Consider the following 57,671-nt stretch of genomic DNA (forward strand, 5'->3'; position numbering starts at 1 on the left):
TGAAAGCCGGAGTGTGGTTCCGCCGTGCTCGTCTGCTCATCGTCTCTCCTGATTCGCGGGTCAATCTTGCCCGCCGTCAGGCAGAAACTCCACTTATCGCGCTGTTCAGATTTGCGGGACCAGCTCAGTCGGGGACCGTGTGCTGTTCGGCAAATGGTCGGGTACCGAAGTCAAGATCAATAGCGAGGAGCTGTTGATCATGAAGGAGAGCGACATCATGGGCGTTCTCACAGATGTGTTTTCCAACAAGAAAGCCGCCTAACCCAGCGCTCGCACAGCTCACTACCTGAAGAGCGCCCACCTAGGCGCGCTGAAGGGTGATAAAATAAGAACTGAGGGAATTCTTAATGTCAGCCAAAGAAGTCAAATTCGGAGTAGACGCGCGGGACCGTATGCTGCGCGGCGTCGACATCCTCGCCAATGCCGTGCAGGTCACGCTCGGTCCGAAGGGCCGCAACGTCGTGCTCGACAAGTCGTTCGGCGCGCCTCGCATCACCAAGGACGGCGTTGCCGTCGCCAAGGACATCGAACTCGACGACAAGTTCGAGAACATGGGCGCCCAGATGGTGCGCGAAGTCGCTTCGAAGGCGGCGGATGCTGCCGGCGACGGCACCACCACTGCGACCGTCCTGGCCGCCGCGATAGTCCGCGAAGGCGTGAAGTCAGTTGCCGCCGGTATGAACCCGATGGACCTGAAACGCGGTATCGACCTCGCGGTCGAAGCCGTCGTTGCGGACCTCCAGAAGAACTCCAAGAAGGTCACCTCGAACGAGGAGATCGCCCAGGTCGGCACCATTTCGGCCAACGGCGACCAGGAGATCGGCAAGTTCCTCGCCGACGCCGTGAAGAAGGTCGGCAACGAAGGCGTGATCACGGTCGAAGAGGCCAAGTCGCTCGAGACCGAACTCGACGTCGTCGAGGGCATGCAGTTCGACCGCGGCTACATCTCGCCCTACTTCGTGACCAACGCCGATAAGATGCGCGTCGAGATGGATGATGCCTACATTCTCATCAACGAGAAGAAGCTCTCCTCGCTGAACGAGCTGCTGCCGCTGCTCGAGGCCGTGGTGCAGAGTGGTAAGCCGCTGGTCATCGTCGCCGAGGACGTCGAAGGCGAAGCCCTCGCGACCCTCGTCGTTAACCGTCTGCGCGGCGGCCTCAAGGTTGCGGCCGTCAAGGCTCCGGGCTTCGGCGATCGCCGCAAGGCCATGCTGCAGGACATCGCGATCCTGACCGGCGGCCAGGCGATCTCGGAAGACCTCGGCATCAAGCTCGAGAACGTCACGCTCAACATGCTCGGTCGCGCCAAGAAGGTGATGATCGACAAGGAGAACACCACGATCGTCAACGGCGCCGGCAAGAAGGCCGACATCGAGGCGCGCGTGTCCCAGATCAAGGCGCAGATCGAGGAAACCACCTCGGACTACGACCGTGAGAAGCTCCAGGAGCGTCTCGCCAAGCTCGCTGGCGGCGTCGCGGTCATCCGCGTCGGCGGCGCGACCGAGGTCGAGGTGAAGGAGCGCAAGGATCGCGTTGATGACGCGATGCATGCGACCCGCGCGGCCGTGGAAGAAGGCATCGTCCCGGGCGGCGGCGTCGCCCTGCTCCGTGCCTCCGAGCAGCTCAAGGGCCTGCGCACCAAGAACGACGACCAGAAGACCGGCGTCGAGATCGTGCGCAAGGCGCTGTCCTGGCCGGCCCGCCAGATCGCGATCAACGCCGGTGAAGACGGTTCGATCGTGGTCGGCAAAGTCCTGGACAACGAGCAGTACTCTTATGGCTTCGATGCGCAGACAGGCGAGTATAGCAACCTTGTCTCCAAGGGCATCATTGACCCGACCAAGGTCGTGCGCATCGCGGTCCAGAACGCCTCCTCGGTTGCCGCTCTCCTGATCACGACGGAAGCGATGGTTGCCGAGCTGCCAAAGAAGGCTGCGGCTGGTCCAGCAATGCCTCCAGGCGCCGGTATGGGCGGTATGGACTTCTGATCTACTCTGCCAAAGTGTCGATGACCATGCAAAACCCCGGCGGGAATGCCAGGGTTTTGCTTCGGCGGGCTTGCAACATAACCCTAGCAAGCCGCTGTGTGTCAGAAGGTTGCGTAATCGATGCTGTTGCGCATACGGTCGGGCAAATCACGGGGAATGACTTTCTTGAGGATGCAGCGGGACCGAACCTTGGACTACCCAGAACGACTCGGAACGTGCTAGCGGGCTGGCTGCGCCCCGTGGGTTTGCCGTAAAATTGGCGAGTTGTTGCCGATTGCTCTCTTTATTGTTGTAGTGTTTGCGCCCAATATCTCCACGACGCCGCTGCCGCTGCCGCTGCCAAAGGCTCGTACTGCTAGATGCGGATCGGCTTCATGGAGTTCTCTCCAGTGTCGGCACGCATTTTCATTTGTTCCTTTCGCAGAGCAGCAGGCCACGTCGTAACTGTCATCAGCCGCAGGCCGGCCGAGAAGAACATCAGGAAAGCCACAGTTCTGATCGATCGCGACTTCACCATTGGTCACACGAACTCTCGTCTGTTTGGTGCTTTCGTCTTTCGTCGAACATCGGGGCCGATGCATCTACGGTAGCATCTACGAGCCCGGCCATCGGAGCGTAGACGAAAGAGGTTTTCGGAGGGCCGTGCTGGCGCTGGTGAAGGAGCTCGGCCCGCCCGTCGTTCGATATCCTGGCGGCACGGTTACAATTGGGAGGACGGTGTTGGACCACTAGAGACGAGGCCGGCGCGCCTCGATTTGGCTGGTTGAGCACCGACCCGACAGCTTCGGCACCAATGAATTCATGGACTGGCGCCGGGCCGCCGATGTCGCGTCGATGATTGCCCTCAATCTGGGGACCCGCCGCGGCGATGCCGCTCGCAATTTGGTCGAACACTGCAACCATCCTGGAGAAGCTGTGTGGTCGGAGCTTCGCCGCAAGCACGGCTGGCGGGCGCCTCATGGGATCAAGCTGTGGTGCCTCGGCAATGAGATGGATGGGCCGTCGCAGATAGGGGCAAAGGAGCGCCGCTGCCTACGGGGCAGTTGCAAGAGAGGCGGTCTAGATGATGCGGCGGGTTGACGCTACCATCGAACTTGCGGTGTGCGGTTCATCGTTGCGCAACATACCTAGTTTTGGCCAATGGGAAGAAACGAACGTGCGCCTCCGATAGGCCCGACAAGACTTATCTTGATGAGAGTCCACGCAGCGGTCGCAATAAGTCGACGTCCCGCAGAACGTGCTTATACTGGGCTTACATCCACACTATACCAATGTGTAACCGAGATAGCCGCGGGGATGAATTGGCATGAAGCGCGACCGGGTTCATTGTGGGCCTTATGGCCATGTATACTCAGGTTTATGCCCAATTCCGGGAGGCGCAGGAACGCACGGCCGAACGCCGTGCAGCTGCACTATACTCCAATTTGATCGCTGACCTCAGTCAGCTAAATTTCGCCGACGCGGATGACCGCCGAGCATTCCCTCCAACCCTACACAGCATATTGGCAAGGCATGGACTGTTCGGGCTCACCACACCAGGAGAGCACGGCGGATTAGCTCTTCCCCTAGAGGAGGCCATCAACCTCATCTCTGCCACTGCATCCTTCGATGTCTCCGCTGCCTCTACCCTCGTCATCCATAACTTCCTGGCCTTGCCCTGCATCCAAGCGGCACCGCACATCCCGGAACAAAACCATATCATTTGGGGTGCAACACGCGGCGATCTCTGCGCTTTCGCTTTGACGGAGCCCGGAGCTGGCTCGGCCCCGAGGCACATAGAGGCTTCGGCCCTCATGCGCGAAGATAAAGTTCGTATCTCTGGCCGCAAGATCTGGATCGGCCTCGCTGACTGGGCTCGCTGGATCGTTTGCTTTGCGCGCGCGTCTGGACCCGATGCGAAAGGTCGGCTCGTTGGTGTACTCGTTGACAGGCAGGCTCCAGGCCTCAAGGTCACGCACGAGCATCGCACACTGGGTCTGCGTGGCATCATTCAGAATACCCTGGAGTTCCACGATGTTGAGGTGCCGCGTTCTTACGTGCTCTCTCGCGATCAAGACGGCTGGGGCGCTGCCTCATCTAGCATGAACCGCGGCCGTATCGGTGTGGCTGCTATGGGTCTTGGAGCCCTTGAGCGCGCTATCCAGGTCGCAGCCTCTTATGCAAGCCATCGCCGACTCGGTAAACTGCGCATGATCGAGAACAGCTACATCGAGCAGTTATTTGGACAGATGGTGCTGCGGCGGGAAGTCGTGAAGGCGATGCTGGCCGCATCATGCCAACTTGTTTCAGCGCAGGGCGCGCCAAACGTCCACCTTGCGTCGGCAACGAAGGTTTTGTCCTCGGAGTGGTGCGGCCTTGTCGCTGATCAATGCGTCCAGCTGTTAGGTGGCCGTGGTTACGACGAGGGAGCGCCTTTAGCCAAAATCTATCGAGACGCTCGCATCCTTCGCATCTTCGAAGGTCCGACTGAGGCGCTCCTATCGCATCTCGGTCGCTGCCTCCTCTCTAAAGCCACGCGTGACGAAATAGCCGATCTCTTTCGATCAGTTGGAGCGGCATCAGTCCATGGTGCTGCAATTGAGCAGCTCTCTGGGCTCAATGAGACAGACGGTGCCGTGCTGATCTATGCGGGTTGGCTCACCACATTGGGGCTGGCAAAAGCTGTCATGTCTGCTGGCTGCTTCTCTGCCTCAGATTGCGCCGCAGCGGCGGCTGACCTCGTCAGTTCCGAACTTGCAACTCTCCGTACTCGCGCGCCGGCCCGGCAATCTGTCGAAGTCCGCAATTGGGCTAGTCGGACTCTCACCACCTTCCTTGAAGACGCGGCTTGTTCGATTCGCTCACCTGTCCTCACGGACGATTACCTTAGATTAGTGCAGTATGTCTGACATCTGGCCGATGCCGGACGTCTTTCCACCTGGTGGTCCCGCGCGCGACGATGCAACCGCGGAAAGGCGAAGCATCCCTGATGCACTGCCACGTCTAATTCCGGCAGGCTGCTATGAGGGCCTAACCTAATCGCGCTCCGGTGAGACACCTCGATGCGTCGTTCGATATCCAGCGCACCATCAACGGCCGGGACGCCGACGTGACCGGCCGTCCGCCACGGAAAGAGCAAGCCGCTTCTTGAGCACATGCACGTGGTTGCGGGGCGCGAAACCCTCTCGCCCTCCACCGAGGTCCTGAAGCCTACGAAGTAACATGCTCAGGCGCTGGAACGACTTCGCCCGCTTCCTCGACGATGGCGGGATCTGCTTGACCACGGATGGTGTTGAGAAGCCCTATCGTCAGTTCAAGGCCACTTTTTTTGGCTTCTCCTTCCAGGCCGCCACCATCCGCTCGTACGCCTGCTCGACGCGTGCGACATAGCCAGCTTCCCGCTCACGCAGTTCCTTGATCCAGTAGTCCCGACCCGGGCCAGCCTTGCCATAGGCACGAGGCGCTCCAGCCTTGAGTGCCACCTTCCGGAGTTTCATCGCTGTGAACGCCGGTCGTGCGTAAGCATAATCTTTCCCGGTCGTCAGGACGTGCCAGATCATCACTGCGAGCTTACGTGCCGTGGCGACGGCCGCGACTCCAGGCCCATGCTTCTTCTGTATGCGATTGAAGAAGGCCCGCAGCGGCCCGGGCGCCGTCTTGGCCGACCAGGCCGCTTCAACCAGCATCTTGCGGGCGTCACGATTGCCCTGTTTCGAGATACGGCCATGCCTTGCCGGATGCTCTCCCGATTGCCGAACTCGAGGGGTCAAACCGAAGTAGCTGCTGAGCTTATCCGGTGATTGGAAGCGTGCGATGTCGCCGATGGAGGCCAGTACACTCGATGCGACGACCGAACTCACGCCGGGGATCGTCATCAGCTTGAGAGCCCGTGGATCATCCAGAGCCTGTTGGGCCACGACTTTGTCGATTTCCGATAGTTGCTTCGTCACGCGTTCGAGTTCCGTGATAAGACGCTGGAGCATCGCACGCTCCTCCGATGGAAGAGGCAGACTGTCCAGCCAATGCTGTCTGAGGTCCTGGTCCGGATCGCCGACCTTCCCGCGACACGCCTGCACGAACTGCTGCCCTGGGAATAGAAGCTCCTGCGCCAGGCCGATAAGCCCGCCGGTCACCAGGCCGCCTGACCTTCACACAGCTGATCGTAGAGCTCGTTGTGCCCGCGCACATTCGTCAATCAGCCGGCCTTCGTCGTATGCGCACTCAGCTCCTCAGGTGAGACACTATGATGCTCTGCGAACACACCGATGGCGGATCTTCGATCGGCGAGAAGCGCATTTGACTCGGTCGCACACCCTGTTCAGTTGAAGCCGACACCAGCGCCTAGTCGGTCCCCCAGTGCCTGCCGACTGATGACGAGATTATTGAGGTTCAGGTCCGGCCGTCTTGCTGCCAATCGCCTAACTAGTTCCCGGGTGCCGTCCACGACAAAGACGCCGCAGTCATAACCGTTCTGCTGCTGTCTTATCGGGGCCTGTTGCAGGTGAGCGTCGAGCCGTCGTGCGAGCTCCGCTGAGGGCCTGTCATTATATCCCTGCGTGGAGTCATAGTGATAAGCGACCGGCCGGTCCCGATCGCGGCGATCAACCAGCAGCAGCGACCAGTGACTGCCGCGCCGATGTCTATCCGTATTGCTGGCATCGCTTACCGGCAGGAACAGGAAGTCGGCTGTATCATGGAGAAACCACCCTAATGCTCGTTCGGCGACCTCCTTGGAGGGGGATCGCAACATTTGGGCAATCAGGGGATCCACGAACCGCGTCCGGGCGGCGAGATCCGGATTGTTCTGCTGCAACTCATTCGCCAGGAGCTCATAGTCCTGCTGGATATGCTCGTCACCCAGCCACTGCGTGGGGCCTAGCACGGGTCCGCTGCGGTGACCGGAAGAGGCAACGCTAGCCGAGGAGCCGATCTGAGCACCCGGGACAGGAGACGGGCGAGGATGATGGATGAATTGCGCACCGCGGCGTCCTCGCGGCCCCAATGTGATCGAGTACTCACCGTTGATGGAGACCTCGGTTGGGCCGCTGAACTGGGTCGGCAGGACCCCGATGTTATCCAGGACATCGAGTAAGAAATTTGGCGCCGGCTGGGAGCCATGCTGCCAATCCATGTCGACTCGGTCTCCGATGTCCTCAAGCTCTTGAAGTACGCCCGACCGCCCGACGAAGAACGTGGGTTCACCGGCAGGGCTGAGCACCGGCGCTGACTGAGCATCGTCACGCATCTGCTGCGGTATGTATGGCAGATCAACGAAAGAGTTGAGACCGCGGTAGATGTCTGACGATTGAGCTGGCACGTCTGATATTTCAGTGAAGACCGGCGATTTGGCGGCAGCTTCACTCACCGGCGCCGACTGAGCATCGTCTCGCATCTGCTGCGGCGTGTACGGCAGATCAACGAAGGACTGAAGACCGCGGAAGGTGTCTGCCGACCGCAGCTGGCGCGTCCGATGGTCCGGTGAAGAGCGGCGATTTGGCGGCAGCCCCACTCACCGGCGCCGACTGGGCACCGTCTCGCATCTGCTGCGGCGTGTACGGCAGATCAACGAAGGACTGAAGACCGCGAAAGGTGTCTGCCGACTGAGCTGGCGCGTCCGATGGTCCGGTGAAGAGCGGCCGTCTGGCGGCAGCCCTACTCACCGGCGCTGACTGAGCATCGTCTCGCATCTGCTGTGGCGTGTACGGCAGATCAACGAAAGACTGAAGACCGCGGAAAATGTCTGGCGACCGAGCTGGCGCGTCCAACGGTCCGGTGAAGTGGGGCGGTCTGGCGGCAGCCCTACTCACCGGCGCTGACTGAGCATCGTCTCTTACCTCCTGCGAGGTGTACGGCAGATCAACGAAAGAGTCGAGACCTCGGTAGATCGCCGACGACCCATCTGGCACAGCTTCCGGCGTCGGCCACTCAAAATCGTGCGGCAAGTGCGGCGACCACGTAGAGTTCGACTCGCCACGCCGCGGCTCGCCACCCGCCTGCTCGGAGGAGACGCCCAGCGCAGCGTTCGCCTCGACGAGCCATAGGTAGCTCCGAAGACGATCGAAGCCCATGTCAGCATTTCGACTAGCTTTTTAAAGTCCGTGTGATCGTCGTTCAACGACTTTTGCTGCTCACTGGTGCCGGTCAGTCGGCTCACTATGCTCCCTCGCCCATTGCTTTGGAGCCAAGCACCGAATCTTCGTTGGTTGCCGGCCAGATCTTGAACATCTTTTCTCCGGCGAGTCTCCTCGGGTTTGAGCATGCTCAACTCTGCTTTTTCCAGGCCGTCAATGATGCGGGCGTCATCGGGATGAAGATGCAATGTGCGCGACGGGACAGCATGACCGCTGCGCTTTCGAGACGGACCCGCTTCGGCAACGTGCTCGGCATCGCCAACCTTGTTTAACGCGAACAATAGATGCTCGTCCTTCGGGAACAACTTCTGAGCGAATTCAATACGCGCAGCGTGGTCTAGTCCGGATATCGAGTGGCCCGCAAGATTAAGCGCGTTAGAAAATCTGCGAAGACTACGATCATGACGAGCAGCGCTACCCGACGTCATGCCACTGGCATTAAGCCGCTCTGAGAGGGGCGCGTCGTCCGCTGAGGGGATTGTGCGCGGCCGCCCGCCAGAAGCTACATAGCTCGGGTCATGATACGCACGAAGAACACTCAACCCTTTCTTTATGCCTTCGTCGTTAGGGAAGTAAGTCTTGACGTGACGGACCAGGGACTCGTGGTCCCCCAGATCAATCTTTTGGCGATGAGCGCCAAGATGATTTCCAAGTCGGCGAAGCACCTGAGTATAGCGCTTAACCGTCGTCGGTTTTGGGTTTTTCTGAGCTGCATATTGGGCAATCGCCTTATCGATAATGTCCCGATGTTCTGCAGAGAGATGGGGATGATAGTTGCGGCCGCCACCGGAGACAGGACCCGGATCGGGTGGGCGCGCCTCCGCCAAGTTCTGCTCAAAGCCCTCTTGCCCGGCATGCCCCCCTGCGGCTCTTCCAAGACCGCGTGCTGCACCCGGGACCAAGCTGTTACATTGGATGGATCGAAATTGTACGGGTCCACGATAGCCTCACGTCCAAGAAATCAATTGAGCTGATCCTATTATGGATAGGCTTTCCAGAAGCTGACGAGGCCGTCGCTCGCAAAGCAATGCATCGCCACATCGGCAAAACGACCGACCCGCGGCTCTCAATCGTCGCGGGGCTTCATGGGTTTCAGGGCCCGCCTTGCTCTCGGCCGATGAAGCCTTCCGGCGGCATGGGAACCGACGACTCGTCATTGCTTTGCTTGAAACGGCATACCGGCGGCCCCGCACTTGTCCGCGGTCGATCTTCTCTCCCGGCTGGAAGCGTCTGCGCGCGGTCGGTTGAGCGGCCATCAGCGACGTACCCTGCAGTGATTGCTGAAGTATTGGCGATCAAAGGCCGCTCGACGGCTCATAAGCACCGCAGAGATCAAACTAGCGGTCCGAGCTTCATGTTTTAGGATCTAATCTCGACAGGTTATTTCGTCGAACACCGCAAGCCGTTCGCTCGCTACGGCGCTCTGGAGGGCGCGCTTCGCGAGCGGCTTGCTCGACTCGCGGCAGCTGATTCAGGAGAGACTACCGTGGGCTTCCGGCCACAATATCGACAAACAAGGAGTTCGTGAAGTAAGCGTAGATCGGATCCCGTTTTGACTGGCGCTTCACCGTTATATTAGCCCGCGCGCCGCGCTGACGCGCCTTCCACTTTCCGGACAATGCGAAGAGATCGGCATCACTGTCCGCCAATGAAGTGGCGATCAAATCTATGGGCCGCACGGGCGCACATGGTCCTGTTCGGGAGAAGACGGCTCACCCTGTGACATCGAGGTATTCGACATCGCCCGACCCAACCGCCGACATCTTCCGGAGGACGCGACCGAGGGCATCGGGTAACAGTGAAAGGCCGTTCGTTGGCCTGGTGTCCGATCACTTTCGAGCTTGATCGGATGCGCCCGGCTGTCATCGAAGTCTCGGAGGTAAAGGATCATCTTTCGTGAATGATGTCGCAGAGCCGGGCCTTGCAAATATCGATAGGCTTCTGCTGACATCATCTCGCGGCACATATTATATGTGAGTTTCACGACCTCTTTGAAGAGATCGGCTTATGTCTATGCTTGACCATACTCTTAGGTCGGACGCCCGCTGGACAGATGGGTGGCTTCCAGTCAGGAGGGCCACCGGCCGCTTTCGTTTTTGTGAATCGCGTCGGGTTCGTCAGCTTTCGGAAAGCTAGTCATTCTACAGTGACGTCGAAGTTAGCGGCTCGTGGTAGGGACAGCGCTTGCCCTGTGTATGCGTGGGGCTTTTGGGCGCCGAGTCACGTTTCTGCTAACTTCAACCAGTGCGGGCGTGGCAGCGACAGCGTCTGATTCACCGTCCTGACCAGCGCCGAGTCGCGCCCGCGCTGCTTCCGGTGTGGCACTGGGGTCATATGTAAGCCCTCGGATCTTCCAGAACTAATAGCCAGCTCCGGAGAGGGGATCCAGGCCGTAAATTCGAAAATTGTTGAAGGACCTTGTAGTCGGCTCGCCCAAAAGCTTGCCCGTTAGGCTTGAAACGAACACAGTGCATAGTGTTATCAGTTTCGGTTCCGGTGCTGAGATCTTCAACCAGAGCCGGACCTCAGCGAAAGCGCAATGACGAGGACAAGCACGGATTGTTGCCGAGCTCGTGGCGAGCGTCGACCCGGTCGTGCGATGGTGCGACGGCACGCATTGTCGTTGACAGCAGCTGTTTGGCTGGCGAGGTCAGTGGAGAAGCGGCCGGTGACGATTCTAAAGCAGACGAAAATACAACTGGTGCCGATTGTTTTGGATGCGTGATGCCCGCCCTTAGCCCTTAGCCCCGCGCGCAAGAGCTAAAGGCGTCGAAACCCACACGAGGAGCTTAGCCAACTTTCAGGAAAGTCTAACGGGCCGCCGGTCCTGCATGAGTTGCAAGCGCAGCCCATTCAGACTTTGACGCGCCAGCGCACGAGCTCATCAATCTGAGTGACCGACCAGCCTCTCTCTGAGCATTTTCCCCTTGCTGCATTACTTCCAGAGAGCTTCGGCCGAGCATGGCCTCCAACGTCCGAAGGGGGCGCTGTGAGCTCTGCTTCACGTCGGGCGCGCGTCAGGGCGCCACAATCCATGTTTCCTGCTGTAGTTGCACTGCCGGACGCGAGGCGGATGTCCGGCATCGACCGCGAAAGGATCCACTCGCGGGCCTCGGCCAAGTATGTTGCAACCTCCCAAACACTCACGTCATCCTTAGTGTGACGACAGTCGATATATCATGTCGGTTCGGGTTCCAGTAGCGGTAGGCGAGACTTTTGAACAACTCACCCATCTGATCTGAGCGAACAGTAAATTCCCCATAGTTGGGATCAAAGAGGGTCGTCATTCCATTCGATGTCGACGTTGCGATTGTGTGGGCGCCACCTGCGGCGAAACGCAAGCTGACCAAGTAGATCGACCGATCGTCGGCGACCTCATTCACGATCTGGTCAATGCGCGAAGATGTACCAAATCTATATCGCGTCTCTTGGGCGAACGGCTCTAGACCGGCTTCGCGTAACATCGTCCTTTTTGCCTGAAGGTTGTGGGACCCTTCCGCCCTATTCCTTCGCAACAGACTCTTGAGGTCTTCATACCGCTGCTGCCGGATTGCCGCTGAGCTGTGATTTTGAGTTCCCGGGCGCAGCGCCGTCATCCGGGATGATGGGCTGCTCGGGAGATTGAGGAGCCACTCCGCTGCCAATCCAACGCAGATTCCGTCCACATTGGCCTCGGACAATTCAGCAGTCCTGTATTCGAAGAGAGGACGAATGGGCCTCGCGGGAGAGGATGGATTTGAGCTGGAGGACAGAGAAGATGTGCTGGGCTCCAAGGTGCTTGGACTATAAATGACTGCATCTGAGGTCTGTGGCTTGCTGCAGCAGAGCCCCATTTTGTCGGACAATTCCCTAGATGGCGGGCTCTCCCGTTGAGCGAGATCCGTCAATGCTTGAGCAAATTCGTAGCTGTCCGCCGATCCACTCGGTTCGTCAGCTTGATTAGGGCGTGTGGATCGGTCACTAACTCGATTATACATGCCGCCTCGCCTGCTTCTTCAGCCTACGTTTCCTCAGAACGAGCGCGGGCTGCTTGCACTCTGCTTGTGAATGATCTCGCGGCAAGCTGACGACGAGCTGACAACCAGATAACTTAGCGAAGCTACCGCCCCGCGCCTAATTGGTGTCTCGACGGTCTCTGCTCACGGGCCCCGCTGCAGATGCGAGATTGTGGCCGACGAGCTGATGACTGTCGCACAGCGACGGCAGGCCCGACCTTCTGCAATTCCGGATGCGGTCAGGGTGATGGGGCAAGAGCGCCTTCGTCAAACTGAATTCGACCGTCGCCTTGAACTCGATCTCACAACCATCGCATTACGCCGCCGGTCGGCACACACTTCTCGTTGCAAAGAGTGCGCAATTCGCATCGTCGGATCGCCCAGTGATGTCTTGTGAGGATCGTCGGCCCGGCGAGATGCTGTTGTTGCCGCCGAACTGCGTTCAGCATGGCTCCGCGATCTTTACCGGGACCAGTGCACTATTAGCTTCTCCTACTCGATAGTAGCAAATTCGGCTCAGCCCCGCGCACGGCTACGACCAATTGGATCCTGGACATACACACGCTTTTGGCGCCTCAGTTCGGCGGCGCCGAATCGGTGCTTCTGCAGCCGCTCGGCGTCACCTTCCGCTTGGGTTCCTAACTCAGCTCATCATGGTGCAGCGCTCATCCGCGCGAACAACATTGCTGCGTCTGAGGGCTCTAGTCCAACGATGCCTACAAAGCTCGGCGGCGGCATCGGGATGTCCCGATGCGTGGGTCTCCACAGGTGAAGGCAATATCGGCTGTTATTCACATACTGCGAATATGGCGGATGCAGTTGCATGACGCACTCCTCTTCATCCCAGAACAGGTCTTTTACAAAGCACATCTCTTCCCAATTCGGACAGCGCCGCGGCGTCGAGACTGCAACATGCTCCCAGCCAGGACGAACAAATCCACTTATCTTTAGCTCACACCCGCAAGGCCCCTGCACAAGGAAAACGCCGCAAGGGCCTGATCCCGGAACCGTAGCGAACCGGCCGTGTTGCACGCGGCCGGCCTCCAGCTTCTCTATCAACTGCGCTCGCACGCCCGCCCCTTTGCCTTTCGGAGGTCATTGAAACCGACGCAGAGCACGTTGTCTCGCAAAGCGCTACTATACCGCTCTTCAGAGCACCATCTGAGAAAGCCGCAGATGTCCATCATCACTCGTTCTCCTGCTATACTCTTCTAACGATCGCATCGTGCGCCGAACGCTCTCAGGGGCCACTGATGACGTGAGTACGAGCGGTAGCACATCTGAGCGAACCCGAATCAGTCCGCCGACGCACCTTCCCGCTCATAATACAACTCTGTCATCGAGCCCCTCTCATGCCCAGCATCTTACTCATCGATGCCATCCAGTGTTGGTCGCACATCGCCGAATAGAGCGCGCATCAGCAACACTTATGTCTGCCATCGCTCTCCCCGCGCTTCAAGCAAGCGTTAGTGCGCATTCATGTCATGGCCGCTTGAGCACAAGAAACTGGCGGCACCTCCTCTTCAATGAATTGGTCGGCATCATGGCATTCTCTCTATAGCGGGCTTTGACATGTACATTCCATGATGACTCGCAAAGCCAGTGATGGCTCCAGCTGAACCGACGATATTACTGCTTGTGAGATCGTACCTGTCATTCACGGCTTTCTCGCCGGGTCTGAACAGTGGCAATCCGCCCATCTAGGTGAACATGATTGAAAGACCGGGCGTCGAACCGGCCTGCGGCCCGAGCCGCGTACGCCTGGCATGAATCGTCCTTGAACCGACGACATCTAGCGGATCGTTGCCATCTCGGCCTCTTGTCGTAAGCTAGCGGTCAGAAACAACGATTAGTGGATCTCAATCAGGGCGATCGTCGGCCGCTCTTCACGCGACACTACGATGCAAGTCCGAATTCATTGCTCACGGTATGGCGCTCGCGATACGCTCAGCCTTCTGTCGCTAATGCCGTTGTTGTCTTTCGGACATGGACGTCGCGAATCCGACATCTGGCAGCGGCTCTGTGTCGAGAACGTCCGACATACGCGCTTTTGTCGGCATCAAAGCGGTCCTGATACTTCTGCGTCGTGGCATGTAGATTGCTGCGGTGACGGAAAGCGACCCTAACTGTACCGACCATACACGAGCCTACCATCGGACGGAGGCTCGCCGCGCAACAGGCAACATTCCGATACTCTCCTTATGCAAGATGACTGCGAACTTCTGAGTGGTACGAGGTATGCAAAGCCCGGCATTTTTCTTTCGGTCGATCAGGGCGACGTCTGATGAAATGACGCATTGGCGCGCACCAAAGCACCCGCCGACCAAGCATTACGGCGCCGTTTGTCGCTCCCGGCAGCAAAGGGGGTGGAACCTTTGGCCACTGGCCGCACTCCTCATAAATGCGCTGCTTTGGGCCGGACTCTGCTGGATCATCGCAACGTTCTTCTGAAGTCATCTCGCGGATGGCAGAGGCGCTAGGGCTTTGCGACCTCTTCGCATGCCGCGACCGCACCGCATGCGCACGCATCATCAATCGGACGTGCCCCCTTTCACACTTGGTTCCGGCGCAAACTTCGCGGGACTACCTGGAAATCCGCCCCTCGGGCGAACGCAAAGGAAATCTTGAGGCATGACGCAGATATCTCGAGTTGGCGAAACTGATATGCCATTGCAGCCTCGACCAAGTTCCACGCACTGACCTGTAACAGCTGAACGTTCCGACGCTGATGGCATCGCGGCGTCCGCGTTTACTGCGACGCATTGACTGCAAATTGAGGTCCAGGCTGCGCATTTTCTTATGAGGATTAGCTTTCGAGAAGCTGACGAAGCAAGTCGGCCTGAAGGAGCGTTGGGCAGGCGGACTGCTCCGCCATATATGTCGCGATCCGGAGCGCGGCACAAGACCGTCAGGATGCCCGCCCTACGGTGCCCCTCAACGTCCCTTCCAGGCACTGACTTGCTTGCTGAGCGACATTTGCGTGGCATTGGGTCCGGTAGCGACCAACAGGTTGGCGTCTTTTGATGATCTGTGGGGACGCTTTACAGCTCTTCCTCATGCCATGGATCGTCCTCGTCTTTGTGCATCTGCCACACGTGGGCGCGCCGAGCCAGCTTGTCGTATTCCACGGCAATTTTGAGCAGCCTGTCTTTAGCTTTCCCGTCGCCGAGCGCCTCCGCTTTCTTTCGCGTTGCTTCCGCACGGCCTCGCCAGTGCTCGGGTTGGTAGAGTTTACTCTTCGGATTCATGCCGAGAGCATGCAATTCGCAGATCAAAGAAATGCGACACCGGCGCTCCGTATAATCACGTAGCAGCGACGCTTGGAGCCTCGGGTGCCGAGGCGGCAGTCGCCATGCACAGCCGCTATTCTGAAACACCACTGTGCGCGTTGCGGCCGAGGCTCGTACGAAGAACGCACAGCCCCGACATCATCAGACGATCAGACGCACGAAGGGGCTTGAATCGCACGTAGCGTTAGATTGTACGATCCTCGACAAGCCGCAGCCACCTCCGACAATCCAGCCCGTTCCAGACACGTCAAGAGAATTGCGAATGTTTCAGATATCTAAACTCACCTGGCGCGACTCGATCAGGACGCTACGATCCTCAACGAGCATCCTCGTCCGCGCTGCGTCGGAGCTGCTCCTGTCGCGACTGGACGAAATCGCGCGTTTCGAGCTCTACACGGCAGGCGCTCCACCCCAGCGGAACGCCAGACGGAGACTCCATCCCAGATAACCTTACCCAGCGTCTTCACATATCTCTGAACACAGGCGCGATTACAGCAAACGTAGTCTCGTCGCGCGCCATCATGGTTCGCTAACGATCGAATGCATCATCAACAGTGGCTTGGGCGCACCTGCGCTTTTGCCTGCCCTCTCCCTGCGTCGCGATAGGGGCATGCCCTTCCCCCGGCGTCGCGCCGGCTACGGCGTCGGTTGGCGGTTGGCTGAGCCAGAGTACCTCATGTCAGGCCCAAACAGTGCCTCGCGACACCCAGGCATGCACCGAGTCACTGGAAGCTCCAGAATGATCACTTGCTGGGCCAGCTCAGCCGCCAGTGCTTCCACTCTTCGTGGTACTCCGCCACTAGGCAGGTGTCGCTTCTGTCGTGCCGGACGGAGGACCAGCACCGCACGGACCGCAAAAGCGGAAGAACGAGCATGCCGGCACCTTCCTTAAGCAGTTCAGCCTGTTTCTCGGCGGACAGGTCACGTTGCGCTTCGCGCAGGAAGAACAATAACGCAACCAACCGGACTTGAATGGATATCATGACTCAAAATCAACGAAGTCATTTGGCTTCGCGCCTCACAATCTCCCGCTGCGCCATTGCTCTTGTCATCGCAACAGCGGTAATCTCAGGGCCGGTCAACGCGGGCGAGGAAACGCCGACCGCAGAAGAGAAAGAGGCTTGCATGGAGGACGTGTTCCGCCTTTGTAGCAGCCACATACCAGATCGCACCGCTATCACTGCCTGCCTCAGATCCAAGCAAGCGAGTCTCGGCCAGCGATGTCGCTACGTGATCTCCGTGCGAGACACTGGCAAGAAAAGCAGCGACTCGAGGTGAATGTGGCGGCCTGTTCGTTCGCCTATCCGCGGAAGTGATCGCAGCGTGACCTGCAGGACACCCGCGGTCAGGCGACGCGCATGGCCGCCTACAATTGCCCAACGCTCTGGTTCAGTCGCGCTTGTCGAGATAGGCGAATGCAGGAATTGCCCTTCGATACGTTCTGATTGCCAATAGGGGTGCGGCGTACGTTATCAAAACGCTGCACAAGCTTGAAATCGCTCTGCAATCCTACCATGAGGTTGATGCGGGGCCCGCTCTTCGAGCGCGACTGTTCGGTGCAGCCCGTTTGCAGAAGTTCATCCAGGACCTGCACTTTCGCAGTCCGACATTGTCTCAACTGGGCATGCAATCGAGCTCACCCCTGCGCGGCGGCTCCGATACGCGGATATGTCCCGACCACCGGCAAAGTACTTCGTCTCGAGTATCCGGATGGCCTATGGATCGACAGCGGCGTCATGCAAACCGGCACATCACGGCGTTCGATCCCATGCTCGCCAAAATCATCATTCCACCGCAGAGGCTGTTCTGAAAACAGATCGCCTCGACGCGCCACAGCACGGCGTATTCTGCTGTAAGGCAGGACCGAACATGACCGGGCCCACGCGGGCGGATCAACGGGACGCGTCCATCGCTCTGGGACGGCCACCTTCATTTACAACCAGGTGGGGTTATTGTGTGGAGCCAGCTAAGATCGGGCTCGACCTACCCAGCACGGATAGCCTCGAAGCAAGGTAGAGGAAGCCGCTTCCACGGTTCACCACCGCGGCCGGCGACGGACGGCTAAAGGCTTTGAAGGATGCGGTGATCCGGCCGGAACACCGCGGTAAAGAGGCCACTGCGGGCACGAGACAGCGTCATCGGTCCTGTGGCAAACAACTGCAGTGTTCGAACTGACCGACGATCTCCTCTCGACGGCTCCACCGAAATGGAGAGCTTGACCCTCACGTAGCGTCAGGTTGTAGCCTCGCCAAGCATGCCCACACTCAACCGCCTGCCGCCTCAAGCGTCAATGAGGCCATGCCACGTGGGACGGGCGACTGCATCAAGGCAATCGATGCCGGGTGTCTTCAACGATGACTTGCGGAAGAGCTCGAGGTTTGGACAGGAACGTGTAAAGTTCGATGGAAGTGCTTAGATCGATCATCGGCAAAGTTGCCACAGGCGCCACTCTGACGCGTGAGGAAACTGCGTCAGCCTTCGACAGCATGATGTCGGGTTACGCGACTCCCTCGCAAGTCGGCGCCTTGTTGATGGGGATGCGGGTCCGGGGCGAAACGGTCGAAGAAGTCACTGGCGCCGCCTTGGCGATGCGGAATAGAATGCCGCGGGTCGAGTCGACATGCGACCCCGTCGGCCTCGCCGGCACGAGCAAGACCCCTATGCATTCGGTCAACGTGTCGACTTGTGCTTCCTTCATCGTCGCCGGGGCCGGCATTCCCGTGGCCAAGCATGCCAACCGCGGTGCGTCTTCGGGTTCAAGCGACGCAGTCGTGTTGGCGCGCCTCGGTGTAAAGGTTGATCTCAAGCCTGACGCGATCGCACGTTGCGTGCAGGAAGCCAACATCGGCTTCATGTTTGCGTCAGCCCATTATCCGGCGATGCAGCGCATCGGGCAGATCCGGACCGCAGTTGGAACCCATACGACCTTTGATCTGATCGAGGCTCTGTGCAATCCGGCCGGGGTCAAGCGGCAGATCGTTGGGGTACTGTCTCCCGAATGGTTGCAGCCTCTGGCATACGTCTTGAAGAACCTTGGTGCCGAGTCAGTGTGGGTTGTTCATGGCTCGGACGGGTTCGACGAAATAACCCTCACCGGCCCAACGTTTGTTGCTGCGCTTGAGGCAGGTATAGTCCGCACCTTCGAAGTGACCCCGGAACAAGCCGGGCTCCCCCGCTGCCGCAACGACGCGCTGGAAAGCAGCGATGCGGAGACTAATGCCGTTGCGCTGCAAAATGTGCTTAATGGCGTACCAGGTCCATTTCGCGACGCCGCGCTTTTGAACGCGGCGGCGGCGTTGGTCGTGGCTGGGCGGGCCTCGACACTGCAGGAAGGCGTAGCACTTGGACAAGAATCACTTGATCGCGGCGCCGCAGCCGCTCGACTGAAGCGCCTGATCACGGTTTCGAACGCCTGACAGCCGAGCCGGCCGATGTTCCAGTATTGCGACCAGGTCTGCTGCTCACGAGCGCGAAAATATTGGAGCCACGAATGCACGTCACTTCTGCGGGATTCAAGGAGCCTGCGCCGCCAGCGCTCGGTCGAAAGCAATTCGCGCCGAGCACGGGCGCGAGAGCCAACCTCAACGATGAAACCCTGTTGCAGCCCGCGTTGCCGAGGGAGGACCCGCGATGAAACGCGCTGCGCGCCAAAGGAGATGATGATGTCCCGGCAGAAGATTGAAACACTCGGATCTATTGCTGCGATAGAACACATCATACGGAAGTTTCGGGAATTGATCGATACAGATAGCTCGATCCCACCGGAGTTGCGGGGTGCGCTGCACGCGACGCTCGATGAGCATCTTCTCGCGGCAAAAAAACGTGTTCTCCTAAAAGTACATTAGGTGCGCCGATGCCGTCTACATGCGGAGACCCTCTGGCAGGGCGGGCGCCGTTACCGCAATCGGCGTCATCCCGTCCGAAGGGGGCTCAGCGAGATTCCGGCCCAGCTGGTTGAATCGCGACCACGATTCCCTGTGCACTGGCGCGTCGCCGGGCTGCTCAGCGCGGTTCGCTGTTTAAGGAGGCCTGTCGAAACAAGGCGGCGGCAATTCTCAGTTCTGCCGCTGCGATCGCCATCCGGCGTAACCCGCCGAGATATTGCACATCCGTCCGGTCATGACTGTAGCTAATCCGGAGGACATCGAAGTCATACCCGGTCTCCATCTGAGCCTATTCGTCACGCAATTTCGACACCGGGTAACTCATTACAGGCCCCATAGGGATCAAAGTCGTCTCTGGGTGTGGAGACACTAGAAGTGGGGTTCCACAGCAGGGACCAATCATGAGCCACCAGTTCCCTCCTGCGATTCGGGATATGCCATCTATCCAACCGGCAGAGTTCCGCCATGCCATGCAAAGCCTGCCGAGCGGTGTCGCCATCGTGACGACCGGGACGGCAGCCGGACGACGTGGACTGACGGTGAGCTCTGTGACGTCCATCTGCATGGAGCCGCCGTGCCTGGTCGTTGGCATCAATGCCCGCTCCGAGGCACATGACGAGATCCTTGCCAACGGCAGCTTTGGAGTCAGTGTTCTCCGCAGTGACCAGGAGGACCTTGCGCTGCGTTTTGGCGGTGGGGAGGGGGCGAAAGGCGTTCACCGCTTCGACACCGGGGCCTGGGATCAGGGCGTCCTCGATGTACCGCTATTGCCCAACGCATTTTGCGCGCTCGAATGCGTTTTGTATGACCACAAGGCGCTTGTCACACACACCGTCTTTATCGGACGAATTGTCGCGGCCCGACAAAGCGATGGAAATCCATTGATCAACTTCCGGGGCGCACTTCGTACTTTACTGCCAGACTGAGTGCGGTTTTTGCGCAGGCCGTCGGGACAGCGGAATGGTCGATGGCCTCACTCCCTAGTCGCTTCCACGACAGCCATCCAACAATTGCCTGGGCTGCGACTGGTTCCACAGATTAGGCTCGATTGAAAGGTCTCATCAGCTCCGGCGATTTCGGCGCTTCGCCTGTCGAGCTACGCTTGTGCCGGTCTGCGACCTCCCGCGTCGAAACGCGTGCGGGTACCTGATCAGGACAACTGCATAGTCTCCTCGAAACTACCAGCTTTGGTAGATCAGTTGTGAACGACAGGCGAGTAAGCATCGTTGCCGCAGCAGGATCGGGTTCATAGGCACGCCCCGGGTCACAATGGTTGGCGCTTCTCTATATCTTCGGGCTCGATTCCGATGTGAGTACTTGGTGACGTTATGATCTTGCGATGACAAATCGAATTCAAATGCGTCAGACAACTATGTCCAGCAACGCGTTCGAAATCGCCCAGATTCTCGAGGGCATTCGCCGCTGGGTCCTGATCGAATCTCCGACGGAGCGGCCGGATCAGATCAACAAACTCGCTGATGTCGTCGCAGCAGGTTATCGCGACCTGCCGGCCGGTGTCGAGCGCGTTGCGGGGCGTCACGGCTGCGGCGATCATTTGGTCACCCGCTCTTCTTGGGGGCAGGGCGTACCGGGCATTCTGGTGTTGAGCCATCTCGACACAGTTCATCCGATGGGATCCATCGAACGGCTACCCTTCAAGATCGACGGCGACCGTGCGTTCGGCCCCGGCATCTACGACATGAAAGGCGGTGCCTACCTCGCCTATCACGCGTTCCGGCAAATCTGCGCCGATGATGCACGCCCGCCGCTCGGCATCACGCACCTCTACGTCTCGGACGAAGAGCTCGGCAGCCCAACCTCGCGCGCGCTGATCGAGGCCGACGGCCGCAAGGCCAAATACGTACTGGTGACCGAGCCCGCTCGGGACGGGGGCAAGGTCATCACGGGACGCAAGGGCGTTGCGCGCTTTGACGTATTCATCAAGGGCGCTCCGGCGCATGCAGGTACGCGGCCCGAGGACGGCCGCAGCGCGATCCGGGAACTCGCCCATGTGATCCAGACGCTGGAGGCGATGAACGATCTCACGCGCGGTATCACCGTCAATGTCGGCGTCGTCCGCGGCGGCACCAGGCCCAACGTCGTCGCGGAACTGGCCTATGCGCAAGTCGACGTGCGCGTCCCCACCATGGCACATGCCGACGAGCTGGTGCCGAAGATTCTCGGCATCACCTCGCGCTCCGACGGCGTCAGCGTGACGGTATCAGGCGAATTGAACCGTCCGCCATATGAGAAGACCAGCGCCGGTGCTGCACTTTACGCACACGCCAAAACGCTCGCCGCCGAACTTGGCTTCGAGCTGCTCGACGCGTTCAGCGGCGGCGGCTCCGACAGCAATTTCACCGCGCCGCATACCGCGACCCTTGATGGCCTTGGCGTTGACGGCAAGGGCGCGCATACGTATCATGAGCAACTCTACATCTCGTCGATCGAACCTCGCGCGCGGTTACTGTACCGCCTGTATCAGACGCTGCGATAATCCTGACGCCAGGCGAAGTCAGTGACGGCGAGGTGCGTTTGATGACGGCCGCCGGCAATCGCAGGACCGTTCCTCGCCCACCCCCACGGCGCCTACAGTCTGCGCCCCCTCTCGCCGACTCATCGAAAACCATCGGTCGGATGCCGGATTTGCCATTGCCAAATCATAGAAGTGACTGAGCTATCCAATGACGGCAGCGGAGGTCAGGCGGGCAATCGGCTGCAAAGGGCGCGAGCCCTTGGTCGCGAAAGGGCGAACGTTTCCGAGAATGGGCTTATCGGCAGCGGCCCTGATCTCAAAGGCAGGCGAACTTTCTCGACGCAAATCGCAGCGCTGAATGCGTGCGACACCAGACCGGCCGGCGAGCCGATTTAAGAGCTTGGCCACGTTCACACAGTGCATAAAAGGGCTTGAATCGGACGTAACGTTAAGTCGTACGGTCTTGAGGTGGGCACCTGTCTCGGTCTGCTGCCAAAATCGTGAAGGATTGCGAATGTCTCAGCTGGTCAGATCCTCGTCTCCATGGTCAATCATGATCATCATCCCCGGTGGCGCGGCGGTCGGAATGGTTCTGCAGCCAGTCCTAATTGTGGCGCGATGGCTCGAACGTAGCTTTGAAAGGCTCTCCATTCCGAAAGCGAGACTACGTGGCTGTTCTGGCCCGGGGCACCAGAGAGCCGGCGAGGTCAGAGTTGAGCGACGTAGACCTCCATCCGACCCCCTAAGTCGGGGACGCTGCTTGCCGAAGCTGAACAAAGCCCCTCCTCTGGCGCGACACCGCGCCAAAATCAGTTCGCCGAACTGGCTTTCCGCTCTGTCACTGCTTTCTCGTGGTGGCAAGGCATGGCGATCGCGCAAAGGTGCGACAGATGGCTGGGCTGCGCAGGTTTTCAAGGAGCCAGAGCTGCAATTGTCGCTCCGCTTGGCCAGCGCGGCATCGCAAAATATTGCTTGGCATTATGGAGCAGCAAGTTGAAAGAGCCCGACGGCCTCAAGAAGGTCCTGTTGATCGACCATATTGAAGGCCAATGCCGTTGCATCATCGGCTTCAAAGATGGAGATGCCAGAGAGGCCTATATGTGCGGCGAGCCTGTATATCAAAGACGCGGCAAGAAATTGTCTTCGTGGTGTTTCTATCACCACGGACAGATGCACACGACCGTCGCCCAGCAGAACAGAGAGAGTGATCAATCGGCCGAGATCCCTCAAGTAATATCCATTGTTCGCACCCCATGAGAACCATCATCCCTCCAAGGCCGTCTGATCATAGCCTGTATAAATGCCAACCGAATCATGTCATCGGAGACTCGCCAAGCAATTCCGGGTTGCGGCGGAAACCACTCCCTGCAAGCGTACTATGCGGGCGTGAGGTGCTTGAATATCGAGTTGAATCTCCGCAGCCTGACCGACCAAAAAGCTGCGTATACTCCAGGCGAAACTGCGATCTATTTCGAAGGGCAGCCTCTCAGCTACGTCGGCCTCGGCCGACAGACTGACGATATCGCTCGCGCTCACCGACCTAGCCTCTCTCGTAGCAGGACGGCGCCAAATCAAGCTTCGCTCAGTGCTCAACATGGCGCAGCAGGTTCACCATTGTTTGCATCACTGCCTGATCGCGCCCAAATGCCCGGAGGTCACGGATGCCGCGGATCCTGATCATGAATGCCGGTACGGCTCAAATGTCGGGCTCCGATCTGACACGAGCTCAACTTTCGCTGGCCGCCAATTCGGCATACCGTTCAGCGTGGTTTGCTCATGAGGGTGACCTGATAGTCTCCCCGGTAGTCATCCCCGCGGATCTGCTATCCTTCATTGGCGCGACGCTCAATTTCGACGCATCGAGTCTCTGTCTGCTTGTACCTCAAGGCGGCAACCAATCGCCGGTGCTTGATGATTGCGCACTCCTGTCCAAGACTGTTGTTGAGCGAATCAACAGACATATTCGTCAGAAATCAACCTGGCGATTGTATCCCTGCTACTCTACTGAAGGCGTCGCACGCCTGGCGGCCATGCTTGGCATACCGCGGACCGGCGACGACTTCGCTCTGCAGCGAGGGCCTGATCTGTTGAACCGCAAGAGCCACTTCCGTCAATTGGCGACAAGCGTCGCACTTCCGCTGCCAAATGGGGCTGTCACGACGGACTCAAACGAACTCTTCAGGGCGGTCACTTCCCTCAGAGCTGAGACCGGCAGCGTCATTGTAAAGCTGGACAATGGAGCCGGTGGAGTCGGAAATGTCATCCTGACCGGCAACGAAAGCGATCCACTACCTGGGGCAAGAGATACCCGGCGGATTCCATGGCTGTCGTTTGATCCTGATGCGCTTTGGTCTGAGATGACAACGGCATCGTGTAAGACGCTGGTCGTGGAGTCGTACCACCTAGCGAAGTCTTTGTTCTATCTCGAGTATGAAATCGAGGATGATGGTTCAATCGTTTTTATGAGCAGTGGAAACATACGTCTGCGTAAAAGCGCCGACCGATCCGAAAGAGCTCTGATCTGGACAGGACTTGAGCTTCCAAGCGACCTGAGGAACGAGCAATGGTTGACTGCCCAGGCGCATGCTTACCGATTTGTGGCGCTTGCGCGAAACCTGGGATATCGCGGAATGATCAACATTGACGCCATTTTCGCTACTGACGGACGGTTGCTTTTTAATGAAGCGAACGGCCGTTGGGGTGGCGGCGCGGTGTTACACAGCATTGCCGTCCGGCTGCTGGGATTCGACTATTCCGGTTGCAACGTTATTTTATCCGTAAGAAATGTTCGATCAGGATCCCTCCAAATAGCGCATGATCGTTTGGTCAAGGAAGGATTTCTGTTCGACCGCACACGCAAGGAGGGCGTGATCCCGCTTGCCGCCGACCAAGAGGCTGGCACGGTGGAGTGCCTTGTGATTGCGCGCGATAGGGCCGCGGCCCGCGATCTACAGCACCGCCTACTGCGAATGGTTTGATTGAGATCACAGCGACCATATCTTCAATCGCTCAATTCATCTCAACTTGTCCCTGCTTTCGATCACGCGAGGTTATCTGACGACGCGATGTGAATGTTTGCCTCGTCTAGCTCGAGCTCCGTCAGCCCTAATCGGGACCATCCTTAAGTCGCTCCTGAAGTCCCGAATGGCGATGAGGTGCTCGAGGTGCAGCGGCGCATGGTCTGGCCGCTCGGCCTGCGCCAATCGTCCAATCAGCGCTGGCGTCGCGTCTACCCTGGGTACCCCTATCCAAGCCGTTCTGCTGCTGCAAACGATACTGTTGGAAGACTGGGCGGAGTCATAGTGATAGCCAACCGGTGCCGGTAGGCACTCGCTGGTTAACCAACAGAAGCGACCAGCAGGCGCCGCCGCGAGTGACGCCCGCATCGTTCACAGGCATGAACAGGAATTGGCGGTATCGTTCGCATCCTGATCATTGACGATCTGCTGGAGGTTTGTACGCGCTCGCTCTGGCTCAGGATCGAGCGCAGCAGCTGGGCTTGCGCGGGTTGGACGAATCGGGTCTGGGCGGCGAGATCCGGTTCGTTCCAAAGCAACTCTTCTTCCACATGCTCATCGCCCCGGCGCCTTTTGCCGGAGACAGTCTGAGCACAGTATGCCAAGCTCCCCCCTCTCCTGAGAGCTCACCCTTGGCAAATTCATTCGAAAGCGATCTCAGCCACCCCACCTCATGCGTCAGCGGTAGAACTTTCGATGATCCGGCGGTTCGCGCCGCTGCGTTTTGAACAGAAGTAGACCAGCGATCGGCGCTCGCCGGACCGCACAGGCTTCACCTCGTGCCGGAGCTTACATGTGGTGACAAGCACAGCGCCAAATGGCGGTCTGAATACCTGGTGTTCGTACCCGCTTGGATATACCACGAACTCCCCCCCCTCGAAGTCCCTCGCCAGCTGCACAATGACCGCGTACTCGAAATCCGGATCGCTCGCAGCATCCAGATGAATGCCAACAAACGAACCAGGAGGCATCCGATGCATTTGGCATCTGCGGATCACGTGATCCGACGTGGCCCCCAAGATCTTTCTTATCGCGAAGCTGCGGTCTTTCCTTTCAAGCAGTTCCATGATCTGCCGTGGAGCTGCACCGCTCACGTCGCTAGGAGCGCGGCCGGGCGGGTCTACCCTCACGCGTTTGACGAAAACATTGTGCGAGTCGCCGGCATCTCCCTGCCTCACTTCTTCTTCGGAAATCTCAGCCTGCAGCTGATCGATTTTGGACAAGTCATCTTGGGTGAACAATATCTGGGGGCCGATCACGACCGTCCCCTTTACCAGCAGTTCTATGCGGTATTTTGTCAAAGCTTCTTCTGAAAGAAGACGAGATTTATGATTCATTGCGCGCGCCATTCGAGTTCACTCCAGGGTTTTATCTTCGACGCAGGACTGAAGGTCCTGGTGCATCGAGCGGAAGGCTTGGTCCCAATGCTCGCCATCGAACTCGCTTATTGTTATGCGTTCGATGGCCCCCTTATCGAGGCATCGAATATTTACGCTGAATCCGGCGGGGTTCGAGCGCGGCCTATAGAATGGCTTTACGCCACAAACCCGGCAAAACGTGTGCCGAGCGATGTTCTTATTGAACTGATACGTCGTGAGGAATTCTTCGCCACACTCGATGCGAAGCTTGTTGCCGGGTACGAGCAAGTGCAGAAATCCAGACATTTCGCAGATTGAACAGTTGCATCGAACTGCAGATAGCTCTCGCGGTGCTTTGACGTAGAACTTGACAGAACCACAATGACAACGGCCATGGTGCTCGACCTCCGAGTGATCATCTCCCTTCAGTGAGACAACTCGGCGCAGATCGCGGCACCACTGTAGGCTGAGCCGATAGGCTCGATCGAATTCATCTAAAAAGCGGTTATTCCTATCAGCCGGGATAAGTTCGCCAATCAGCCGGCCTGTCATTTCTCCGTGGTACTTCTCCGCAGGATCTTCTCCGCCGACGTGGCTGCGGAAGTACTCAAGATCGTCAGGCCGCGCCTTAAAGGTTTTGACCAGAGTGGTCCATAGCGACTCGATCATGTCCGCAGCATGTAGCTCAAAAGCGACCATGTAGGCGCAACGTACTAAGGGATCTTTCGATGACAAGCCGGCATAGAGACAATGCAGGTACCGCTTGGTCGTGGCGCTGTAGTTGGGCCGTATTGCTCTGCCGAGTAATTGCGACGCATCCTTTCTAAGCAGGTTGGAGTGGAAGTTCTCAGTCACCAGAATGTCGGGTAGCGCCGCCTTGCCGCCCTGGAGAATTTGGCCATAACCGCCCGTCTCATCCCAACAGATGAAATTTCCAACCACGCTGGTCAGTTCAATGTCCCTCGGAATATCTCGATTGTGATTCATTGCATCGAAAATGAGATCCCGTTGCGACCCCGCCTGCAGGTACGGGAACGCCTGTGACATCGCCAGATAGTCAGGCAGCAGGCGAGCGACCTGGTCCTCGGACATCTCCGCAGCGAACGGGTGCGGGCCGAACAGGGCTCGCGCTTGCTCAGTCAAATACTTGCAGCATATCTGCGGAGACTGATCGGGTGTCAATCGAGACGTTTGAGATGTCATGTGACCCCTGGGATGAGGAGAGAGCGGTCTTTGACCGAGCACCGCGCCAGCTATTGGCCACCGCGAGTTCGTTGGTTTCGATGGGCTTGTCTTCGCGTTCACCATCCAGGCGACATTCTTGGTTGCGCCTTCGCGGTAGCAGACATCGGCATGTTCAGTGCTGCTCACCCGCATCGAGCGGAGCACGTAGATCAACTGAGCGGCGGCGATCAAGACGGATTCCGGTCCACGAAACGTTCGATGCCGCGAATTTCCGGGCCGGCCATCATACGCTTTCAGCGTCATGGTGAGATATTACGCCGCGCAGGCCCTCGCTGTTGCTGCTCCTGCCAGTCGATCGAACCGCTATGAGCTTCGTACAGCATTGCAAGGATTGTCCGCATCTACCTGGCTCGCTGCTGGCCGCCACGAGATTCTCAAAGAGACCGACGCTATGTTTCACGTTCGCGAGTGCCACCACGATGTCTTCTTGCACGCTTACAGCAATCACCGTGCCAACTCGTACACTCGCTCCAAAGATTTTGAGCACATTGACAAAATCGCGACCGACTCCTCGTCGCAAGTGTATTGAACCTGACAGCGCTTGTATGACTGTCGGACACCAGACGGCGAAGAGCCCACTCCACTCACAATGGTTAATGAGTATAGGGATACCGAATCGCGGAGATTGGTCCAAAGTGCCACAAAGGTCGGCTTCGCGCCTTGAACACCGCGACAAGCGCTTTGGGGAGTGGGCGCTAGCATGGTGATCCCGCTCGCTGACGTAATCCATCTTCGCTCGCGACAACTACGCGCTAAGCAGTTGCCTCAACGCCATCGAACACGACCATATAGTGGGATCTGGACGCATTCGCAGCCCTTTGTCGATGCGACTGACAATCGCGGCCAACTCCGGGCATTGATCGAGGCCATAACGCGATCTAGGGAACACGTGGTCCCGATGCCCTTGGAACTCGAAGAACGCCATGGACCAGAACGCGCAGGTCGCGAGCTGAAAAACCTAGCTACGTCTTGCGCGCCCACGCGAGTACCTCATGGTGTTGGTACATCTCGGACGGTTTCGCGCCAGATCAAGCGTCACGGGCAAGTGCAGCAAGATCGGCTTCGAGCTTCGGCTGATGCTTGAAAATCGCGTCTATCAGCGCCAGCGCCGGCTGCTCGCCGGCCTCGACCAGCGCTGCCTTCTCGGCCCGCGCAGAGGGAGCGAACACTCGCTTGACGACGGTCGGTGATCCCTTGAGGCCGCATTTGGAGACGTCTTCGATACCGGCATCGTTTGCGCTCCATTTCACGATTTTGGCACGCGCGGCACGCAAGGCATCCGCCATCGCGCCTCGCCGAATCTGATTCGTTGCCTCCAGCATGGTGATGAGGCAGGGCAGCCTCGTGTGCAGCACCTGGACACCACCTTCGGAGCGTCGTTCTGCCTCAATTGTATGGGCGGCGAGATCTAAGGATCTGACTTTCGCAACGTAAGTTAGCTGCAGTACGCCCAGCCGCTTTGCGATGCCGGGCCCAACCTGCGCCGTATCGCCGTCGATGGTCTGCTTCCCTGTGAAGATGAGATTTGTCGGGCCATATTCCTTACCAATTTTTCGGATGGCTGTTGCAAGTGCATACGTTGTGGCCAGGGTGTCGGAGCCCGCAAAGCAGCGATCCGTGAGGAGGACGGCGCGATCGGCGCCGTAAGTCAACGCCTTTCGCAAAGAATCTTCCGCCGATGGCGGCCCCATTGTAAGCACCGTAATTTCGCCGCCGAACCGATCACGCAGCTCCAGCGCGGCCTCGAGGGCGAAGAGGTCATATGGGTTAATGATGGTCGGCACTCCCTGACGCATGATTGTATTGGTCACGGGGTGCACGCGGATCTGCGCCGAGTCCGGAACCTGTTTGATGCAGACGACGTTGTGCACGGTGTTGCTCCCAAAAGCTGCGACAGCTGCGGAGAGCACAGCAAGTGTTGTACCATCGCCCGCCCTTTTGGGGTCGGCTTGCCATCACAGAGGCTTAGTCCCGGTAATGCCCGCCTCTAGGCCGCTCCCCGACGAACGAATGCTAACACTGTCAGAACTGCGACAGCGCTTTTCAGCAGGCCGCCAGCTGAGTGATGCTAGGACCGCTTGCGACAGATTACCCCCGCCAATCACCAGCGGCCGGCTGACCAGGTGACGTTCAATGAGCATTGGCGCTCACTAGTCCGGAGCTTGATCGACGGATAGGCACGACGCTCGTTACATGATCCGCAACCGACTGTTCGCGATTGCATGGCCCGCAATGACGCTAAGTATGTCATTGTGAGCAAGTCCCTTTGTCATCGAACCAGGTGAGCCCGCCCTTCGACAGCAGTCCCGCAAGCGCGCGGGATGCTTGGGTCCAAGTTGCCCCCGTGGGCGGACCCATTTCCTTCAGATTGTGATGAGAATGCCTATCGGGATCGTTCTCGTATAGCTATTTGGCAGTAGCAGTTCCGACCGATGTCGTCGTTCAGAACCGCTTTATCTCTATTCCATATTTCCTCAGCGCGTAGCCAATTTGACGCGGCGTTAGTCCGAGCAAGCGCGCTGCTTTTGCCTGCACCCAGCCAGATCTTTCCATGGCGGCAATGACCCGTTCGCGATCGGCCATCTTTGCGCCACTAACGAGAACTGTGCCGGGAGGCCCCAGTGAGGCCAGTTTGCCGCCGACAGACTGGACCGGCTGGGTCGCTTCAGCTAGCGGAATGGTGGACTTTGCAGGCACCGATGGCGTGGGAACGGGCTGGTCCGGTCTCTCGTCGGAGGTGCCTTTCCACAGCATCGCAGAAAGACACTGGCCCTGGCAGCATGCAAAGTCACTTCTCACAATCGATGATCCTGCGCACAGCGTCGCTGTCCGCTCGATGCAATTTTCGAGTTCGCGGACATTTCCCGGAAAGCCGCAGTTCATCAGTACATCGATCGCGCTCGCCTCCAAGGTCAGAGTACGACCGTTCTCGTTATTGAAATTTCTGAGGAACTCCCTGGCAAGCAGGGGAATATCACTGCGTCTTTCGCGCAAGGGCGGCAACAGCAAGGGAACTACACTGATGCGATAGTAAAGGTCCGCGCGGAACTCGCTGCTTGCGACAGCCTCTTCAAGGTTCTTGTTGGTCGCAGCTATCACTCGAACATCGACCTTAACAGTCTGGTTGCTGCCGACGCGCTCGAACTCCTGCTCTTGGAGAACGCGCAGCAACTTCGCCTGGAACGGAGCTGAGATCTCGCCAATCTCGTCAAGAAACAGCGTTCCTTTGTCGGCAAGTTCGAAGCGCCCCTTGCGCGAGCTGAACGCACCGGTAAAGGCGCCTTTCTCATGTCCGAATAATTCGGATTCCAGGACGGTCTCAGGAAGCGCCGCGCAATTCAGCTTAACGAACGGGCGCCTGGCGCGGGATGATGATTCGTGAATGGCCTTGGCTACTAGTTCCTTTCCGGTACCGGATTCGCCACGCAGCAGAACCGTGCTGTTAGATCTGGCTACAACCGCAATCTTCTCGAGCAGCCCGCGCAGGGCTGGACTGTCCCCAATGATCCCATGGGCGTGTAGCTTCTTGCGCTCCCGAGCGGGTTGCCTGAGCTCTAGTACTTGCTTTTGTAGCCGATCTTTCTCCGCCATCAGTCGTTCGCGATCGCAGGCGAACAAGCGATGTAACTTCACTGTTTGTCCCACCAGGTTAGCGATCATGGCGAGCAGTCGCGCATCGTACTCGAGGCCGAGACTCGACCTATCGTCGCGGATGCGGTCAACCGTCAGCGTGCCCACGACCTTCGGATCAATGCGAATCGGAACCCCGATGAACGACACTGGCATATCATCCGAGGCGCCGAGCACTTCCCGGTCGGCAGCACTGAATAACGGCTCGGCGGCTACGTTCTCGACGACAAGAGGCCTGTCGGTCGCGATGATCTGGTCGATTGCCGTCCGCGGCAATCGCATCCGATAACGTTCGTCGCTGCCTTCGCTCCAGCCGGCGCCCACTGTAATGTCCGGCATGCCGTCGTCATCGAGCAGTGAGACGATGCCGTGTCGCATATGCACAAACGACTGCAGAAGACCAACAACGTTGGCCAACGTGACTTCGAGCCGCGAGGGAGCGGCGAGTATTTTCGATATTTCGACGATGCCGGTTAGCGCGCTCTCACGCAACGGCTCGCTCGAGAGCTTACGCTCCGGCTCCGGTTGCGGTGCAGGTCGTTCGCATGAGGAAGGTATATCCAGCATGAGGCGGTCTCCGTTCTCTCGATCATCCTCCCTGGTACCTTGTCCGGGTTGGCGAGCTTCGTTTTGCATGTCACTCTCGATCTAACGCCAAGTGTTCACGAGATGACATAGAACCGTAACACCCTTTCATGGCACGACGGTAACCTTACGATGTGCTTTCATGTCATTTTTGCGGATTTCGTGCGCGTCGTCAGCGGAGAACATAAGCACCGCTGCTGCAGCTCAAGTCAGCTGCGTCGCCAAGGCCGGCCGATTCACAGATGTTGCCCACCATTGATCGGCACCTCGGCTCCCGTGACATAGCTGGCCGCATCTGAGCACAGGAAAAAGATGACCTTGGCCACTTCATCCGGGGTTCCCACTCTGCGCAGCGGGATACTTGGCACGAGACGCGATTCTGTATCGGGCGATAACATGTCCGTCCTGATTTCGCCGGGCGCGATCGCATTCACGCGAATGCCATGCGGCGCATAATCGTGGGCCATTTCGCGTGTGAGGCTCGCAAGTGCAGCTTTCGACGTCGCATAGGCACTGCCGGCAAACGGGTGCACCCGCGAGCCCGCAATCGAAGTCACATTCACGATCGATCCTGACGCGGCTCTTAGCTCGTCAAACAACCCCTGCGCCAACAAGATCGGGGCCACAAGATTGAGATGGAACACCTTCATCCAAGTCTCGATTGACGTCGTCAACGACGTCATCCGATCGCCAGCGGGCATTTTCGGCGAAACACCGGCATTGTTCACTAGCGCGTGCAAAGGTGCACCGGCCAAGCGTTTCTTGACCTCAGTGATCGCGCGCGGCAGCATTCGATGATTGCTGAGGTCGATCTGGACATGATCTTCGTTCCCTGCCTCCCACGGGCATCGCCCGCCGTCGAACGGTTGACGCGCGCAAGAAATGATGCGCCAGCCCGCCTCCGAGAACAGCTTGGCAGTGGCATGACCAATTCCGCGCGATGCTCCGGTGAGCAACATCGCCTTCTGTTCTCCGGCATGAACACGGGCTTTATCGACCTGAAAGGGGCAAGCCAAATGTGTGTCGGGCAGCGGGCCTCTGATTAGATCGTCATTTGGCAGATCCAGACCCACGCCCGCCTCCTCCCCTGTTGCGCGCCGCACGCGTAGCAGGATTTGCGCCACTGCGATGCATGTAAATCCGCTTCCGTTTTGCGTCCTAATGTCTCGCACGCGGAATGCTTGGCGGGTTCAAGACACGCTGGGTGTGCTTTGTGACAGCGATGGTGCATCAGCTACGCAATGTCGCGAGCACACTCGCCTTCGTAAAGATAAGGCGACGAGCCGCGCTCTCCTTCCTGATCGCACAACTGGAAGAGCCAAGAAATGGCCAGCGCCTCTCGTCGGGCAACGATCGATTAGGATAGCGGCCGCCGACAGTAGCCGCTTCAACTCGAAAGCTGACGTTACCAACCTGTACGTTAGATTTGTCCGCAACTGCGGCCGACTTCATCGCGCTCTGCTCTGCTGTGTCCAGCACTGGCACATCGCGGGGCGGATTGATCCCGGACCACAACCTGGCGCACTGACTGCTTCTTCAAAATAGTGAATCTCCGAGAGCGCCCGTTCACACCAGCGAGTACCGACCGTAAGACGGAACTCGCCGGCTGAGCGGAGACGCTTTCGATATGTCCATCCGCGACCGACCACCGATTAGCTTCGACTTGCGGCCTCCCCGAGCCGAAGACGAAGCCGTGTTACACCTGTTTACCGGGGCAGCACGTTAAGGTCATTGTTGTCGACGTCGAGCTTCAGCGGAAGACATTCGGACCCCGCGTCGCGCTGTTCTTCGGTGGAAGTCCGCGGCAGAGCTTCACATTGGACAGACAATTGCCGCCCCGAAAAGATCTGCCAATATTGCTGGATGCAACACGCGGCAATCAGATCGATCAGGCGGGCTACGACTTTCATGAAGCCACGAGCTCTCGCGAGGTTTGTTCAATCAGGATCAATCGGCTCGGATCCTTCAAATCGAATTCTATAACGCGTGGGGCAAAGAGACGCGCATAGCGCGTAAAGGCGCTCGTCGGGGGAAAACGGATCACGGTATCGCAGCGCGCAAGGAGGTACATATCGATGAGGGCGGAAAAGCCGCCCTCGGCTCCGAGCGCGGCGTTGTGCAATGGGCCGGCCTGAGGTGCCTGGAACTGTTTGGGAATCGTGAAAACATCAGGAAATATAGTCGAAACCTTCTCAAGGACGATCGCGCTGTCCGTGCACAGGAAAGCCTTCACGGGTTTTGCGTGGGGTAACCCCCTAGCCTTATCAATGGCATTACAGACCTGTCGCAAGGCGCGCTCCGGGTCAGCCCAGTAGGGAGCATGCCCCATAATGTCCTCGCCGTTGCCATGCCGGACATGGATTCCAATTACGCTGTACGATTCAAAGTGCTCGCGGTAGATAGCATCAATCCGAGACTGAATTTCAGGTCGTGGCTTGATGCTCCGAAAGATTTCTCGTTCGGCCTCCTGATCGCAGCGCCACATCAGGCACGCATCACACACGACCGTGTTAGCGTCGCTATCTTTGTGACTTTGGAACAGTTGATCGAGTTCGTCGCGCTCCCGGAAAATCTGCTCGTCCGGGCGATAGACGCAATCGATGGATGGCTTGTTCCACCATGTCGGGAAGAATGGTCCCGGAAATGAGCACTGATTGATCTTGTCGTCGCAAATCACCCGCACGCCAGCAATGTCTTGAACCGGTTCGAAGAAGACTGGAAAGGCGTTGGTGGATGGCTCATCGAGATAGCAAGATCCCCTCCAATCGATGGCTAGCGTCCGTCCTGTCTGCTTTGCAAAACGCCAAGCTGCCGCCAGTGACCACAGGCAGTCGCCGAACCCCGTGCGTCGCCGAGAAACTACGAACCTATCATTCTTCGAACCGCTCTGCATTGCCTCTTCCCGGGCTCCTGTTTGGACAAGAGACGTCATTGCAGACATCTCACGATCATCTTGTCCGACGTCACGGTCTGAAATCGCGGTGCCGGCGAACTGCGTCGGTAGAACTTCATAGCAGCGCTATCCGTGATGGGCCGCGTTCTTGCAACACTTTCCGTCTTTTCTTGAGTGGTGTTGCGTCGACGTGCCCGATTTCAGTCGGATGCCCGATGACCCCCGTGCCTCGGATGGCCTGGCCTCCTCACATGCAGGCATAGGCATGGCCATGCTCATGAGTTCCGGCTATGTTTCGCTTTGCACTTTATTGCAGCCGCAAGCCGCGCGGCGGATGTAGCCGAATGCCCCGCGGCTCCCACACGAGCCGCAGTTCCTTCACGAAATCTTCACGCTTGGCCTGGTCCTGCCTGCTTGCGTCGAGAAGCCAGCCGAGCGACGCCTCGCCCTCGATCCGCATCAAGATCTCGAAAAGCTCATGTGAGATACGCATACTATCGTGGGCGGAATGTCCCGTGCGGATCTCGCAGACCGTTTCCTGACGATCTGGCGCTGTGTGGGAGCGAACACGATGAAGGGATGCATACGGCGGCAATGAAACGCCCAGTGCACTCAAATCCTGCAGTGATGCTGCGCGCTTTCTGACGAGGAACGGCCCAACAACAAGTCCGTCCAGGTCAGTCGTCAAGGACGTGGTGATCGCATCTGACACGGACTCCACGATCGGCTCGGCATTGTTGTTAAATGAGGTATTCAGAAGAACTGGGATGCCCGTTCGCCTCTTGAACGCATTAATTACATCCCAGTAGGTGGGGTTTGCCTTGCGCGATACTGTCTGCAGCCGAGCGGTCCCATCAACGTGTGTGATCGCACCGAGCACGTTACGCTTGGCTTCACGCACACGAACCACGAAGTTCATGAAGGGGAGCTGCCGCGTGCCGTCCGGGAGCTCAAAGAACTCGCTCGCATCCTCCTCCAGTACAGATGGCGCAAAGGGGCGATAGCCCTCGCGCTTCTTGACCATCGCATTGATGCGGTCCTTGTTTCCCGCAGGCCGCGGGTCCGCAAGAATGCTGCGGTTACCAAGCGCACGTGGGCCGAACTCAGAGCGGCCCTGAACCCAGCCGATTACATCGCCATTCGCCATCCAGTCTGCCGCACTGGATGCTATGTCATCACTTCGTTGAATGTCGAGGTGGCCTGACCATGCGTTGAGCTCATGCTCAACGGCTTGCTCGTTGCCGAGATCGGGCCCCCAATAAACGTCCGGCAGTGGCTCCCGCGGCGCCGGCCTGCCCAGCTCGTTTGACAGCATCAACGCAGCGCCGAGCGCGCAACCGGCGTCGTGCGCCGCGGGTTGAACAAAGATGTCGTCAAATAGCCCGGAATAAAGCAGCTTACCATTCAGCGTGCAATTATGGGCTACTCCCCCAGCCAAGGACAAGCGTGTAATGCCCGTCGCTTCACGATGGTGCCGTAGGATGTGAAACACGATCCGCTCCAGCGCCTCCTGCAGCGAAGCTGCTGACATCTCGATGCTGCTGGGTGAATGGCATTCCTTTTCGCCGAACCTCGATGTTGCGGACCAGGGCCGGACCGATCCGATCCGATCCAGGTGAACGCGATAGCCGCCGTTTTCCAACAACTCGTAGAACTGCGCGAAGAGCTCGCGATAGTTAGCGGGATCACCATACGGGGCAAGCCCCATCACTTTGTACTCGTCGAACAACCCGTAGCCGAGATATCGGATCGTCTCGAGATAGAACAGCCCCAGGGAATTATGTTCCGGGAAGCTTGCAAGTTGCGCAATTTCGGTGCCAGACCCCACCGCCAATAAGCCGGAGAGAAAATCACCACCGCCGTCGATCGCAAAAACGAGACTTTGTTCGAAGCCGGACATGGCAAACGCGCTCACGGCATGCGCTTCGTGGTGATTTACGAAGGAAAGTCGCGACGGATCGATCTCAGCGCCGAACTCCCGTGCCAGCAGCTGGCGCAGCAACAGTTTGGCGTCCAACGGGACGGGCTGAGAAACAGAAAGGCGCTCGAGCATGGTATCGCAGTAGGCTTCAGTCGCGTAGAACGCGATACGGTCGATCTCGCCGAGCTCAACTCCTGCGGTAGAAAGGCAGTATTGGATCGAATTGCTCGGAAACTTGTTGGAGTGCTTGACGCGGTTGAGGCGCTCCTCTTCGACAGCAGCAATCACGCGGCCATCCTGCACAAGAACCGCGGCGCCATCGTGAAGAAATGTATTCGGCAGCTCCGGCGAGCTTTCATAGATTCTGTCAAGACCGCCACTCACTCCCAGGCACAACATCCCGTTCTCCATTTGATCATGACGGGAACGCCAACTGCGTCCCACCTATCTAATCTTTACAGTCACGCTCCGTCGGGTGCGCGGGCCAGATAGCACACACAACTCTGCAAAGTCCGTCTCGGCGCCTAGCGACAGGCGCTCAGAAGTACCGGTGCTGGCGTCCGCACCGATCGACCGAACAGACGGCCGTAGACCTTGCCCGATCGGGGCCTCTTAAGGCCATTGAAGCGGCTGCTGTGACAGGCCAGGTCACCCCGAGCTGCCGCAGAACGCATCGTGACATTGCATCGATGTGACTTTCTCCATTTTCGCTGAACTCACGTCAACGCAGCAGGCGGCGCCGAAATAGTGCTGTCGAGACGAAAAAGGGCAGGACCGCGTAAACGCAGAGCGCACCTACGTGCAGGGCAGCGCTGTCGGCGCCGCGCTCAAGCATCGCTGGGCGAATAAGGTCGACCGAATGTGCGAGAGGCAACAAGCCGGCGAAATGCTGAAATGAGCCGGGCAGTTGGCTCGTCGGAAAGACCGCGCCACACAAAAACACCATAGGAGTGAGGACAAGTGTCTGGTAAAACACGAAGTAATCGTAACTTGGCGCAAGAGATATGACGACCATAGCAAGGCTGGCGAAGACAAGGCCAGTAAGGGCGATTGCTGGCATCGCATACAGAATGGATGGCCATGAGGCATAACCCAGCGTGGCAGCGACGATCCAAATCGCTGTTCCGGCCAGAACGGACTTGCTGGCCGCCCACACCAGTTCACCCAGAACGATGTCGCCAAGCGTGAGCTGAGTGAAGAGGATTGCTTCCCAGGTGCGCTTGGCGTCCATGCGTGCAAAGGCTGCATACATGGTTTCAAAGGTCGCGGACGTCATGGCGCTGGTCGCGACCATGCCTGCCGCCAGGAAGGCGATGTAAGACGTCCCCTCAACGCGCCCCACGATCAGTCCAAGGCCAAAGCCGAGGCCAAACAGATTGGTTATAGGATCTGCGAGGTTGCCGAGAATCGATGCAAGTGCGACTTTCTTCCATGCTAGGAAGTTCCGACGCCATACCGCAATCCAATTGTACGCGTTAGCGGGCATCACCGCCGCAAAACTTTCACCCATCGCTCACTTCTCCATCTCGCGCCCGGTCAGCCGCAAAAACACGTCCTCGAGATTAGGGGGGCGCTGCAGAATACGAAGGCCCGCCCGCCCGCGCAGTTTCACGCGTACCTGGTCCGGATATGGTGTATAGCAAAAGAGCGTCTCTCCACTCACTTCGATGTGCCGTGCATGCGGCCTGATCAACTCGCAGAGCTGATGTGGATCATCGCCATAGATTTCGACCACGTTGCAGCCAATATGCTCATCGATCAGGCCGTCCGGCTTGCCTTCGGCGATTTTGCGTCCACCCTCGAGGACACACAGCCGATCGCACAGGCGTTCGGCCTCTTCCATGAAGTGAGTGGTCAAGAGAATCGTCTTGCCCCGCGCAAGCAGAACTCGCAGACGTTCCCAAATCAGGTGGCGGGCGTGCGGATCCAAACCAGTCGTCGGCTCGTCCATCACGAGCAGATGCGGGTCATTGACTAGCGCACGCGCCAGCGTCAGCCGCCGTTTCATGCCACCGGACAGCTCGGCGACGCGCGTGTCCGCCTTGCTTTCGAGGCGCGCAAACTCGAGCAGCGATGGCGCGACCGCCTCGATCTTGCGAGCGCTCATGCCGAAATAGCGACCAAACACGAGCAGGTTCTCTCGAACGGTGAACTCGCGTTCAAGGTTATCGAACTGCGGCACCACGCCGATGCGCACACGCGCCACACGAGCGCGGGAAGGCACAGGCTCATTGAGGACCGTAATCTTGCCTGCGTCCGGCGAAATCATGCCGAGGAGCATACGCGCAATCGTGCTCTTGCCAGCTCCATTTGGCCCAAGCAGGCCGAAGCATTCTCCGCGCGCAACCGAAAACGATAGTTCATTGACGATGACCTTGTCGCCAAATGACTTTTTCACGCCGGCAAGGTCGATTGCTACGGTGGACATGGTCACTCTTAGGCTGACAGAAGTCGCTCGGCCGACAATGGCTTCCTTACCACCTTGTTGGTCCAGAGCTGGCCGTCGCACCACACATGCTCGACACGCCCCCATTGGCAGGCCGCGGCAGCATCCGGGAAGAATCCACGTCCATAGAGATTGGCGCTCGTGTTGCAGAGCAGCGGTATGCCCGTGAGTTGCTCAAATTCGACGAGAAGCGCGGCGATTTTGTGCGGAGAGTTGCGAGGGATTGTCTGCAGCCGGGCGGAGCCGTCAAGATGGACCACAGCGGGGACCTTGTCACGCCATTCCGCCCGGGTCTGGTGATCGAACAGCATGTAAGGATCTGGCGTACCTGGGCTGAAAATTTCTGGCGCCCGATCCTCCAGACAGATCGGCGCCACTGGCCGGAAGTGCTCGCGACGCTTGATGTCGTTGAGATGATCCTTCATCGCCGGGGAGGTCGGCGCTGCAAGAATGCTTCTGCCGCCCAACGCCCGCGGCCCAAGCTCGGCGCGCCCGGAAAGGAAGATGACCGGCTTGTTGTCGGCCAGAATCGCCGCAAGTTCACGCAGACCGCATGGCGCCGCCTCCCAATCCGGCGGAAGCTCGCAGTCCTGCAGGTCCGGACCACTGTAGACTGACCATTCCAATGGCCCGAAGCCATTTTGCGCCGCTATCGCCCCGCAAGCAGCGCCAATTGCCGAGCCGCTGTCATTCGGAAACGGCGGCACCCAAACGTCATCGAACAATCCCGCCGCACGAAGCGCGCTGTTCCACTTGATATTGAGACCGCAACCTCCGGCGATACATAGATTTCGCGCTCCTGGAAGCGACGAGTGTCGCAGCAGAACCATCGCCATTTCTTTGACAAGAAGACGTTCCACGAACGCATGAAACGACGCAAGGACGTCCTCATCTCGCTTGGCCGTCAGGCGCAATGCGCTTGCCTCGAAGAAGTCGTGGATAGCTGCAAGCGACGATTCCGCATTGTTGATGTCAGCGCGGTAGCGACGAGCTTGCTCCGTGTCAGCGGCGAAGCGCTTTTCATAGAGCTCCTGAAACACTGCCACGATGCTTTCGTCGACAGAGCCAAGCGCGATGTAAGCCATCAGCTTGCCGGCGATGCCCAAATCCCAACTGGAGCGGTTCGGCTGCCTGTAAGGGCCGAAGTGAAGGCCAGCGGCAGCATAGGCATGGCCGATCATCGGAAACAGGGATGCAATGAACCGTGCCCCCCGAGGTTCCACATAGTAAAGACGTGGAAAGATGCAGCCGTCCCATACCAGGCAGAACGCGGGTTTTCCCGCGCTGGCAAAGGGACTGGTGCTATATGCTGACGCAACGTGGCCCGTGACGTGCGGGTAGCTCTTATATGGAAACACCTTGCCTCCGAGGATCAGGCCAAAGCCGTCGACGGAATCAAGAAGGCCCTCAGCATGGCGCTCGACATACGGCGCCCCTTTCAGCGCGATCGGCACAGCGCCACTTAGGACCTGGAACTGCGACTCAATCTCCCCATCCCAGCCGTCGATGACGAACTGATCGATATCCCGCGGATCCAGGCCATGCTCCGCCAAGGCGAGCACGACTGCATCGAGGTTCTCGACGGATTGATAGCGTGGACTGTTGCCGCGCTTCTCTTGCTCGGTGCAAAAGACAAGCCGCCCGTCCTCGACGACAGAAATTGCCCCGTCATGTGTTAACTTGATGCCGCAGATGCGCATACGATCCCCTGGTCTAGTGGTCGACGTTTGATTGTTCTGACGAATGACCCGGCTTCCGGAACCGGACGATCAAGCAATCTTCGTTGACCGACTCGGTCTGGCAATGCAGACGCTCGACCTCCGATAGGCTCTCGTTGAAGAGAGCGATCACCGTTTCGGCACCAGCAGCGTGGCCCCATCGTTGACATGTGGCATCACGTGCGGACCCGAAAATCAGAGCTCCATTTGGCGCAAGCATACTCACTAGGTTGCGGATAGCCGCATGCATCTCGACAATGTCCTTGAGGTAGTAAAGAACTTCGGCCACGACAATCAAATCGAACCGCTCCGTGGTCGAGAACCGCTGGATGTCGGAGGTCACCCACGTGATATGCGACCACTTGCTGGTCCGTCGTCGCGCTCGCTCGATCGCCTGCGGCATGACATCGACCACGGTGAGTCGTTCGCATAGCGGCGCCAGCATGCCGGTGAATGCACCGGCTGCACATCCCACTTCGAGGGCACACGCAACGTCTCCATTGCAACGCGACATCCGGAGCATTTGCGCGTATCGCTCCTGCTCGAAGGAACTACTGTCGAGGCGCCATGGATCGTCGGCAGACAACTCTCGCTCTAATAGCTGATGGTTTGCGTCCAGGATCATGAGCCTATCACCTACTTGCAGGCGGTCGAACGATCGCAACCGCAAACACTCTTCGTTGCCGCCAGGCTCGATTCAGGGCTGGAAAGCCTCGCCTTATGAATTGTTCCAGACATTCCCCTTTTACTTGCAGCGTGTCGTCCAGCGTTCGGGTGCAGGATGACAGACTGCTCTTCCCCTTCGGCCGGCACATTGGCGACCTTGCGCGATAGCCAATCGCTGTTGCTCAAGGTACAAAGCGCATAGGCCTTCAAAGGAAGTAAGAGAAAGATATTGATCGGTGTGTGGAGCGCGAAGCCGAGAAACCGCAGTTCGCGAGCACGAAGGGCTGCCACACTGCAGCGGACCATTGTCATTGCAGCAATCGTCAATCCCGTCCACCAGGGTACAGAGCCGGCGATTAGGAGCTGTGCGAGCGCAGCCAGTGATGACAGGGCGAGAAGCAACGGGCCGAGATTTTGCCCGATAACGTCTAGCGTCAGATAGCCATCGAGCTCTGGCAGCAGGCGTAATGCAAGGAACGTGTCCCGGAAGGTACTGCGCGCCCAGCGGAGTTGCTGGCGTAGATATGGCCCAAGGCTGTCCGGGACGAATGTTGCTGCGATCGCGTCCGAGACGTATTCCGTTCGAAATCCCGCCTTGAGCATGAGGATCGTTAGATGGCGATCCTCGCCGAAATCGCTCGGCTTCCCACGAAAGAATTGGGCTTCGTATTGATCGAGAAGCAAGGCGAGCGCGGAGCGACGATACATGGCACATGGGCCGCAGCAGCACATGACGGCACCGAAACGCGCCTGCGCCGCGCGCTCCTCGTTGCATGCCAACCAGTATTCCATATCGATCAACCTGGTCAGCCAGGTTTGGCTGCGGTTGCTCGCTATCAACTGACCCATGGCCGCACCGACTTCCGGGTCCTGCATCTTCAATACAAGCTTCGTGACTACGTCAGCGGCAAGTATCGTATCCGAGTCGACGTTGAGGACCAAGTCACCGGATGAGCTGCGTATTGCGGCGATCTGCGCCTTGCGCTTTCCAACGTTGCTTGCCAGCAAGATGACGCTGAACCTCGGATCGTTCGCATAGATTTTGTGTACAGGCGCGACAACGTCGCGATTTGCAGATCCGTCGTCGACCACATACACCTGTAGCTTTCCGGTGTAGTCTTGACTCGCAAGCGACTCCAGACATTGGGCGAGCGTGATTGGATCCTCGTTGAAGCACGGTACGATGACGTCTACACTGGGAAGGACCGCTTCCGATCGTCCCAGGCTGTCCTGCAGCGATGGGTTCGTCGCCGGTTGGGCGTAAAGCGCTTGCGCGCTCTTGTAGATCGTCGAGAGCAGCGCATAAGACGAAACAGCGACAGCGCTTGTTGTAGCGAGCAGGTCCATAGGGTGTCAGTTTTTTTTCAGTGAAGCTGAGGGAGTGGACGGATTAGAAACCCGCGTCGTTGTAGCGCCGGGATCAGATGTGACAGCGCGATGGTGGTCTGATCGCGCAGCGTGGCATCAGTGTACGGTCGCTCCTCATCAGGAGGATATCCGTCGTGCAGGAGCACAATTGCACCCGGGCGAACGCTCGCTAGTACTGAATTCACAATTCTATCAACCCCGGGGCGGGACCAATCTCTCGGATCGACCGACCAGTGCACAGCTGTGAGACCAGCGCTCGCTGACACAGCGAGCACCTCTTGTGTCCACATGCCGTAAGGTGCTCGCACGTGCCTGGGTGAGGCCTGCGGGCACGCCGAACGGATCGCCTCGCTCGCCGCCAGAACTTCATCGCGTACCTCCGCTGGTCCGCATCTGGATAGATCCGGATGCGTCATCGTGTGGTTCGCAACCTCGTGCCCTTCCGCGATCATTCGTCGAATGAGTTCAGGTTGTTCGGCCGCGTACGTGCCGATCACGAAGAACGTCGCCGGAGTCCGATGTTGCGCCAGCACATCGAGCACCTCTGGCGTGCAAAATGCATTTGGCCCATCATCAAAGGTCAAATAGACGGGGCGACTTCCACTCACGTCAGCGTAGTCGCAACGGACACCAGATAGGGGGAAAAGCTCTTTCACAACTCGGGCCCGTTCCGATCGATGATCGTCCCGGCCGGCCACTCGCTTATCGAGCGTCCAACCGGAAAAACCACCACGATCACGTCTTCGATGCGGATCGGCGACAAATTGGAATAGACATCCGGATGCGTGGAGCGGACGCGAATGCCAGATATGAGGGTGGCGAGCCCCTGCCTTTCGACCAGTCGGGTCATATGTTTCTCGAGCGCAGGCCGAACCGTGCCAAAGCCGAATGGAATCCCAAGCTGCTGCAGCATGGGATACATCACGCGCATTGCCTGGCTAATTCCCAAGCCTTCAAGATCCGGACGCACCGCATATAACCCCAGTTCGCCCACGAGAAGATCGACCCCACCAACATTGATGAAACGGCGTAGTAGCCCGACGTGAGCAGCTATCCCGCGCGCGTCGTAACCGATTACGCGGACCTCAGGTCTTGCACCGGCCCAACTTCGGTTGCCCTCAAATGGCTGCGCATTGAACGCACCGGTCGGCCCGTAACTCTTGCGGAAGAACTCGGCGAGCTCGGCATGATCAGCGAGCCGCAGTTCGCTTTCCCAGCGAAGGCTCCACTGCACTTGAGCGCGCGCAGTAGGAGCTTCCGCAGTCCGGGATGCGGCAATGTTCATGGCGGGCTTCCTTGCGCCAGTGGAATTAAGAGCGGAGATGGTCACGAGAATTCGCTAGTCGCCGAACCGCTGATCAATACTGAAAAGCGCTGCCATGACCCCTCGGAGCGCGGCGCTCCTCGCCTGCACCGTGCCGTGCGCCTTCACTCGCGACGAAGCGATCTCATGGTTCGCGCTCGTCATCCGGCCAATGCCCTGCGCGAGATATCCCGGAAGATGCCGACGAGGCGATTGGACTAGCCAGAACCTGTCTGCACCACGGAGCTTTTCCGCCTCGTCTAGCATCTCTGTCGACGTTTTGACGTCTGCGGGCAGGCCTTCGATGCGCGGCGCCTCATCGATGGCGCAACCGAGTGGCATCAGATCACACTGGTTCTTATACATCTTCGACACGCCCTGAATGCGGTGGACAGGCGAGCCATTTGGAGATTCGCCTGAATTATTGGGCATCCGCAATCTGCGCCTGCCGCTATTTCCCGACACTAGAGTGCGGCTGAACGCGCCCTCAAGTGTACGCGGGTAAACCTGCAATATGGAAACGGATGAAACACGCAAACCAAGGTTTATGGAGATCTGCCTGGCGTCTCGATCGAACGAGCTTCGTACCGAGAAGAAGCGACGCGGCTCGCACGGCGTGCCCATAGCCGCCCTCGAAGCGGATGCGCCGGCTGCTCGCACCTCCAGGAGCTTTTCTCTGAGCCAGCGTGAGCGAGCAGCAGCCATCGTGGTATGCCTCATTAATTTTTCAAACTTATGTTTGCTATCCAACATCCTGCAACTTGGTAAAATCGATAGTTCCGATGGAACACATCCACACGATGGATAGACTTACAACATGCGGTTCAAGGGACTTGATCTAAACCTTCTCGTTGCCCTCGATGCTCTGATGACGGAGCGCAACCTCACAGCGGCGGCGCGCAAAATTCACCTGAGTCAGCCCGCTATGAGCGCTGCGATCGCGCGGCTGCGCACCTATTTTCGCGATGAACTATTTACCATGAGAGGTCGCGAGCTCGTCCCGACACCTGGCGCAGAGGCGCTTGCGGGTCCGGTTCGCGAGGCCCTGCTGCACATCCAACTCTCGATCATATCGCGGGACGCGTTCGACCCTACTCAGTCGAGCCGACGCTTCAGGTTCATTCTCTCCGATTTCATGACGATCGTCTTTCTTCGCAAAATTTTCGACCGTATTGCACAGGAAGCTCCCGCGGTACGCTTCGAATTGCTGCCATTTTCCGATGAACCCGATGAGCTGCTCCGCCGGGGCGAGGTGGACTTTCTCATTCTGCCGGAGCTGTTCATGTCGAGCGCGCATCCTAAGGCGATGCTGTTTGACGAGACCCTCGTATGCGTCGGATGCCGCGAGAACAAGCAGCTATCGCGGCAGCTGACATTCGAGAAATACATTTCGATGGGGCACGTTGCGGCGAAGTTCGGACGGGCGCTCAGACCAAACATCGAAGAGTGGTTCTTGCTTGAGCACGGCGTCAAGAGACGCATTGAGATCGTTGTGCAGGGCTTTAGCCTGATTCCGCCCATATTGTTAGACACAGGCCGTATCGGCACAATGCCCTTACGACTCGCCAAACACTTCGAAAAGCGGATGCCACTGCGGATCGTCGAACCGCCGCTCCCCCTGCCCACATTCACCGAGGCTGTGCAGTGGCCTGCGTTCCACAATACCGATCCGGCGAGCATTTGGATGCGGCGGATATTGTTGGAGGAAGCATCCAACATGGCATCTGGGCATCAGGAGCCTCCAACTCGCAGGCGCTGCTAGGCTCACCGTAAGCCCCTCTCGGCACGTTCCAAACACGCTAACAATCCTTCGACCCGCTCGGCCGCTTTCGTCACTTCAACGTCTCTGAGGCTAAGCTGCCAGCGACGGGCGATCGGCTGCGAAGACTTGCCGAGTCGTGAGCGTGGTGACCTCGCAGATGAGGCGCTTGCACCGCAAACAGGCAGCGCCCAGCACTATCGCAGCACACCACGCCTCCTCCAGTACAATAATGTTTGGCTTGTCCCATAAAATCGCTTGAACCATACACTGCGTCAGGTTGTAGGTTGGCCGCCGTGACTAACGCTGCGCTACGCGGCGCTCGACTGGGCGCTTTGGCGAACTGACGGCACTGGCCGGACACTGGGTTGATCTGCCATTAACCAACCGGCCGGGTCCTGTTGCGTGGCTCGCGGGAAGCGGCGAGACCGATCAACTTTGGGACTCCTGACGGCTTCCGGCCGCTGCTGGTCGGCCTACCGCCTTGCTCTCCATTGTTGCGGTCATTACACGAGCGTCTTTTGCGCGGTCGTAGGATGGAAACGATGTCCATTCGTGCGAGCCAATAGGACCTCTCCAGACGCAGCCGTCATCGCTTGGTGTATGCACCCAATTACGTTCGTGCCGGGTAAGAAGACATGCGTTTCAAAGGTCTGGATCTAAATCTTCTCGTTGCGCTGGATGCTCTAATGACTGAGCGCAACCTCAGCGCAGCGGCCCGCAAGATTAATCTTAGTCAGCCGGCCATGAGCGCAGCCGTTGCCCGGCTGCGCTCCTACTTCCGTGACGAGCTGTTTGGGATGAGGGGGCGGGAACTTGTCCCGACCTCACGCGCGGAAGGACTCGCAGGCCCTGTACGCGAGGCTCTAACGCACATCGATCTTTCAATTATCGCGCGGGACGTGTTCGATCCAGCTCGATCGAACCGGCGATTCAGGATCGGCCTTTCTGATTTTATAACAGTCGTATTCTTCCGAAATGTCGTGGAGCGCGTCGCGCGAGAAGCACCGGCCGTCAGCTTCGAACTGGTCGTGCTCACCGATGAGCACGATGAGCTTCTCCGCCGCGGCGAAGTCGATTTTGTTATCTTGCCGGAAGTATTCATGTCCGGCGCGCACCCCAGGGCGCCCCTATTCGAGGAGAGACTCGTCTGCGTAGGTTGCTGCACGAACAGCCAACTACTACGGGGGCTTACATTTGATCGGTATATGTCGATGGGCCACGTGGCGGTTAAGGTCAAAGGTGCGCGCAAGACGCCGGTCGAAGAATCCCTTTTACTCGATCTCGGTCTCAATCGGCGCATCGACATTCTCGTGCAGAGCTTCAGCATGATCCCGCCCCTGCTGGTAGGCACCAACCGCATAGGGACGATGCCATTAGGGCTCGTAAGGCATTTCCAAAGAACAGTGCCCCTTCGCATTGCGGAGCTCCCGCAGCCGTTCCCCGCCTTCACTGAGGCGGTTCAATGGCCCGTGCTTCACAATAGCGACCCGGAAAGCCTGTGGATGCGAGAGATATTGTTGCAGGAAGCTACCCGCATGGCAACTGAGCAAGAGGCCTCCATCATCTGCACTTCGGAACGGGCTGATACTGCCGGAGATTTCGTACGATCTGTCCCGCCGTTGTAATAAGGACGTTCGCAAGATCTGTGAACCTCATATCCCAACTGCATACAGTTTTGGCTCGCCTCGCTCGAATTCATGGTCGCTCTATCAAGAGCATCGCAACAGACGGCTATCATGACGACGTTGTGTAGCTCTTTCGCACGTTGACAATAGGCTCGACGTGCGAGCGGCGGGTCGGCCTGGTTTTAGAGCCAGGGACGTACGTTGCACCCGGCCGTCGGCCGCACCTGCAACGATACAGCAGAATCGGCGCTGGGCTGCCCTCGTCAACTCTCCGAATCAGCAGTGGCTCCCGAAGAGCGGAGACGCTTCAGCTTCTTCGGAAGCCGTACCATCACGCACCGTGAGCGTGATGGTCATCGATCATGCACATGACCACGATCTCTTGCGCCATCGAGGCAAGCATCGCGCACGCATGTTGCCCTGTCGCATCACATGGGAGTACATCGCATCTTCGTCGCTCCGCGCCGCGGGTCTGACTTCTTTTGGCCCCATCGCAGCCAAACGTCTTGACGACGTGCGCTGCCATGACGCAATGACAAACGAGGAGCTGAACTTGGAGCAATGCAGCGGCGTGTTCGATCCGGAAGAGCTTTCCGTCCTGGGACGCCTTTATGATAGTGCGATCACCGCGCTACCCCCATCGATGCGAAGTCCGGAAAATCGCACAGCAATCGCCAAACTCATCCTGGAGCGTACAGCGGCTGGCGAGGCTCAACTGGCATGCCTGACGAACTTGTTGATCACCATTTCCCCTCAGGGTTGATCCCCCGCCATTCTGAGGATAGTCACCAGTCTCGCGCTGGAACGGAAGACGATCCAGCTAGAGCTTTGAAATAGCTTGAATCACACGTGACGTCAGGTTGTAGGCTTTGAAATGAACACCATGAGCAAAGCTACACCACGAAGGCGTCGATGGCGCATTGGCGAACTTGCAGAGGCGACCGGAGTAACGGTACGCACGCTGCATCATTATGAACACACCGGGCTCCTAGCAGCTTCAGAGCGTACTGACGGGGGCCACCGGATGTACGACCGCGAAAGTGTGCAACGGGTTCACCAAATTCGAGCGCTACGTGAGCTTGGCTTCTCCCTTGTCGAGATCCGTAAAGCTATGGAGGGCACGACCTCACTTACCGATCTTCTGCGCAAACATTTAGAACGGATAGAACTTCAAGTCGCTCGAGCAACTCTGCTGCGAGATCGCTTGCGCAACATGACCATCGACAGTGATATTCAGGTAAGTGTGGATGAGCTGCCTGCCACCCTCAATGCCATGTCGCGCGTCGAGACGCATAATCAGACGTCCCGATGCACCTGCAAGTTAGCGGCAGATCGCGAGGAGCGGTGGCGGCGGATCCGCGACGACCTGCGTGATTGTATGGATCGAGGCGAGCATCCTTGCGGCGAGCGGGCAAAGGCTGTCGCAGCTGCAGCACGCTTGCTGATCGGCGAAATCGCTGGCGCCGATTCACGCGTTTCGATGATCCTGAAGGTACTTGCACGATTAAGCGCCCCCCGCAGTCTGGCTGGTTGGGATCCCTGCCTCATGCAATATCTCGATCTGGCCCTTGGCGGGTTGGAGGATCAGCCGTACTGACGTCCTCCTGGCCGGCTCCGCACGGCATTGCCGATAGGCGCTCGTCGGCTCTGATGCGGGCCAGGAGTTTTATGGACTAAACCGGACAGTCGTCGTGACCTCGTCAATCCGCGCGCCCTGACGCACCGTCGAGGCTCATTCAAAACGGCCTTGAAACGCACCTAACGTCAAATTGTAAGTTCTACCGTGGTCGCAATCTGGCGACCAACGCCAGCTTCGCTTTGACAGACAGTCTCAACGTATCGACACGTCTGATCACAGCTGTGGCTGTTACACTTCAGGTGAACATTGGGAGCTCTACAATGTTAAATCGTTGTGCGCCTGCTGCGAGTGCAGCGCTTCTCTTCTGCGCCCTCGTCTCTGTTGCGCGCGGCTCCGACGTCAATATTGCCGTGGCTGGCCCAATGAGCGGAAGCAGCGCTGCGTTCGGCGCACAAATGCGCGATGGTGCAGCTGCGGCAGTCGAGGCGTTGAACGCTTCTGGCCTACTTCTCGATACCAAGGTGATATTGACTGTCGCCGACGACGCGTGCGACCCGAAGCAAGCTGTCGCAGTCGCGAATAAGCTCACAACAGAGCGGGTCCGGCTGGTCGTTGGACATTTTTGTTCTTCTGCGTCGATCCCGGCCTCCGAGATCTACGCCGAAGCAGGCATCATTCAGGTGTCACCAGGCTCGTCAAATCCTAAGCTAACAGAACGGGGCCTTGACACCGTCTTTCGGATCTGCGGCCGCGACGACCAACAGGGCATCGTTGCCGCAGAGTATATTCACCGGACCTTCCCTAACGACAAGATCGCAGTGCTCGACGACAAGAGCACCGCAGGCAAGGGTATCGCCGACGTCGTTGAAGCACAGCTTCGGAGATTCGGTGAACAAGTCATTCGGCAAAGCTATGTAGCCGGTGAAAAGGATTACAGGGCGCTGGTCTCAAGGATGAAGAAGGAACGGGTGCGTGTCGCCTATATCGGCGGTTATCATACAGAAATCGGATTGTTTGTACGCCAGGCGTCAGAAGCAAGAGCGGAACTTAGGGTCATGGCGAACGATCCTTTGATGACCTCTGAATTCTGGGCCATTACAGGCAGCGCCGGAAATGGCACGTTGTTTACCTTCATGCCGGACCCCGCCAGGAATGCCAATGCGGCCGGTGTGGTGGCCGCACTCGAAGCTTCCAACCTGTCCGCTGAAGGCTACACGCTTTACGCCTATGCGGCCGTGCAAGCATGGGCAGAGGCGGTGAACCGGACCGGTTCTTTCAATGCTGTGCGCGTAGCTAGCGCACTTCGTTCACGGCCGACCGATACCGTGATTGGCCCAATCCGGTTCGATAGAAAGGGAGACAATGCGGCTCCTGGCTTTCTGGTTTACCGCTGGCGAGAGGGCCGTGTTGAAACTGTCGAGCAGAACTGATTGGCGTCATCGCCATCTCCCCGAAGCCAAAGCGACACGGATAATGAGACGCGCTCAGATCGGAGAAGCGATACTCGCAAGCTCTTTCATACTTGCAGCCTTCGGAGCGTTTTTCGCGTTCGTTGCAGCGGTTGCAGAGCTACCCGACGTCGCCCTGAAGGAGACGTTACGTCCGATGATAGACAAATAGTAGCCGTGCCGGGCTGATCTGGCTCGCGAAGCACAGGACCTTTGAAGCGAATAACGATGCTTCTGGTCGAGCATAACTCGCCTTTGGAGGCGGCTCGCGGACGTCTATCAACAGCGCGGCGACGGCATTCGCATTCTCGTCACCCGCTCACATGGTGCAAGCCCAGATCCACGCACTCAAGGAAAAACGGCCTGACCGGTCAAATGACGAACGAGACCTCTTTGAGCGCAAAGGCACGAAGCAACCAGGACCCTCCATCTAACCGTAATCGGAGATTGATCGAGTGAAGAGTGGCCTTTCTTCAAGACTAAGGTGCGGCATTTTCGACCATTTGGATGACGACGGCCAAGATGCCGCACGACAATATGAAGATCGTCTCAAGCTGATCGAGGTCTGCGACTCGCTCGGCTTTTACGCTTATCACCTGGCCGAACATCACTGCACACCTCATGGCAGAGGGCCCTCGCCGCACCTGTTCCTATCAAGTGTTGCGCAGCGCACCCGGCGATTACGGATCGGTCCGCTCGTACTGTTGCTCAACCTTTATCATCCATTGCGCGCATTCGAAGAGATCTGCATGCTTGACCAATTGAGCGGCGGCAGGCTCGAGGTCGGGATAGGCCGCGGCTCCCAGCCGATTGAATCGGGCTATTTCGGCATCAGTGCAGACGCCGCACCAAGTCGTTATGCGGAAGCCAGTGAAATCTTGAATATTGCGCTGAGGGGACACACACTATCTTATCAGGGAGACCATTTCGAGTTGAGCGACGTACCCTTAGCGTTGAGGCCCCATCAACGTCCATATCCGCCCATCTGGATCGCAAGCAATCGAGCTGAGTCGGCGCAGTGGGCCGCGGCAAATGGCGCCAATCTCGCGTGCATAGGCCCCGCCTGCGTTGTCCGGAACGTTACGGACGCCTACCGTTCCCATCGACCCCACAACACAGCCGCACACGGCCGCGAGCCACTTCTCGGGCTGGCCCGCATGGTCGTGATTGCGAAGTCTGATCAGGACGCTCATGCGGCGGCCGAAACTGCGTATCGCCGATGGCTGGAGAGCTTTAAGTTTCTTTACGAGCTTAACGCCATTCCGACACCGCCCGCCCTTCCGCTGACCTTCGATGCAGCACTTGAGAGCGAATTGTGCGTCGTTGGAACGTCGGCTTCCGTCCGACAGGTCCTTCTCCAGCAGATGGAAGTGGCGGGTGCCAACTATTTGCTTTGCCAGCTTGCATTCGGAAACCTTCCGCTGGAGATTTCCCTGTACACCGCAACTGCAATTAAAGCTGAAATTCTTGACAGCTTTGACGGATAATGTCTGCGTTGTGGGATCGTATGCGTGGCAAGTATACCGACGCACTGAGGCCGAAGCTGGTTGCCATATTGGTTGTCGTTGCCCGGGGCGCAAGGCGACCGTCAGCCTCAATGGCGGCGATATCTGACCGCCTCGCGCTCCTATTTTGGGGACCGCTTTGGCTAAGTTGTCTGCGAACCGCTTTATCAACTTATCCGCGGCCGAACGCTCTTCGTCCGCTTCGATCTCGCGGACCTTTTCAATGAAGACCCGCGATTGCTCAGGGCTCATCCTGCATCTGCGGGAGGCCGGAGCTGGTCGGTCAGTCCGGGACGAGACTCTATGACCCTCCCTTCGGCTTATGGGGATCGAGGAGTTTCTCTCACCTTCGTGAGATCTGGAGTCCAATTTAGAGGTATTCGCCTGCGCTGCTGTGACCTTTCTGAGCCGCCGGTCATCAACGAATCAGCAAGCTCGTCTAAGAGGCCCATAAGCTCACTGCACCAAGCCGGCAGGAAACACTGACCCGCTTTCGATGTAAGAGGTGAGATTACGCGCGTCCGCGATCCACGAACTGGATGCATCCCATCGACACTTTCGATTTTACCAATTTCAGCCAAATACCCATAAGTCGATCGCCGGTTTCCGGAAAGCACATTCCACGGATGTCGTTTGAGCAATGAACCCATTTTACTTTCAGCATAGTCGCAGGGCGCTTCAAGGTCCTCGTGGCTGCTTCGCCAACGATAGCCATCAATCTTTGGAATCGACGCACGAGCGGCGTAAATGCGGTCAGATCGCTAATCGCAACGTCTGGCGCGTAATCTGTCGCGCTGGCGCCTCCCCCTTTGCAATCATACTAAGGCCCTCCAGGAAGATCGACTCTCACGCACACTGCTTGGCCAAGGCAAATGCGTGCGCTGCATAGAATTGGGGCAGGCGAACCGTCCTCTAGCCCGGTGCAGGCTGCACTCTTTGTGGCACTCTGCCTGACAAGGCCCCCGGTTACGTCTGGATTGCTATGTCAGGCGACAAGCAATCGTGCAGCAGTTCGAGCCGCAATTCTCGACTTGCCGTCATCGCAGCGTCCCCGCCGGCTGGAGTTACTGCGACTGTCGACGCGCTGGATCGGCTCAATGGTCGAATCACATGACAGTTCACAGCGCTCTCTGGTCGATTCCGCCTTTGCGCTCTCTTCGCGGCACATGCCTGCAACCCTCTCCCTTCGGCGACCGCGCGTGCGCACCTTGGCTTGTGCAGCAGCCATTCGTACTTTCGCCGTGTCTGCGGTCTCGCGGCCGGGAAAGCACGACACAACCCTTACTCAGCCTGCTTCCTGCATTTAACTAACCTTGGAGCAAACACCGTGGAACTTGACCCTTCCAATGCACGCGCAGAGGACCTCGAGGATCGCATCGATCTGCAACTCGACCTCGTGGCCGCCCTCGTACGCGAAGAAGGCAACGAGCTCGAAGCGGTCCGACTGCTAAACGCCCTGACAAACCAAATGATCATGGCGGAACTGGAGCTCGGGCAGCTCGGGGATGCCAAAACCGGGGACCCCGCCCGCGACCAGCAAACGACGCGCCTCTCGCGAGACCGTGGCGTTTACTACCCAGAAGACCTTCAGATTTTGGGACGCCTTTTCGACCAGGCCATGGCAGCATTACCCGAAGTGCTCCGAACTCCCGCTAATCAAATGAAGATCGCGAAGCTAATTCTGTCACGTGCAACAGTAGACTGAGATTTCATTTAGGTTTCTTCGTGGTTGATGCCGCTTTTATTGAACGTTTATCGCTGGGCTGACTGCGACGGTCGTACGCGCCAGGGATCGGCGACTCGGTGTTTATGGGCTACCGTCCCGTAAGCGAGCCGGTTCCGCTGGCTTTTCCGAATCACAACTGTTCGCCACCACGCTTAAAAGCGGGAGCCCGCACCCAGAGCAGGAGGCCGCGAAGGGTCGAGCAAAGAACGACGCCCCGCGGACACATGTCAGAAAGCAAACAAGCAGTGGCCGGAAAACGCCACACGCTTCGATAAACGCGTCCTAGCTAGAGACTGGGAAAGGAGGGGAACGATCCATTTTCATCGATGTTCGTCTTTACTCGTGATTGGCATGGCCCGATCTTCCGATTGCAGGAAGAAGAGCCTCAATTATCGACCGATACCAAGCAACAAGCGCACTTCGGCAACGAAGCCGCGCGAACAGCGCGAGCTCGTTTCAGCCGCTTCAGAATTATTCGAATGCGCCTGGCAATCCGACACGCGGGTCATCGGAACTTCAACAAACATCTGTAAATTCATTGAACATCGAGACCACCTCGATGTCCGAGCGTACTGCGGCTCTGATGTCTTACTAGCTGGTACAAGCCACAGACGCTCGGTTTGCTCTTGCGAAGGTACTTCCTTGTATCAGGACGGCGTGGAGTGTTGAGATGGATCAGCAGATGCAAGATGCTATCGTGAGCGTCGCATTTGATAAGGCCTGGCGCTTTGTTGAGAAGGATCCGTTGCTGGCGCATAATCGCAAGACGGTCCTCCATAGCCGGTTGTGCACTTTCCTTGAGTCTTCGATAAAGAAGGGCGAACGGAATACGTTGAATCTGGCTAACGAGGCGATACGCAGCTTGCGGGCTGAGCTGGCGCGGTCGACCGAGCAATAGGCGCCTGAACCCGCACTGCCACATAGACTTGGCTTGTTGCGGGTCTTGGGAACCTTATGCGGCGGAAAACACCGGGGCAGAGCGTGGTGGAGCTTCCCCTCCAGTCATGTTCAGCCCGTTGAAGAGGAGCACATTCGCGACGACTATCGCCTATGCAGCTCTTATGGTGACCCCAGACCAGTCTCCTGGAATCCAGTGCAAGTCGGCGACGAGGCGGGATAGCCGCGCTAATATTCGCTGGCGCCAGGAAGAGCCATACCGTTTCCTCTCCTGACTTTTGGCTCGGCACGAGGTCCCGCAAGTTCAAGCAAGAGCCTCGTCAAGCACAGCCGCATCGGCTCCTTGACACCCGTCGATCGAGGTCGAGGTTGAGGAACATCGTGCTAAACTTGCGAAAGGTCCTGAGCCAGAGCGGTCCAAGCCTGCGATCGATCATCGCCGTATCACTCACGATTGCAAGCGGCAGCACGATCGTCCTGCCGGGGAAGTGAGCCTGATCGCAAGAGACGCGTTCTGGATCAGCGGTCTTCTTTTGCCGAACTCTCTGAACGAGCATGCCCGGGACGTGTTGGCGCAGCCTGGCTTTGTCGCTAGTCAGCGAAAGAGAGAGCCAAACAGCTCGTAGCACTGCGTCCCGTCACAGGCCATCATGAACGGATCGTATTCAAAGAATCATCTGCACGAAGCGACCAGTGTCCCGGCCCCAGCATTTCGGTCGAGGCATGGAAAAGATGCGCGCTCCACAATCTGACGCGGCGTGCGATTGGGATCATTTCTTTCGACGACATGTTGTGCGGCAGTTACAGCAATTCGCGATCTTATTGTTAAACGCACGGCGCCGGGGGGCATCGAAAGGAACGAACTCAAATGAAGAATTTTCTGATTCTGACTGCAACCATCGGCGCACTCGGTGCCGCCGCTCCCTCGTTCGGCACGGACTTGGCGGGGCAACCTGCCAAGGTCAAGGCGGTACCGCTGCCAGCCGCAGCCCCGATCATCGATTGGTCCGGCTACTATATCGGCGTCAATGGTGGCTGGGGAACGAGCCGCAACTGCTGGGATTTCAATGGTGTCAGTCCCGAGGGCTGCCATAATTCGACTGGCGGCACCATTGGCGGCCAGATCGGCTATCGTTGGCACATCTTCAACATGGTCTACGGCATCGAAGGACAGGGCAACTGGGCCGATTTCAGCGGCTCCAATGTCAGCACCGCCTTTCCGGCAAACACCATTGGCACCACGACAGACGCATTCGGTCTACTCACGGGACATATCGGCTACACGTTCAATGCCGTCCTACTTTACGGAAAGGGTGGCGCTGCGGTGACCAGCAACAACTATCTCATCAATTCGGTAGCTTCTCGCACCGAGCTTGCGAACAGTAATGATGTGCGTTGGGGTGGCGTGCTGGGAGCCGGTGCGGAAGTCAGCCTCACGCCGAATTGGTCAGCTGGCGTCGAGTATAACCACTTGTTCATGCAGCGCAGCAACATAAGCTTCCCAGGGTTTCTCGGCACGGACCGCGCCCACCAGGACATCGATCTCATCACGGCGCGGCTCAATTACAAGTTTGGCTCGCCCTTTGCCAAATAAAGACCTCCACGCCGTTGCGTGAATCGGAACTCCGACCCCCGGGTCGGGGTTCTTTCCTCAGCTGCTCCTCTTCCTGCCGGCCCCAATCCAGTTCCGAAGCACCAGGTGCGAGCCCGTCTGAGTAAGATCCAGAGGCTGGTTGGAGTGTGGCCGAGATGCTGCCAACACACTGGAGGAACAGGTCAGTGGATTCGACAATTCATCGATCTGGTGAAAGTCCCACAACCTCACGCAGCGTGAGATAGCGGACTTGCCCAAAGGAGCGTTGCGAGCTCGCCGAAGGTGCCATGCACTATGTCAGAAGCTGGAAGCCCATGATTTGGCTGCTAGTGCCCCGTTCTCAAATTCAAAGAACATTTAGGCGAACTGCCACAACGACCGCTTGAATCCGGCTGGCTGCACCCAGCTTTCGCATCGCATTCTTGACATGAAAGTTGACTGTATTGTCGCTGATTCCCAGGATTTTCCCAATTTCCCATGACGATTTCCCCTCCGCCACCCACTGCATGCAACTGATCTCCCGCGGCGATAGTGCAACTTTTCTTTCGCAACCATTATCGCAGGGACGAGAGATGTCGCCACAGGCGGCGTGAAACTGCCAGGCCAGCGCGTTGAGATGACCGATGCGGTGCTGAGGATCAGCATCGTCGAACGCAGATGCAAACGACACCACAGATATCCGACCCAACGGGCCAAACAACAGCACACTCATGCCATGCTTCAGCCCCGCCTCTCTCGCCTCGTTCAGTACGCGTCTTTCGTCCGGTAGAAGCTGACAGTGGTCGGCGAGTTGATCCCACAAAAACGGCCGCGAAAGCATCGGCGTCCGCCGGACCACCGGATCGATAGTATGGTACTTGCGCTTGAAGTAGCGGTCGCACCAGTCTGGCGGCCACTTCACAGCCACAGTCGGGGGTGGATACTCTGCCAAGCGAAGTGGCTCAACGAAGTTGAGAGAGCCGTATGCGACTTCACTGAAGCCTTCCTTGGTAGCACAGCCTACAAGAAGCTCGAATAGCTCTCTGAGCGAATGAGTCTGGTTCGCGCATTCGGTGACGCTAAAGAGGTCCATGATGGGCGCTTGAGCACGACGAACGAGCTCCCCGTCGTCGGGTTCGATTGCGCTTGTTTCAGGCGGAGCCAAATTCCAGTCCATGAGCTGCACTCGAGGGTTAGTTTATTCGTGCAGTCTGAGCGCTCGCGCTATGCCGGACGCCATTCGACGAATTCGTTGCGCCGCCGCCGCATGCACCGGCATGATCGCATCAAACACCGGAGATAGCGTCATCATCCCTGCCTCCGAGGCTGAGCGGAAGTGATCGGTCCAGTTTGCGGATAACGCACTGGCCAAATCGAAAATCATCGCCCCTGATCCGTATTGGAGGAGGATGCCATCGATACGAACCCAACGGTGTCCCGTTTGATCATCCCGATGGTCCGCGGGGGCCTGGACTGAGCTTCCAGACAGCTCCACCGGCTAGAGGCTTGGCTCTGTTGAGCTTGCATAGCGAGAAAACGCAGCCGAACGACGCTTTGGTTTGTCTCGGGGCCGAGCACGACGAGATCCTGGGCTCTGATCTGCGCGATACGGCTAAGCTCGAGGGGCTTGGCGGCCCGGAACTCGACGAGTGTCCTGTCAGCA

43 protein-coding genes and 3 pseudogenes are annotated in these 57,671 nt (G+C 58.2%); 20 read left to right on the forward strand and 26 right to left on the reverse strand.

Annotation, left to right across the window (positions count from 1 at the left end; translation table 11 throughout):
- Positions 1–124: 124 nt before the first annotated feature.
- Both AC066S_RS34495 and groL read left to right on the forward strand, forming a co-directional pair.
- Positions 125–262 (forward strand): annotated as a pseudogene (locus tag AC066S_RS34495) (co-chaperone GroES); the annotation flags it as partial.
- Positions 263–347: 85 nt separating this feature from the next.
- On the forward strand, positions 348–1,988 hold the full coding sequence (gene groL, locus AC066S_RS34500; RefSeq protein ID WP_135167584.1) for a chaperonin GroEL: 1,641 nt from the start codon (positions 348–350) through the stop codon (positions 1,986–1,988).
- Positions 1,989–2,206: 218 nt separating this feature from the next.
- Here groL and AC066S_RS34505 read toward each other — a convergent pair whose 3' ends face one another.
- A complete protein-coding gene (locus AC066S_RS34505) occupies positions 2,207–2,512 on the reverse strand; it encodes a hypothetical protein (protein WP_126262160.1) in 306 nt (101 codons plus the stop codon).
- 235 nt (positions 2,513–2,747) lie between these two features.
- Here AC066S_RS34505 and AC066S_RS34510 point away from each other — a divergent pair, with 235 nt between their 5' ends.
- The 3 genes and pseudogenes from AC066S_RS34510 to AC066S_RS34520 form a co-directional block, all read left to right on the forward strand.
- Positions 2,748–3,068, forward strand: a complete 321-nt coding sequence (locus AC066S_RS34510; protein WP_478271736.1) for a hypothetical protein — start codon at positions 2,748–2,750, stop codon at positions 3,066–3,068.
- Between the two features lie 263 nt (positions 3,069–3,331).
- On the forward strand, positions 3,332–4,876 hold the full coding sequence (locus AC066S_RS34515; protein ID WP_164719158.1) for an acyl-CoA dehydrogenase family protein: 1,545 nt from the start codon (positions 3,332–3,334) through the stop codon (positions 4,874–4,876).
- Positions 4,877–5,016: 140 nt separating this feature from the next.
- Positions 5,017–5,276: pseudogene (locus tag AC066S_RS34520) on the forward strand (IS66 family transposase); the annotation flags it as partial.
- Here the strand turns inward: AC066S_RS34520 and AC066S_RS34525 are convergent.
- From AC066S_RS34525 to AC066S_RS34555, 7 genes and pseudogenes are all read right to left on the reverse strand, one after another.
- Positions 5,276–5,950, reverse strand: a complete 675-nt coding sequence (locus tag AC066S_RS34525; protein ID WP_235884958.1) for an IS110 family RNA-guided transposase — start codon at positions 5,948–5,950, stop codon at positions 5,276–5,278. The pseudogene AC066S_RS34520 and the gene AC066S_RS34525 overlap by 1 nt on opposite strands.
- Positions 5,951–6,285: 335 nt before the next feature.
- Positions 6,286–6,873, reverse strand: a pseudogene (locus AC066S_RS34530) (Ulp1 family isopeptidase); the annotation flags it as partial.
- 924 nt (positions 6,874–7,797) lie between these two features.
- On the reverse strand, positions 7,798–8,925 hold the full coding sequence (locus AC066S_RS34535) for a hypothetical protein (protein ID WP_126262163.1): 1,128 nt from the start codon (positions 8,923–8,925) through the stop codon (positions 7,798–7,800).
- A gap of 2,316 nt (positions 8,926–11,241) precedes the next feature.
- Entirely contained in the window at positions 11,242–12,075 is an 834-nt protein-coding gene (locus tag AC066S_RS34540; RefSeq protein WP_135167351.1) for a YopT-type cysteine protease domain-containing protein, read from the reverse strand.
- 669 nt (positions 12,076–12,744) lie between these two features.
- Positions 12,745–13,164 carry a DUF7694 domain-containing protein gene (locus tag AC066S_RS34545; RefSeq protein ID WP_126262060.1) on the reverse strand — a complete coding sequence of 140 codons (420 nt, stop codon included), beginning with the start codon at positions 13,162–13,164 and terminating at the stop codon, positions 12,745–12,747.
- A gap of 1,970 nt (positions 13,165–15,134) precedes the next feature.
- Positions 15,135–15,341 (reverse strand): hypothetical protein, encoded by a 207-nt coding sequence (locus AC066S_RS34550; RefSeq protein ID WP_205680571.1) that lies wholly within the window; start codon positions 15,339–15,341, stop codon positions 15,135–15,137.
- A 785-nt stretch (positions 15,342–16,126) separates the two neighbouring features.
- Positions 16,127–16,366 (reverse strand): hypothetical protein, encoded by a 240-nt coding sequence (locus AC066S_RS34555; RefSeq protein ID WP_164719141.1) that lies wholly within the window; start codon positions 16,364–16,366, stop codon positions 16,127–16,129.
- Between the two features lie 1,419 nt (positions 16,367–17,785).
- Between AC066S_RS34555 and trpD the strand changes: the two genes are divergently transcribed.
- The 6 genes from trpD (at position 17,786) to AC066S_RS34585 (ending at position 24,721) form a co-directional block, all read left to right on the forward strand.
- Positions 17,786–18,799 (forward strand): anthranilate phosphoribosyltransferase, encoded by a 1,014-nt coding sequence (gene trpD / locus AC066S_RS34560; protein ID WP_126262062.1) that lies wholly within the window; start codon positions 17,786–17,788, stop codon positions 18,797–18,799.
- Positions 18,800–19,045: 246 nt separating this feature from the next.
- A complete protein-coding gene (locus AC066S_RS34565) occupies positions 19,046–19,228 on the forward strand; it encodes a hypothetical protein (RefSeq protein WP_235884872.1) in 183 nt (60 codons plus the stop codon).
- A 440-nt stretch (positions 19,229–19,668) separates the two neighbouring features.
- Positions 19,669–20,193, forward strand: a complete 525-nt coding sequence (locus AC066S_RS34570) for a flavin reductase family protein (protein WP_235884873.1) — start codon at positions 19,669–19,671, stop codon at positions 20,191–20,193.
- 431 nt (positions 20,194–20,624) lie between these two features.
- The gene (locus AC066S_RS34575; RefSeq protein ID WP_235884874.1) at positions 20,625–21,764 is read left to right on the forward strand and encodes a M20 family metallopeptidase; all 1,140 of its coding nucleotides are present in this window, start codon (positions 20,625–20,627) and stop codon (positions 21,762–21,764) included.
- A gap of 843 nt (positions 21,765–22,607) precedes the next feature.
- Positions 22,608–23,000 (forward strand): hypothetical protein, encoded by a 393-nt coding sequence (locus tag AC066S_RS34580; protein WP_126262064.1) that lies wholly within the window; start codon positions 22,608–22,610, stop codon positions 22,998–23,000.
- A gap of 404 nt (positions 23,001–23,404) precedes the next feature.
- On the forward strand, positions 23,405–24,721 hold the full coding sequence (locus AC066S_RS34585) for a preATP grasp domain-containing protein (protein WP_126262065.1): 1,317 nt from the start codon (positions 23,405–23,407) through the stop codon (positions 24,719–24,721).
- Between the two features lie 710 nt (positions 24,722–25,431).
- On the opposite strand, the gene AC066S_RS34590 is transcribed toward AC066S_RS34585, so the two are convergent.
- From AC066S_RS34590 to AC066S_RS34665, 16 genes are all read right to left on the reverse strand, one after another.
- Positions 25,432–26,109: a 2OG-Fe(II) oxygenase gene (locus AC066S_RS34590; RefSeq protein WP_126262066.1), complete on the reverse strand. Its 678-nt coding sequence runs from the start codon at positions 26,107–26,109 to the stop codon at positions 25,432–25,434.
- A 6-nt stretch (positions 26,110–26,115) separates the two neighbouring features.
- The gene (locus tag AC066S_RS34595; RefSeq protein WP_235884875.1) at positions 26,116–27,534 is read right to left on the reverse strand and encodes a GFA family protein; all 1,419 of its coding nucleotides are present in this window, start codon (positions 27,532–27,534) and stop codon (positions 26,116–26,118) included.
- An 857-nt stretch (positions 27,535–28,391) separates the two neighbouring features.
- A complete protein-coding gene (locus AC066S_RS34600; protein ID WP_126262067.1) occupies positions 28,392–29,234 on the reverse strand; it encodes an electron transfer flavoprotein subunit beta/FixA family protein in 843 nt (280 codons plus the stop codon).
- Between the two features lie 571 nt (positions 29,235–29,805).
- A complete protein-coding gene (gene nifA, locus AC066S_RS34605) occupies positions 29,806–31,560 on the reverse strand; it encodes a nif-specific transcriptional activator NifA (protein ID WP_235884876.1) in 1,755 nt (584 codons plus the stop codon).
- 254 nt (positions 31,561–31,814) lie between these two features.
- Positions 31,815–32,651: an SDR family NAD(P)-dependent oxidoreductase gene (locus tag AC066S_RS34610; RefSeq protein ID WP_126261954.1), complete on the reverse strand. Its 837-nt coding sequence runs from the start codon at positions 32,649–32,651 to the stop codon at positions 31,815–31,817.
- 633 nt (positions 32,652–33,284) lie between these two features.
- Positions 33,285–33,488, reverse strand: coding sequence for a hypothetical protein (locus tag AC066S_RS34615; RefSeq protein ID WP_126261955.1), 204 nt, complete (start codon positions 33,486–33,488; stop codon positions 33,285–33,287).
- Positions 33,485–34,510 (reverse strand): nodulation protein NodZ, encoded by a 1,026-nt coding sequence (locus AC066S_RS34620; protein ID WP_430642553.1) that lies wholly within the window; start codon positions 34,508–34,510, stop codon positions 33,485–33,487. The genes AC066S_RS34615 and AC066S_RS34620 overlap by 4 nt, the downstream gene beginning before the upstream one ends.
- A gap of 268 nt (positions 34,511–34,778) precedes the next feature.
- A complete protein-coding gene (locus AC066S_RS34625; RefSeq protein ID WP_235884877.1) occupies positions 34,779–36,791 on the reverse strand; it encodes a carbamoyltransferase family protein in 2,013 nt (670 codons plus the stop codon).
- A 322-nt stretch (positions 36,792–37,113) separates the two neighbouring features.
- Entirely contained in the window at positions 37,114–37,902 is a 789-nt protein-coding gene (locus tag AC066S_RS34630) for an ABC transporter permease (protein ID WP_126261956.1), read from the reverse strand.
- Positions 37,903–37,905: 3 nt separating this feature from the next.
- Positions 37,906–38,826, reverse strand: coding sequence for a nodulation factor ABC transporter ATP-binding protein NodI (gene nodI / locus AC066S_RS34635; protein WP_126261957.1), 921 nt, complete (start codon positions 38,824–38,826; stop codon positions 37,906–37,908).
- A 2-nt stretch (positions 38,827–38,828) separates the two neighbouring features.
- Positions 38,829–40,538 carry a nodulation protein NodU gene (gene nodU, locus AC066S_RS34640; RefSeq protein ID WP_126261958.1) on the reverse strand — a complete coding sequence of 570 codons (1,710 nt, stop codon included), beginning with the start codon at positions 40,536–40,538 and terminating at the stop codon, positions 38,829–38,831.
- A gap of 13 nt (positions 40,539–40,551) precedes the next feature.
- Complete coding sequence (gene nodS / locus AC066S_RS34645; protein WP_126261959.1) at positions 40,552–41,181, reverse strand: nodulation methyltransferase NodS; 630 nt, start codon at positions 41,179–41,181, stop codon at positions 40,552–40,554.
- Positions 41,182–41,192: 11 nt separating this feature from the next.
- Positions 41,193–42,569 carry a chitooligosaccharide synthase NodC gene (gene nodC / locus AC066S_RS34650; protein ID WP_126261960.1) on the reverse strand — a complete coding sequence of 459 codons (1,377 nt, stop codon included), beginning with the start codon at positions 42,567–42,569 and terminating at the stop codon, positions 41,193–41,195.
- 17 nt (positions 42,570–42,586) lie between these two features.
- Positions 42,587–43,246: a chitooligosaccharide deacetylase NodB gene (gene nodB, locus AC066S_RS34655; RefSeq protein ID WP_126261961.1), complete on the reverse strand. Its 660-nt coding sequence runs from the start codon at positions 43,244–43,246 to the stop codon at positions 42,587–42,589.
- Entirely contained in the window at positions 43,243–43,875 is a 633-nt protein-coding gene (locus tag AC066S_RS34660) for a NodA family N-acyltransferase (RefSeq protein WP_126261962.1), read from the reverse strand. Before AC066S_RS34660 ends, nodB begins: the two co-directional genes overlap by 4 nt.
- Before the next feature lie 54 nt (positions 43,876–43,929).
- The gene (locus AC066S_RS34665) at positions 43,930–44,325 is read right to left on the reverse strand and encodes a hypothetical protein (protein WP_235885241.1); all 396 of its coding nucleotides are present in this window, start codon (positions 44,323–44,325) and stop codon (positions 43,930–43,932) included.
- Positions 44,326–44,710: 385 nt separating this feature from the next.
- Here AC066S_RS34665 and nodD1 point away from each other — a divergent pair, with 385 nt between their 5' ends.
- From nodD1 to AC066S_RS34710, 9 genes are all read left to right on the forward strand, one after another.
- Positions 44,711–45,655: a transcriptional regulator NodD1 gene (nodD1, locus tag AC066S_RS34670; protein ID WP_126261963.1), complete on the forward strand. Its 945-nt coding sequence runs from the start codon at positions 44,711–44,713 to the stop codon at positions 45,653–45,655.
- Between the two features lie 635 nt (positions 45,656–46,290).
- Complete coding sequence (gene nodD2 / locus AC066S_RS34675; RefSeq protein ID WP_126261964.1) at positions 46,291–47,280, forward strand: transcriptional regulator NodD2; 990 nt, start codon at positions 46,291–46,293, stop codon at positions 47,278–47,280.
- A 349-nt stretch (positions 47,281–47,629) separates the two neighbouring features.
- The gene (locus AC066S_RS34680; RefSeq protein ID WP_235884879.1) at positions 47,630–48,043 is read left to right on the forward strand and encodes a hypothetical protein; all 414 of its coding nucleotides are present in this window, start codon (positions 47,630–47,632) and stop codon (positions 48,041–48,043) included.
- Between the two features lie 120 nt (positions 48,044–48,163).
- On the forward strand, positions 48,164–48,877 hold the full coding sequence (locus AC066S_RS34685) for a MerR family transcriptional regulator (RefSeq protein WP_205680563.1): 714 nt from the start codon (positions 48,164–48,166) through the stop codon (positions 48,875–48,877).
- A gap of 302 nt (positions 48,878–49,179) precedes the next feature.
- Positions 49,180–50,289 (forward strand): branched-chain amino acid ABC transporter substrate-binding protein, encoded by a 1,110-nt coding sequence (locus tag AC066S_RS34690; protein ID WP_126261965.1) that lies wholly within the window; start codon positions 49,180–49,182, stop codon positions 50,287–50,289.
- Between the two features lie 473 nt (positions 50,290–50,762).
- The gene (locus AC066S_RS34695; RefSeq protein WP_126261966.1) at positions 50,763–51,794 is read left to right on the forward strand and encodes an LLM class flavin-dependent oxidoreductase; all 1,032 of its coding nucleotides are present in this window, start codon (positions 50,763–50,765) and stop codon (positions 51,792–51,794) included.
- Between the two features lie 1,345 nt (positions 51,795–53,139).
- The gene (locus AC066S_RS34700) at positions 53,140–53,517 is read left to right on the forward strand and encodes a NolY (RefSeq protein ID WP_126261967.1); all 378 of its coding nucleotides are present in this window, start codon (positions 53,140–53,142) and stop codon (positions 53,515–53,517) included.
- 691 nt (positions 53,518–54,208) lie between these two features.
- Positions 54,209–54,436 carry a hypothetical protein gene (locus AC066S_RS34705; protein WP_126261968.1) on the forward strand — a complete coding sequence of 76 codons (228 nt, stop codon included), beginning with the start codon at positions 54,209–54,211 and terminating at the stop codon, positions 54,434–54,436.
- Positions 54,437–55,303: 867 nt separating this feature from the next.
- Positions 55,304–56,029 (forward strand): outer membrane protein, encoded by a 726-nt coding sequence (locus AC066S_RS34710; RefSeq protein ID WP_126261969.1) that lies wholly within the window; start codon positions 55,304–55,306, stop codon positions 56,027–56,029.
- Between the two features lie 346 nt (positions 56,030–56,375).
- Here AC066S_RS34710 and AC066S_RS34715 read toward each other — a convergent pair whose 3' ends face one another.
- Positions 56,376–57,101, reverse strand: coding sequence for a LuxR family transcriptional regulator (locus tag AC066S_RS34715; RefSeq protein WP_126261977.1), 726 nt, complete (start codon positions 57,099–57,101; stop codon positions 56,376–56,378).
- Between the two features lie 105 nt (positions 57,102–57,206).
- The gene (locus AC066S_RS34720; RefSeq protein WP_126261970.1) at positions 57,207–57,392 is read right to left on the reverse strand and encodes a hypothetical protein; all 186 of its coding nucleotides are present in this window, start codon (positions 57,390–57,392) and stop codon (positions 57,207–57,209) included.
- Positions 57,393–57,671 lie beyond the last annotated feature (279 nt).

The sequence above is a fragment of the Bradyrhizobium sp. CFUWI genome, from assembly GCF_056429085.1.

Excerpts from the sequence above, each read along its gene's own strand:
- AC066S_RS34540 (WP_135167351.1), bottom strand. The coding sequence starts at position 12,075 with ATGTATAATCGAGTTAGTGACCGATCCACACGCCCTAATCAAGCTGAC.
- AC066S_RS34580 (WP_126262064.1), top strand. The coding sequence starts at position 22,608 with ATGGCGATCGCGCAAAGGTGCGACAGATGGCTGGGCTGCGCAGGTTTT.
- AC066S_RS34585 (WP_126262065.1), top strand. The coding sequence starts at position 23,405 with ATGCCGCGGATCCTGATCATGAATGCCGGTACGGCTCAAATGTCGGGC.
- AC066S_RS34620 (WP_430642553.1), bottom strand. The coding sequence starts at position 34,510 with ATGACGTCTCTTGTCCAAACAGGAGCCCGGGAAGAGGCAATGCAGAGC.
- AC066S_RS34680 (WP_235884879.1), top strand. The coding sequence starts at position 47,630 with ATGGTCATCGATCATGCACATGACCACGATCTCTTGCGCCATCGAGGC.
- AC066S_RS34555 (WP_164719141.1), bottom strand. The coding sequence starts at position 16,366 with ATGATATCCATTCAAGTCCGGTTGGTTGCGTTATTGTTCTTCCTGCGC.
- trpD (WP_126262062.1), top strand. The coding sequence starts at position 17,786 with ATGGAAGTGCTTAGATCGATCATCGGCAAAGTTGCCACAGGCGCCACT.
- AC066S_RS34720 (WP_126261970.1), bottom strand. The coding sequence starts at position 57,392 with ATGATTTTCGATTTGGCCAGTGCGTTATCCGCAAACTGGACCGATCAC.
- AC066S_RS34615 (WP_126261955.1), bottom strand. The coding sequence starts at position 33,488 with ATGAAAGTCGTAGCCCGCCTGATCGATCTGATTGCCGCGTGTTGCATC.
- nodS (WP_126261959.1), bottom strand. The coding sequence starts at position 41,181 with ATGATCCTGGACGCAAACCATCAGCTATTAGAGCGAGAGTTGTCTGCC.
- AC066S_RS34630 (WP_126261956.1), bottom strand. The coding sequence starts at position 37,902 with ATGGGTGAAAGTTTTGCGGCGGTGATGCCCGCTAACGCGTACAATTGG.
- AC066S_RS34710 (WP_126261969.1), top strand. The coding sequence starts at position 55,304 with ATGAAGAATTTTCTGATTCTGACTGCAACCATCGGCGCACTCGGTGCC.
- nodU (WP_126261958.1), bottom strand. The coding sequence starts at position 40,538 with ATGCGCATCTGCGGCATCAAGTTAACACATGACGGGGCAATTTCTGTC.
- nodC (WP_126261960.1), bottom strand. The coding sequence starts at position 42,569 with ATGGACCTGCTCGCTACAACAAGCGCTGTCGCTGTTTCGTCTTATGCG.
- AC066S_RS34660 (WP_126261962.1), bottom strand. The coding sequence starts at position 43,875 with ATGAACATTGCCGCATCCCGGACTGCGGAAGCTCCTACTGCGCGCGCT.
- AC066S_RS34625 (WP_235884877.1), bottom strand. The coding sequence starts at position 36,791 with ATGTTGTGCCTGGGAGTGAGTGGCGGTCTTGACAGAATCTATGAAAGC.
- nifA (WP_235884876.1), bottom strand. The coding sequence starts at position 31,560 with ATGCTGGATATACCTTCCTCATGCGAACGACCTGCACCGCAACCGGAG.
- AC066S_RS34715 (WP_126261977.1), bottom strand. The coding sequence starts at position 57,101 with ATGGACCTCTTTAGCGTCACCGAATGCGCGAACCAGACTCATTCGCTC.
- AC066S_RS34685 (WP_205680563.1), top strand. The coding sequence starts at position 48,164 with ATGAGCAAAGCTACACCACGAAGGCGTCGATGGCGCATTGGCGAACTT.
- AC066S_RS34690 (WP_126261965.1), top strand. The coding sequence starts at position 49,180 with ATGTTAAATCGTTGTGCGCCTGCTGCGAGTGCAGCGCTTCTCTTCTGC.
- AC066S_RS34705 (WP_126261968.1), top strand. The coding sequence starts at position 54,209 with ATGGATCAGCAGATGCAAGATGCTATCGTGAGCGTCGCATTTGATAAG.
- AC066S_RS34515 (WP_164719158.1), top strand. The coding sequence starts at position 3,332 with ATGTATACTCAGGTTTATGCCCAATTCCGGGAGGCGCAGGAACGCACG.
- AC066S_RS34570 (WP_235884873.1), top strand. The coding sequence starts at position 19,669 with ATGAGCCACCAGTTCCCTCCTGCGATTCGGGATATGCCATCTATCCAA.
- nodD2 (WP_126261964.1), top strand. The coding sequence starts at position 46,291 with ATGCGTTTCAAAGGTCTGGATCTAAATCTTCTCGTTGCGCTGGATGCT.
- AC066S_RS34550 (WP_205680571.1), bottom strand. The coding sequence starts at position 15,341 with ATGAATCCGAAGAGTAAACTCTACCAACCCGAGCACTGGCGAGGCCGT.
- AC066S_RS34525 (WP_235884958.1), bottom strand. The coding sequence starts at position 5,950 with ATGCTCCAGCGTCTTATCACGGAACTCGAACGCGTGACGAAGCAACTA.
- AC066S_RS34565 (WP_235884872.1), top strand. The coding sequence starts at position 19,046 with ATGTCCCGGCAGAAGATTGAAACACTCGGATCTATTGCTGCGATAGAA.
- groL (WP_135167584.1), top strand. The coding sequence starts at position 348 with ATGTCAGCCAAAGAAGTCAAATTCGGAGTAGACGCGCGGGACCGTATG.
- AC066S_RS34665 (WP_235885241.1), bottom strand. The coding sequence starts at position 44,325 with ATGCCCAATAATTCAGGCGAATCTCCAAATGGCTCGCCTGTCCACCGC.
- AC066S_RS34575 (WP_235884874.1), top strand. The coding sequence starts at position 20,625 with ATGCGTCAGACAACTATGTCCAGCAACGCGTTCGAAATCGCCCAGATT.
- AC066S_RS34590 (WP_126262066.1), bottom strand. The coding sequence starts at position 26,109 with ATGGCGCGCGCAATGAATCATAAATCTCGTCTTCTTTCAGAAGAAGCT.
- nodD1 (WP_126261963.1), top strand. The coding sequence starts at position 44,711 with ATGCGGTTCAAGGGACTTGATCTAAACCTTCTCGTTGCCCTCGATGCT.